Annotated in this window: 60 protein-coding genes (1 of these 60 running past the window's edge); 34 read left to right on the top strand and 26 right to left on the bottom strand. The window is 39.2% G+C overall.

What is annotated here, in order from left to right:
- The 7 genes from E4661_RS19275 to E4661_RS19620 all read left to right on the top strand — a co-directional run.
- Window positions 1-491 (top strand): hypothetical protein (locus E4661_RS19275; RefSeq protein ID WP_205728938.1); only part of this gene is annotated, 491 nt, incomplete at its 5' end.
- Between the two features lie 3 nt (window positions 492-494).
- The gene (locus tag E4661_RS08300) at window positions 495-1,661 is read left to right on the top strand and encodes a gliding motility-associated C-terminal domain-containing protein (protein ID WP_136466366.1); all 1,167 of its coding nucleotides are present in this window, start codon (window positions 495-497) and stop codon (window positions 1,659-1,661) included.
- 163 nt (window positions 1,662-1,824) lie between these two features.
- Window positions 1,825-3,081 carry a hypothetical protein gene (locus tag E4661_RS08305; RefSeq protein ID WP_136466367.1) on the top strand — a complete coding sequence of 419 codons (1,257 nt, stop codon included), beginning with the start codon at window positions 1,825-1,827 and terminating at the stop codon, window positions 3,079-3,081.
- Between the two features lie 2 nt (window positions 3,082-3,083).
- On the top strand, window positions 3,084-4,253 hold the full coding sequence (locus E4661_RS08310; RefSeq protein WP_136466368.1) for a gliding motility-associated C-terminal domain-containing protein: 1,170 nt from the start codon (window positions 3,084-3,086) through the stop codon (window positions 4,251-4,253).
- A 48-nt stretch (window positions 4,254-4,301) separates the two neighbouring features.
- Window positions 4,302-5,036, top strand: coding sequence for a M15 family metallopeptidase (locus E4661_RS08315; RefSeq protein WP_136466369.1), 735 nt, complete (start codon window positions 4,302-4,304; stop codon window positions 5,034-5,036).
- A gap of 40 nt (window positions 5,037-5,076) precedes the next feature.
- Window positions 5,077-5,841, top strand: coding sequence for a M48 family metalloprotease (locus E4661_RS08320; RefSeq protein ID WP_136466370.1), 765 nt, complete (start codon window positions 5,077-5,079; stop codon window positions 5,839-5,841).
- A 116-nt stretch (window positions 5,842-5,957) separates the two neighbouring features.
- A complete protein-coding gene (locus E4661_RS19620) occupies window positions 5,958-6,125 on the top strand; it encodes a DUF6747 family protein (protein ID WP_168796349.1) in 168 nt (55 codons plus the stop codon).
- 93 nt (window positions 6,126-6,218) lie between these two features.
- Here E4661_RS19620 and E4661_RS08325 read toward each other — a convergent pair whose 3' ends face one another.
- Window positions 6,219-6,611: an ankyrin repeat domain-containing protein gene (locus tag E4661_RS08325; RefSeq protein WP_136466371.1), complete on the bottom strand. Its 393-nt coding sequence runs from the start codon at window positions 6,609-6,611 to the stop codon at window positions 6,219-6,221.
- Window positions 6,612-6,819: 208 nt separating this feature from the next.
- Here E4661_RS08325 and gpmI point away from each other — a divergent pair, with 208 nt between their 5' ends.
- The 4 genes from gpmI to E4661_RS08345 all read left to right on the top strand — a co-directional run bounded on the left by gpmI (window position 6,820) and on the right by E4661_RS08345 (window position 10,451).
- Window positions 6,820-8,340, top strand: a complete 1,521-nt coding sequence (gene gpmI, locus E4661_RS08330; RefSeq protein WP_136466372.1) for a 2,3-bisphosphoglycerate-independent phosphoglycerate mutase — start codon at window positions 6,820-6,822, stop codon at window positions 8,338-8,340.
- 60 nt (window positions 8,341-8,400) lie between these two features.
- Window positions 8,401-9,219 carry a type I methionyl aminopeptidase gene (gene map / locus E4661_RS08335; protein ID WP_136466373.1) on the top strand — a complete coding sequence of 273 codons (819 nt, stop codon included), beginning with the start codon at window positions 8,401-8,403 and terminating at the stop codon, window positions 9,217-9,219.
- A gap of 74 nt (window positions 9,220-9,293) precedes the next feature.
- Window positions 9,294-9,671 (top strand): GxxExxY protein, encoded by a 378-nt coding sequence (locus E4661_RS08340; protein ID WP_136466374.1) that lies wholly within the window; start codon window positions 9,294-9,296, stop codon window positions 9,669-9,671.
- Between the two features lie 15 nt (window positions 9,672-9,686).
- On the top strand, window positions 9,687-10,451 hold the full coding sequence (locus tag E4661_RS08345; protein ID WP_136466375.1) for a class I SAM-dependent methyltransferase: 765 nt from the start codon (window positions 9,687-9,689) through the stop codon (window positions 10,449-10,451).
- Here E4661_RS08345 and E4661_RS08350 read toward each other — a convergent pair.
- The 8 genes from E4661_RS08350 to E4661_RS08385 form a co-directional block, all read right to left on the bottom strand.
- Entirely contained in the window at window positions 10,429-11,457 is a 1,029-nt protein-coding gene (locus E4661_RS08350; RefSeq protein ID WP_136466376.1) for an FAD:protein FMN transferase, read from the bottom strand. The two genes, E4661_RS08345 and E4661_RS08350, sit on opposite strands and share 23 nt — an antisense overlap.
- A gap of 2 nt (window positions 11,458-11,459) precedes the next feature.
- Window positions 11,460-11,825: a Na(+)-translocating NADH-quinone reductase subunit F gene (locus E4661_RS08355; RefSeq protein ID WP_136466377.1), complete on the bottom strand. Its 366-nt coding sequence runs from the start codon at window positions 11,823-11,825 to the stop codon at window positions 11,460-11,462.
- Between the two features lie 79 nt (window positions 11,826-11,904).
- Window positions 11,905-13,212: an NADH:ubiquinone reductase (Na(+)-transporting) subunit F gene (nqrF, locus tag E4661_RS08360; RefSeq protein WP_136466378.1), complete on the bottom strand. Its 1,308-nt coding sequence runs from the start codon at window positions 13,210-13,212 to the stop codon at window positions 11,905-11,907.
- Window positions 13,213-13,214: 2 nt separating this feature from the next.
- Window positions 13,215-13,955, bottom strand: a complete 741-nt coding sequence (nqrE, locus tag E4661_RS08365) for an NADH:ubiquinone reductase (Na(+)-transporting) subunit E (RefSeq protein ID WP_136466379.1) — start codon at window positions 13,953-13,955, stop codon at window positions 13,215-13,217.
- 12 nt (window positions 13,956-13,967) lie between these two features.
- Complete coding sequence (locus tag E4661_RS08370; RefSeq protein ID WP_136466380.1) at window positions 13,968-14,615, bottom strand: NADH:ubiquinone reductase (Na(+)-transporting) subunit D; 648 nt, start codon at window positions 14,613-14,615, stop codon at window positions 13,968-13,970.
- Window position 14,616: 1 nt separating this feature from the next.
- On the bottom strand, window positions 14,617-15,366 hold the full coding sequence (locus E4661_RS08375) for a Na(+)-translocating NADH-quinone reductase subunit C (protein ID WP_136466381.1): 750 nt from the start codon (window positions 15,364-15,366) through the stop codon (window positions 14,617-14,619).
- 2 nt (window positions 15,367-15,368) lie between these two features.
- A complete protein-coding gene (locus tag E4661_RS08380; protein ID WP_136466382.1) occupies window positions 15,369-16,646 on the bottom strand; it encodes an NADH:ubiquinone reductase (Na(+)-transporting) subunit B in 1,278 nt (425 codons plus the stop codon).
- A 3-nt stretch (window positions 16,647-16,649) separates the two neighbouring features.
- Window positions 16,650-18,002 carry a Na(+)-translocating NADH-quinone reductase subunit A gene (locus tag E4661_RS08385; protein ID WP_136466383.1) on the bottom strand — a complete coding sequence of 451 codons (1,353 nt, stop codon included), beginning with the start codon at window positions 18,000-18,002 and terminating at the stop codon, window positions 16,650-16,652.
- A 186-nt stretch (window positions 18,003-18,188) separates the two neighbouring features.
- Here E4661_RS08385 and E4661_RS08390 point away from each other — a divergent pair, with 186 nt between their 5' ends.
- From E4661_RS08390 to E4661_RS08420, 7 genes are all read left to right on the top strand, one after another.
- Entirely contained in the window at window positions 18,189-19,433 is a 1,245-nt protein-coding gene (locus tag E4661_RS08390) for a type IX secretion system plug protein (RefSeq protein WP_136466384.1), read from the top strand.
- A 32-nt stretch (window positions 19,434-19,465) separates the two neighbouring features.
- Window positions 19,466-20,659 (top strand): DUF3667 domain-containing protein, encoded by a 1,194-nt coding sequence (locus tag E4661_RS08395; RefSeq protein ID WP_136466385.1) that lies wholly within the window; start codon window positions 19,466-19,468, stop codon window positions 20,657-20,659.
- A gap of 3 nt (window positions 20,660-20,662) precedes the next feature.
- Window positions 20,663-21,049, top strand: a complete 387-nt coding sequence (gene apaG, locus E4661_RS08400) for a Co2+/Mg2+ efflux protein ApaG (protein WP_136466386.1) — start codon at window positions 20,663-20,665, stop codon at window positions 21,047-21,049.
- Between the two features lie 117 nt (window positions 21,050-21,166).
- Entirely contained in the window at window positions 21,167-22,795 is a 1,629-nt protein-coding gene (gene pruA / locus E4661_RS08405; protein ID WP_136466387.1) for an L-glutamate gamma-semialdehyde dehydrogenase, read from the top strand.
- Window positions 22,796-22,993: 198 nt separating this feature from the next.
- Complete coding sequence (locus E4661_RS08410; RefSeq protein ID WP_136466388.1) at window positions 22,994-23,302, top strand: hypothetical protein; 309 nt, start codon at window positions 22,994-22,996, stop codon at window positions 23,300-23,302.
- 3 nt (window positions 23,303-23,305) lie between these two features.
- On the top strand, window positions 23,306-23,626 hold the full coding sequence (locus E4661_RS08415; protein WP_136466389.1) for an ArsR/SmtB family transcription factor: 321 nt from the start codon (window positions 23,306-23,308) through the stop codon (window positions 23,624-23,626).
- Window positions 23,616-24,047, top strand: coding sequence for an SRPBCC family protein (locus tag E4661_RS08420; protein WP_136466390.1), 432 nt, complete (start codon window positions 23,616-23,618; stop codon window positions 24,045-24,047). The genes E4661_RS08415 and E4661_RS08420 overlap by 11 nt, the downstream gene beginning before the upstream one ends.
- Window positions 24,048-24,303: 256 nt before the next feature.
- On the opposite strand, the gene rsmG is transcribed toward E4661_RS08420, so the two are convergent.
- Window positions 24,304-24,945 carry a 16S rRNA (guanine(527)-N(7))-methyltransferase RsmG gene (gene rsmG, locus E4661_RS08425; RefSeq protein ID WP_136466391.1) on the bottom strand — a complete coding sequence of 214 codons (642 nt, stop codon included), beginning with the start codon at window positions 24,943-24,945 and terminating at the stop codon, window positions 24,304-24,306.
- A 114-nt stretch (window positions 24,946-25,059) separates the two neighbouring features.
- Here rsmG and E4661_RS08430 point away from each other — a divergent pair, with 114 nt between their 5' ends.
- A complete protein-coding gene (locus E4661_RS08430) occupies window positions 25,060-26,163 on the top strand; it encodes a fatty acid desaturase family protein (protein ID WP_136466392.1) in 1,104 nt (367 codons plus the stop codon).
- Window positions 26,164-26,176: 13 nt separating this feature from the next.
- Window positions 26,177-27,367 carry a pyridoxal phosphate-dependent aminotransferase gene (locus E4661_RS08435; protein WP_136466393.1) on the top strand — a complete coding sequence of 397 codons (1,191 nt, stop codon included), beginning with the start codon at window positions 26,177-26,179 and terminating at the stop codon, window positions 27,365-27,367.
- Window positions 27,368-27,418: 51 nt separating this feature from the next.
- On the opposite strand, the gene E4661_RS08440 is transcribed toward E4661_RS08435, so the two are convergent.
- The 5 genes from E4661_RS08440 to trkA are packed head-to-tail and all read right to left on the bottom strand — an operon-like array spanning window position 27,419 to window position 32,753.
- Window positions 27,419-28,483, bottom strand: coding sequence for a proline racemase family protein (locus E4661_RS08440; RefSeq protein ID WP_136466394.1), 1,065 nt, complete (start codon window positions 28,481-28,483; stop codon window positions 27,419-27,421).
- Window positions 28,480-29,433 carry a bifunctional Delta(1)-pyrroline-2-carboxylate/Delta(1)-piperideine-2-carboxylate reductase gene (lhpI, locus tag E4661_RS08445; protein ID WP_136466395.1) on the bottom strand — a complete coding sequence of 318 codons (954 nt, stop codon included), beginning with the start codon at window positions 29,431-29,433 and terminating at the stop codon, window positions 28,480-28,482. The genes E4661_RS08440 and lhpI overlap by 4 nt, the downstream gene beginning before the upstream one ends.
- Window positions 29,434-29,448: 15 nt before the next feature.
- Entirely contained in the window at window positions 29,449-29,880 is a 432-nt protein-coding gene (locus tag E4661_RS08450; RefSeq protein WP_136466396.1) for a YybH family protein, read from the bottom strand.
- A 33-nt stretch (window positions 29,881-29,913) separates the two neighbouring features.
- Window positions 29,914-31,404: a TrkH family potassium uptake protein gene (locus E4661_RS08455; protein ID WP_136466397.1), complete on the bottom strand. Its 1,491-nt coding sequence runs from the start codon at window positions 31,402-31,404 to the stop codon at window positions 29,914-29,916.
- The gene (gene trkA, locus E4661_RS08460) at window positions 31,404-32,753 is read right to left on the bottom strand and encodes a Trk system potassium transporter TrkA (RefSeq protein WP_136466398.1); all 1,350 of its coding nucleotides are present in this window, start codon (window positions 32,751-32,753) and stop codon (window positions 31,404-31,406) included. The genes E4661_RS08455 and trkA overlap by 1 nt, the downstream gene beginning before the upstream one ends.
- Window positions 32,754-32,949: 196 nt before the next feature.
- On the opposite strand from trkA, the gene ubiE reads away from it, so the two are divergent.
- From ubiE to E4661_RS08475, 3 genes are all read left to right on the top strand, one after another.
- On the top strand, window positions 32,950-33,678 hold the full coding sequence (ubiE, locus tag E4661_RS08465) for a bifunctional demethylmenaquinone methyltransferase/2-methoxy-6-polyprenyl-1,4-benzoquinol methylase UbiE (protein ID WP_136466399.1): 729 nt from the start codon (window positions 32,950-32,952) through the stop codon (window positions 33,676-33,678).
- 4 nt (window positions 33,679-33,682) lie between these two features.
- Complete coding sequence (porT, locus tag E4661_RS08470) at window positions 33,683-34,381, top strand: type IX secretion/gliding motility protein PorT/SprT (protein ID WP_136466400.1); 699 nt, start codon at window positions 33,683-33,685, stop codon at window positions 34,379-34,381.
- Between the two features lie 104 nt (window positions 34,382-34,485).
- A complete protein-coding gene (locus tag E4661_RS08475) occupies window positions 34,486-36,033 on the top strand; it encodes a sulfatase family protein (RefSeq protein WP_136466401.1) in 1,548 nt (515 codons plus the stop codon).
- A gap of 5 nt (window positions 36,034-36,038) precedes the next feature.
- Here the strand turns inward: E4661_RS08475 and E4661_RS08480 are convergent, their stop codons facing one another.
- Complete coding sequence (locus E4661_RS08480) at window positions 36,039-36,758, bottom strand: TrmH family RNA methyltransferase (RefSeq protein ID WP_136466402.1); 720 nt, start codon at window positions 36,756-36,758, stop codon at window positions 36,039-36,041.
- Between the two features lie 24 nt (window positions 36,759-36,782).
- Between E4661_RS08480 and tamL the strand changes: the two genes are divergently transcribed.
- Genes tamL through accD form a run of 3 tightly spaced genes read left to right on the top strand, consistent with a single transcriptional unit; the run spans window position 36,783 to window position 41,395 of the window.
- The gene (tamL, locus tag E4661_RS08485; protein WP_136466403.1) at window positions 36,783-39,377 is read left to right on the top strand and encodes a translocation and assembly module lipoprotein TamL; all 2,595 of its coding nucleotides are present in this window, start codon (window positions 36,783-36,785) and stop codon (window positions 39,375-39,377) included.
- Between the two features lie 52 nt (window positions 39,378-39,429).
- Window positions 39,430-40,497: a class II fructose-bisphosphate aldolase gene (gene fbaA / locus E4661_RS08490; RefSeq protein WP_136466404.1), complete on the top strand. Its 1,068-nt coding sequence runs from the start codon at window positions 39,430-39,432 to the stop codon at window positions 40,495-40,497.
- 37 nt (window positions 40,498-40,534) lie between these two features.
- Complete coding sequence (gene accD, locus E4661_RS08495; RefSeq protein WP_136466405.1) at window positions 40,535-41,395, top strand: acetyl-CoA carboxylase, carboxyltransferase subunit beta; 861 nt, start codon at window positions 40,535-40,537, stop codon at window positions 41,393-41,395.
- A gap of 46 nt (window positions 41,396-41,441) precedes the next feature.
- On the opposite strand, the gene E4661_RS08500 is transcribed toward accD, so the two are convergent.
- Window positions 41,442-42,320 (bottom strand): hypothetical protein, encoded by an 879-nt coding sequence (locus tag E4661_RS08500; protein WP_136466406.1) that lies wholly within the window; start codon window positions 42,318-42,320, stop codon window positions 41,442-41,444.
- Between the two features lie 315 nt (window positions 42,321-42,635).
- On the opposite strand from E4661_RS08500, the gene rpsO reads away from it, so the two are divergent.
- The 3 genes from rpsO to E4661_RS08515 all read left to right on the top strand — a co-directional run bounded on the left by rpsO (window position 42,636) and on the right by E4661_RS08515 (window position 46,369).
- A complete protein-coding gene (rpsO, locus tag E4661_RS08505) occupies window positions 42,636-42,905 on the top strand; it encodes a 30S ribosomal protein S15 (RefSeq protein ID WP_136466407.1) in 270 nt (89 codons plus the stop codon).
- A 218-nt stretch (window positions 42,906-43,123) separates the two neighbouring features.
- Window positions 43,124-45,346: a polyribonucleotide nucleotidyltransferase gene (locus tag E4661_RS08510; protein WP_136466408.1), complete on the top strand. Its 2,223-nt coding sequence runs from the start codon at window positions 43,124-43,126 to the stop codon at window positions 45,344-45,346.
- 159 nt (window positions 45,347-45,505) lie between these two features.
- The gene (locus E4661_RS08515) at window positions 45,506-46,369 is read left to right on the top strand and encodes a sigma-70 family RNA polymerase sigma factor (RefSeq protein WP_094997794.1); all 864 of its coding nucleotides are present in this window, start codon (window positions 45,506-45,508) and stop codon (window positions 46,367-46,369) included.
- Window positions 46,370-46,644: 275 nt separating this feature from the next.
- Here the strand turns inward: E4661_RS08515 and E4661_RS08520 are convergent, their stop codons facing one another.
- From E4661_RS08520 to E4661_RS08540, 5 genes are all read right to left on the bottom strand, one after another.
- Window positions 46,645-47,046: a hypothetical protein gene (locus tag E4661_RS08520; protein WP_136466409.1), complete on the bottom strand. Its 402-nt coding sequence runs from the start codon at window positions 47,044-47,046 to the stop codon at window positions 46,645-46,647.
- Window positions 47,047-47,125: 79 nt separating this feature from the next.
- On the bottom strand, window positions 47,126-47,929 hold the full coding sequence (locus E4661_RS08525; RefSeq protein WP_136466410.1) for a hypothetical protein: 804 nt from the start codon (window positions 47,927-47,929) through the stop codon (window positions 47,126-47,128).
- Window positions 47,930-48,098: 169 nt separating this feature from the next.
- Window positions 48,099-48,683 carry a hypothetical protein gene (locus E4661_RS08530; protein ID WP_136466411.1) on the bottom strand — a complete coding sequence of 195 codons (585 nt, stop codon included), beginning with the start codon at window positions 48,681-48,683 and terminating at the stop codon, window positions 48,099-48,101.
- Between the two features lie 16 nt (window positions 48,684-48,699).
- A complete protein-coding gene (locus tag E4661_RS08535; protein ID WP_136466412.1) occupies window positions 48,700-48,891 on the bottom strand; it encodes a hypothetical protein in 192 nt (63 codons plus the stop codon).
- A 412-nt stretch (window positions 48,892-49,303) separates the two neighbouring features.
- Window positions 49,304-49,852 carry a conjugal transfer protein TraO gene (locus E4661_RS08540; RefSeq protein ID WP_136466413.1) on the bottom strand — a complete coding sequence of 183 codons (549 nt, stop codon included), beginning with the start codon at window positions 49,850-49,852 and terminating at the stop codon, window positions 49,304-49,306.
- Window positions 49,853-50,296: 444 nt separating this feature from the next.
- Here E4661_RS08540 and E4661_RS08545 point away from each other — a divergent pair, with 444 nt between their 5' ends.
- From E4661_RS08545 to E4661_RS08565, 5 genes are all read left to right on the top strand, one after another.
- The gene (locus E4661_RS08545; protein WP_136466414.1) at window positions 50,297-51,361 is read left to right on the top strand and encodes a sensor histidine kinase; all 1,065 of its coding nucleotides are present in this window, start codon (window positions 50,297-50,299) and stop codon (window positions 51,359-51,361) included.
- Window positions 51,362-51,376: 15 nt separating this feature from the next.
- Entirely contained in the window at window positions 51,377-52,126 is a 750-nt protein-coding gene (locus tag E4661_RS08550) for a LytR/AlgR family response regulator transcription factor (RefSeq protein ID WP_136466415.1), read from the top strand.
- Window positions 52,127-52,504: 378 nt separating this feature from the next.
- On the top strand, window positions 52,505-53,164 hold the full coding sequence (gene rpe, locus E4661_RS08555) for a ribulose-phosphate 3-epimerase (protein WP_136466416.1): 660 nt from the start codon (window positions 52,505-52,507) through the stop codon (window positions 53,162-53,164).
- A complete protein-coding gene (locus E4661_RS08560) occupies window positions 53,164-54,126 on the top strand; it encodes a YpdA family putative bacillithiol disulfide reductase (protein WP_136466417.1) in 963 nt (320 codons plus the stop codon). The genes rpe and E4661_RS08560 overlap by 1 nt, the downstream gene beginning before the upstream one ends.
- 73 nt (window positions 54,127-54,199) lie before the next feature.
- Window positions 54,200-54,952, top strand: coding sequence for a hypothetical protein (locus tag E4661_RS08565; RefSeq protein ID WP_136466418.1), 753 nt, complete (start codon window positions 54,200-54,202; stop codon window positions 54,950-54,952).
- Here E4661_RS08565 and E4661_RS08570 read toward each other — a convergent pair.
- The 4 genes in view from E4661_RS08570 to E4661_RS08585 are tightly spaced (at most 1 nt apart) and all read right to left on the bottom strand, a layout consistent with a single transcriptional unit that may run on beyond the window.
- Window positions 54,949-55,527, bottom strand: a complete 579-nt coding sequence (locus E4661_RS08570) for a hypothetical protein (RefSeq protein WP_136466419.1) — start codon at window positions 55,525-55,527, stop codon at window positions 54,949-54,951. The two genes, E4661_RS08565 and E4661_RS08570, sit on opposite strands and share 4 nt — an antisense overlap.
- Window position 55,528: 1 nt before the next feature.
- Entirely contained in the window at window positions 55,529-56,572 is a 1,044-nt protein-coding gene (locus E4661_RS08575) for a D-alanine--D-alanine ligase (RefSeq protein WP_136466420.1), read from the bottom strand.
- Window positions 56,569-57,288 (bottom strand): NRDE family protein, encoded by a 720-nt coding sequence (locus E4661_RS08580; protein ID WP_136466421.1) that lies wholly within the window; start codon window positions 57,286-57,288, stop codon window positions 56,569-56,571. The genes E4661_RS08575 and E4661_RS08580 overlap by 4 nt, the downstream gene beginning before the upstream one ends.
- A protein-coding gene (locus tag E4661_RS08585) for a DinB family protein (RefSeq protein WP_136466422.1) crosses the window boundary here: on the bottom strand, window positions 57,276-57,671 show its 3' portion. It continues 90 nt past the right edge of the window; 396 of the gene's 486 nt are visible here — the last part of the coding sequence; its start codon lies off the right edge, out of view; the stop codon is at window positions 57,276-57,278. The genes E4661_RS08580 and E4661_RS08585 overlap by 13 nt, the downstream gene beginning before the upstream one ends.

Raw genomic sequence — 57,671 nt, forward strand, 5'->3', positions numbered from 1 at the left:
GAATAGATACGGACGAATTGGCCGACAACGCAGTGACAAACGACAAGATAGCCGACGATGCCGTCAACACCGACGAGATCGTGGACAACGCCGTAACAACGGACAAAATCCTCGATGCGAACGTGACACCTGCCAAAATTGAACAAGGATTATCTAATCAAATACTAAGGACCAATGCCGCAGGTACAGCTGCCGAATGGGCTAATCCAGTAAGTCTATACCATGCAATTGGAAAAGCCAATGGTTCTTCTCTGACAAATTCTGAGGGAGTCGCTACAATAACACCACTAGGAACTGGCAATTATCAGGTGAATTTTTCATCCAATGCCTCCTCTGCTAATTATGTAATTCAACTAACATTATTAAATGCTGGCGTCAATACAACCATTGAAGTAGTAACTCAAGCAAATAATAATTTTACAGTTCAAATAAGTGATTCAACAGGGTTGGCTGTTGATGTGGAATGGTTCTTTACCGTAACAGATTTCTAAGACTTGAAAAACATCTTTTACATAGTAATATTGCTTATAGGGTTTCCCATGAACGCCCAAACTGCCCTATATAACAGCGGTAATATCCGAATTCATACGGACGGAAATATTGGATTTCATACTAACTTGATCAATAATTCGGCCTTTGACCAAAACCAAGGTTTAACAGGGTTTTATGGCAATAACATCATAGAGATTTCGGGAAGTATTCCACCTATATTCAATGATGCCGAGTTCATGGTCCAAAGCACCGTTTCTTTACAGACTTCGGTCAATGTAATCAACAATACCAACTTTATAGATGGTAACGTTCTCACGCCCCAGAATATCCGTGCAATCAATCTTAATTTTGTGGATATTGGCTTTTTTACGGGAGAAAATGATTTATCTAAAGTAACCGGCTTTGCGGCGATGACAGGCAGAAACCTTTTCTCTTTTCCCGTTGGTGACGTAAACCAATTGCGGCCTTTATTGTTGAACTCGGAGTCTGTAAATCCCATAGCCTTATGCGCTTATTTTTTTGAAGACCCTTCTAGCCCATCCTCCATCCTAGAAAATTTTAATGTTGAACAGAGGGCCAGAGATATTGGTACCGTAAGCGATAAAGAATTCTGGATCATTCAAAGTGAAGTGCCAGGCAAGGTTACAATTAGTTGGAACCCTCGGAGCGATTTGGCCTCCATTCCCAATGCATCTATCGACTCAATAATAATCGTAGGCTGGAGCAAGTCAGCTAATCAATGGGTAATAATTGGCAATACCGCTGTAAGTGGTGATATTGCGCAAGGGTTCGCTACCTCAGAAACCATTGTTCCCAGCGATTATGCTGCCATTACCTTCGGTACAATACCATTACCCAAAGATACTTTTGCCGTGAACAATCCAACCCTAGGAAATTATTTTCTTAGTCCTAATGGAGATGGCACCAACGATGTTTTGATTATCGATGGTTTATCAGAATCTCCCAATAACAGCTTACGTATTTTTAACCGATTTGGGCAAAAGGTGTTTGAAAAAATCAATTATGTAGATGAGTTCAGGGGAGAATCAAATACGGGAAATCTTATCTTAAACCAAGATATCGGCCTACCTGAAGGCGTATATTATTATTTGATTACTCTGGATGACTTGGAACTTGAATATCAAGGCTTTTTGTTTCTAGACAGATAGATTTGAAAGAATTTAGCTTCCAATTTTTGCTCTAATTCACTATAAATCGATAATTTAGGCTTCAATTGCCATTGTTTGCAACACATCTAAGCTGCTTCACAACAATAAATGGCACTTCATCGACCTCCCTTGTAATTTTAACAAGCCATTAATTTAGGTCGTTATGAAGTTTACTAAACACTTTTTTGCCTTTTTTGCCCTATTTGGGCCAATTTTGATGTTTTCCCAAGTCAAGGTTGGCGCTAATCCTAACACAATCGATTCCGCATCCATCATGGAATTGGAAAGTTCCAATAAAGCTTTGGTACTCACTAGGCTTAATACCTCCGAAATGAACAATATCAATCCATTGAATGGAGCGGTAATCTATAATATGGATACCGCTTGTGTTCATTATTTTGATGGTGCCCAATGGATCAATTTGTGTGATGCAACCAATGTCAGTGGATTTTCATTTACAGATAACGGAGATGGAACAATAACCCTGACAGATGGAGAGGGAGATGAAATCACGTTCACAGGAGCACCGGAAACAGTGACTACGTTAACAGATAACCTAGATGGTACTTATACCTACACTAACGAATCTGGGGTACAGACCATAATTGATGCAAACGACTCGGATAACCAAACGCTTGGCACCAATGGAACTGCGGGGCATATCAGTATTTCCAATGGAAATTCAATTCTTTTAAACATTAACGATGCCGATGCTGATGATCAAAATGAAATACAAGACCTGGAATTCAACGCAGGAGTCATTACCCTGACCAACGACCCAAGCAATACCACCATCGATTTAAGCAATTATGACAGCAATGCGCTTGATGACTTTTCTGGCAGTTTTAACGACTTATCAGATTTACCAGTCAATCTAGATACTGATTTTACAGATGATTTTGATGGAGACTGGACATCACTAACCAACATCCCTCCAGATATCGCCGATGGTGATGACAATACTGTAACCAATTTGTCCCAAGACAACGGCACAGGAACAATTACTTATACCAACGAAGCCACAGTGGACCAAACGGCCAATGTGATTGGAGCGGAAGCCAACAACAGCATTTCAGCAGGTGCCAACGGAGGTGCATATTATGAAAGCCCTATAAAGGCTTTTGGTAAAATAGCTAGTGACGGAAGCATTACACGTGCAACAGTAGGAATAACAGTGACAAAACTTGCAGGCAATGGTCATTATCGCGTGGGCCTACCCGTTGGTTTAGTAGCAGATACGGATTATATCATACAATTAGCTCAGCCCAGTAGACAGGGAGCTGGAGCTGATGACCCAGGTATTGCCTACTTAAACCAAACTAGTACCGATTTCGAAGTAATTATTGGTGATAATGATAATGGTGGTACAGATAGGGCAAGGTTTGATTCAGAGTTTATGTTTACCATTTTGGATTTATAATTATGAAAGAACTAAAATCCATTAAGGTCCATCTTTGGGTGTGCTTCATATCACTACAAATTTTAAGTGCCCAAGAAGCTTTTCACAATTTTGGAGAGCTTCAATTTCATAATGATGCTCTAGTGGGTTTTCATTTAGACCTCATCAATGATGGTACTTTTGAAAACAACCAAGGGTTGACAGGGTTCTATTCCACTGACCCATTGCGTATTTCAGGACTTCAAAGCCCCGTTTTCAACGATCTTGAGGTTGTTGCAGATAACAACTTACTGTTAAACATTGGTGTGGGTATAACCAGCAATGTCAACTTTGTTGTGGGAGATATTCAGACCATTAGAAATGTACCCAACAATACACTAAACTTTATCAATTCCGCATTTTATGTTGGAAGCAACGATGATACCCACGTAAACGGGTATGTCAGTGCGACCAACAAGGAGCTGATTAGTTTTCCAGTGGGTGATGGCAACCGATTAAGGCCTTTAACAATTGCTTCGAGTGCTATAAATGCAACGGCAAAATGTGCTTACTTTTACGAAGACCCTAATTCGCCTACTTCCATATTGCAACAATTCAACACTTCAGAAAAGGAAACGGATGAACTACAGATCAGCGAAACAGAGTTTTGGCGATTGGAGGCAGATCAACCCTCTGTAATTACCATCAGTTGGAATTCGGAAAGTAGTGCAACACTACTAGCTGAAGTTGCCACTAATTTACTGGTGGTCGGATGGAGCAAGACCCAAAACCAATGGGTAAGCCTCGGAAATTCCTCTATAACAGGCAATTTGGAATCTGGAAGCATCACGTCTGAAACCTTTATACCAAACGATTATGAAATTGTTACCCTCGGAGGCACAAACGACATTTTGGAACCCTTCACCGTGCTCAATCTAGATAATTACTTTATGACTCCCAACGATGATGGAGTCAATGAATTTTTGTTGATTGATGGTATAGAAAACTTTCCAAACAATGTTTTAAACATTTACGACAGATATGGTGTATTGGTATATTCTAAACTCAATTATGCCAATGGATTCAATGGAGAATCCAATAGCAACGGAAACATTGAACGAAACAAAAAGCTTGCTTCCGGGGTCTATTTTTATGTTCTGACAATATCTGACATCAAAGAAAAACATCAAGGATACCTGTATATTTCCAATTAATAGACATACACAAAAAATACTTCTTAACTTGCCCTACAAATCCACTATATGAAAAGAAGGAATTTCATAAAAAAAGCATCGATAACCGGATTAGCGTGCACCCTTCCACCTGTTTTTCCTTTATATTCCGATGATGAGTATTCAGTGGATGAATTAATGGGAAAAGCCGACATTGAGCTCTTTGGTAAAGGAATCAATCTGCGAAAAGAAGCATTTGAAGCTTTTCAAAAAATGAAGAAAGCTGCTTATGCTGATGGGTTTGACATAAAAATGGTATCCAGTTATCGAGATTTCTACAGACAGGAAGCCATTTGGGAACGAAAATATCTCAGGTTTACCGAAGATGATGGAATGGAGCCTCTTGAAGCCATAGATAAAATAATAGAGTATTCTACCATTCCCGGTACAAGCCGGCATCATTGGGGTACAGATATCGATATTATTGATGGTTATCCAAAGGTCTCTGGCGATGTATTGGTTCCTGAAAAGTTTGAAACTGGCGGACCTTTTGCTGATTTCAAGTTATGGTTGGATGAAAATTCGGAAAAATTCGGGTATTATTTGGTTTATACGGATGAACCCAAACGTAGAGGTTTCAAATACGAGCCTTGGCACTATAGCTACGCACCTATTTCCATTCCTATGTTGACCGCTTATAGAAAATTGAATATTCTAAGACTACTTCAATATGAAGAGTTTTTAGGCTGTGAACACTTTACATCAGGTTTTTTGAGAACCTACATACAAGACAATATTTTGGATATCAACCAAGCCCTTTTATAGGGCTTTTTTTGTATCTTGAATTCTCAAGAACACTAACACCATGAGAAGAGGAAGTTGGAAAATCCGTATCCTAATCGGATTGGCTATTGTGGCCTTTGCCTTTATTCAACGATGTAATAACAAAGAAGAAAACCCCTATACCGGAAGGGTGCAGAATATTAACATGTCCGCCGAGCAAGAAATTGCCATAGGACTGCAAAGTGCTCCGGAAATGGCGCAACAGCACGGTGGATTGTACCCAGATGAAAGAATGCAGGCATTGGTTGATGCCGTTGGTCAAAAATTGGTACAGAACAGTATCGCCAGAGAAACACCATACAAGTATGATTTTCATTTGCTAGCAGATAATAGAACCATAAATGCCTTTGCACTTCCAGGAGGTCAGTGTTTCATTACTTATGCCCTTTTTTCCCAATTGACCGAAGCCCAGCTTGCCGGAGTATTGGGCCATGAAATTGGACATGTAATCGGTAGGCATTCTGCGGAAAGAATTGCCGAGAGCAGCTTTTGGCAAACGTTGACCATGGGAGCCTCCGTTGGAGCCGATATGGGCAATGTTGTCGGCAATATAGGTCAAAATACTTTATTAAAAAATGGAAGAGGCGACGAGTTGGAAAGTGATGATCTAGGGGTTTTATTTATGATTCAAGCAGGTTATGACCCTTATGAAATGATTGAGGTCATGAAAATTTTGAAAGCAGCCGCTGGCCCTAACAGGGTGCCAGAGTTTCAGAGTACCCACCCAGATCCAGAAAATCGCATTGAAAAGATAAGGGAAGCTATAAAAAAATATTCAGGTCGATAGAATCAGCGCTTTATCGAATAAAAATAGCCTTTATTTAGTTTTGACTAACTTTGTGTAACCCAAATCAAACAGACCATATTCTTTAGCCCATTTTTGCTATCTAACGAGAACAGCATATGGGAACACTATTACATTTTAAGCAGCTTTACGTGAATGCGTTTGATAACTGCAAGCCAAATTATTTGGTCGTATTTTTAAAAGGATACACTATTTTTTGTGGTATTCTATTGCTGATGGCATTATACGCCTTTATATACCGGGCCATTACCGGATTCGATTTTTAAAAGACACTCTTTTACACGAACACTATAATTGTAAAATGAAAAAGCCCATCCTTAAGGATGGGCTTTTTAGTTTGGATGAATAAACTCTTTCGCTTATTTCTTCATAGCTGTTTTTAATACCTCTAAAGCATCCGTGGCATTGGATAGCTCTGCATATTTTTTGGCAGTGTATCCTTTGTCACATCGCTTTTTAACATCTGCCCCGTTTTCAATTAGAAGTCCTAAAATTTCAGCTTTGTTATAACGGGCTGCAAAATGAATAGGGGCCATACCCATGGATTTCTTGTTCACATCTTCACCAAGTTCGATTAACTTTTTTACGGTGTCAACATCCCCTTTTAAAATTGCTTTGCAAAATGTGCTCAGCTCATCAGGGATGGATGTAACGATTAATTCTTCTTTAACAGAGGTTTGTGGTTCAGTGGCAAAAGTGCCTGTAACCACTAGCATAAATGCCGTGGCTACGGTTAGGATTGTTTTTCTCATGATGAATAATTTTTGATTAATGATTTAATATGATATAAAAATAGACTGCCTTCGTCATCAAATGTTACAGCATTAACAGTTAAATAACTAAATTTTAACAACGCGGAGTCCTTTTAAGTCGGCTATTAACAAAACCCAAACAGAAATAGAACCTTTTATTGGTGCATCAAAATAGAACACCCTATTTTTGGTGCCTAATTCCAACAGCATGAACAAGAAAGTAATCCTGATGATTTTGGATGGTTGGGGAAAATCTCCTGACCCCAAAGTATCAGCAATAGAGCAAGCAAACACTCCTTTTATAGACTCATTGTACGCTAAATATCCTAATGCCAACCTTTTGACGGATGGGATGAACGTAGGTCTCCCTGAGGGCCAAATGGGCAACAGCGAAGTCGGACATATGAACCTAGGGGCAGGAAGGATTGTTTATCAAGATCTGGCCAAAATCAATAAAGCGGTCAAAGAAAATACCTTGAAGGATGAGCAGGTATTGGCTAATGCTTTTTCCTACGCCAAGGAGAACAACAAAAATGTACACTTTCTAGGTTTAGTTAGTGATGGTGGTGTACACAGTCATTTGAACCACCTTAAAGCATTGATTTCTGCCTTTCAAGGAGGAAGTGGTTTAGGAAATGGCTATGTACATGCATTTACTGACGGAAGGGACGTAGACCCCAAAAGCGGAAAAGTATTTTTGGAAGATTTGATTGATTTTTGCTCGGATAAAAACACCAAAGTAGCATCTGTAATTGGACGATATTATGCTATGGACCGCGATAAGCGTTGGGAACGGGTTAAAGAGGCCTACGACTTGGTTGTGAATGGTAAGGGAGAAATTACAGGCAATATTGTCGGCAGCATGCAAAAAAGCTATGATGAGGGAATTACAGATGAATTCATCAAACCACTGATTGCGTCCGATGAGAAAGGGCAACCTCTAGCAACAATCCAAAAAGGTGACGTTGTGGTTTTCTTCAACTTTAGAACCGACAGAGGTCGCGAACTAACACAAGTTCTGAGTCAAGAAGATTTTCACGAACAGAATATGCACAAACTGGACTTGCATTATGTAACCATGACCAACTACGATGATTCGTTCAAAGGGATTAAGGTGGTATATGATAAAGAAAACATTAAAGATACCTTGGGTGAGGTACTGTCCAGAAATGACAAAAAACAAATTCGAATAGCTGAGACCGAAAAATATCCGCACGTCACCTTTTTCTTTAACGGAGGAAGAGAAGAACCTTTTGAAGGTGAAAAGCGTATTCTATGCCCTTCTCCAAAGGTTGCAACCTATGATTTACAGCCCGAAATGAGCGCTTACGATATCAGAGATGCCATTGTTCCTGAATTGGAAACTGGAGAAGCCGATTTTGTATGCTTGAATTTCGCCAATCCGGACATGGTTGGGCATACCGGTGATATGAATGCAGCCATAAAAGCTTGTGAAACTGTGGATGAATGTGCCAAGGATGTAATCACAGCTGGATTGAAAAATGGCTATTCAACCATTGTTATTGCCGATCACGGAAACTGTGATACGATGATCAATCCCGATGGAAGCCCCAATACGGCACATACGACCAATCCTGTGCCATTGATTTTGGTTGATGAAGAAATCAAGGAAATCAATGATGGAGTTTTAGGCGACATCGCACCGACAGTCTTAAAGCTCTTGGGCATTGAACAACCCGATTTAATGACACAAAAATCACTGGTATAGGCATTTATCAATCTACTTGGAATAATTTCAGTTAATTGATTTCAGCTTATCTTTGCTGCCATGATAAAAATTAAGACCGCGGAACAAATTGAATTAATGCGTGAAAGCGCTTTGGTCGTTTCCAGAACTTTGGGGATGCTCGCCTCGGAAATCAAACCAGGTGCCAACCCATTGCACTTGGATAAACTAGCGGAAGATTTTATTCGGGAACAAGGCGCAGAACCTGGTTTTTTGGGCATGTATGATTTTCCAAATACGTTAAACTGGAGTCCAAACGCCCAAGTCGTCCACGGTATTCCAAACAACGAACCTCTCAAAGACGGAGACGTTATCTCCGTGGATTGCGGTGCCTTGAAAAACGGATATTACGGAGATCATGCTTATACCTTCGAGGTTGGTGAAGTCGCCGAAGAGACGAAAAAACTTCTTCGTATCACCAAAGAATCCCTATATGTTGGCATAAAAGCTTTCAAGGAAGGTAATAGGGTTGGTGATGTAGGGTATGCCATCCAAAATTATTGCGAAAATCATGGTTATGGTGTTGTTCGTGAGTTAGTCGGACATGGATTGGGCACCGAACTGCATGAAGACCCTCAAATGCCTAATTATGGCAAGCGTGGCCGTGGGAAAAAGTTCGTCAATGGAATGGTGGTGGCCATCGAACCCATGATCAACATGGGTACTCGAAGAATAAAACAACTAAAAGACGGTTGGACTATTTTGACCGCAGACGGAAAGCCAAGTGCCCACTTTGAGCATGACGTTGCTTTGGTTGATGGAAAACCAGAACTTTTATCCACCTTCCAATATATCTATGATGCTTTAGGGATTAAAAGCAATGAGGAAGAGGAATTTCGCAATCAAAAATTAGCACTTTAAGCGATTTTTTGACACGAATTCCACAAATTACTTTAAGAAATCAACCTCTTTATAATCACTAAAACAGACATTATATGGTCAAAGAGGTATTTCATAAACATGAATCCTATTTTATTGTTGGACTTTGCATGGACATCCATAAAGAGCTTGGAAAAGGTTTTAGCGAAGCTGTTTATTCCGATGCATTGGAATTTGAGCTAAAACTAAATGGTGTGCCTTACAATAGGGAGATGAAATTTGATATTGTTTACAAAGGAAAAAAACTGAAACATTATTATTTTGCAGACTTTGTAATAGACAACAAAATAATTTTGGAACTAAAGGCCATTGAAAAGCTCACAAACAGCCATATAAAGCAAACTTTGAATTATTTGGCCGCTTCAAAACTAAGATTGGGACTACTTATAAATTTTGGTGAAGACAGTCTGACCTACAGAAGAGTAATTCTGTGAAAATTCGTGTAATTCGTGTCAAAACTTTTTAAGTATATTTTAAATCTGATTCCCAGACCGTTGCTTATTAAACTAAGTTATTGGGTTAGGCCTTTTATTGCCCTGTTTTTAAAGGGAAACAAGTATGTTGACCCAATTGACGGTAAAAGTTTTCGAAAGTTTCTTCCTTACGGTTATGAAAATCCGAGAGAAAATGTGCTGTCTCCCTCTACCCTTTCTTTAGAAAGACATCGACTATTGTGGCTTTTTTTGAAAAACGAAACAGATTTTTTCACCAAAAAACTCAACTTACTTCATTTTGCCCCGGAGCAGGCATTTTATAAAAGGTTCAAAAAATTAAAGAACATTAATTATACCACTACCGATTTAAATTCTCCTTTGGCAGATGTAAAAGCAGATATCTGCAATCTCCCTTTTGACAATGACTCCTTTGATGTAATTCTTTGCAACCATGTCTTGGAACACATACCCGATGATACTAAGGCCATGCAAGAACTGTTTCGTGTCTTAAAACCAAGTGGTTGGGGCGTTTTTCAAATACCACAAGATTTAAAACGAGACAAAACCTTCGAAGACGATTCTATAACCGATAAAAAAGAACGCGCTAAAATTTTTGGTCAATACGACCATGTTCGGATTTATGGGAGGGATTATTTTGACAAATTAAGGAGTATCGGTTTTCAGGTTGAAGAAGTGGATTATACCTCAAAACTTTCTGCAAAGGATATTGAAACCTATCGATTGGCCAAAGGAGAAATCATTCCTCTGGTTTTGAAATAATATCTTTTTGAACCAAAACTCCGAATCCCTGTGTCATAAACTCTTGGGTGTTTCCTTCGTCATCCAAATAAATGATGTACCCTTCCAATAAAGGTTGTTTTTCCAATAACTCCATGGATGCTGACAAATCCATAGCCATAAATGCGGTGGCATAGGCATCAGCTTCAGCACAGGTATTGGCTACCACACTTGTCGCTAAAACATTGGCGTTTTTGGTGTAGCCAGTTTTGGGGTTTATGGTGTGTACGTATTTTTTCCCTGTTTCAGGGTCAACTCTAAATTTTCTGTAGTTCCCTGATGAGGCCATAGCTTTATCCTCTAAGTACACAATTCTCTTTAATTGTCGACCAGTTTCAGCTTGGGGGTCATCTATCCCAACAGACCATTTCTTATTGGAAATCAGGTTTTTGCCCTTAGTCAGTACCTCACCTCCCACTTCAACTAAATAACTTTCAATTCCTTTGGTATTCAACATTGCTCCTAAACGGTCAATAGCGTAACCTTTGGCAACGGCGTTAAAATCGAAGCGAGTTTCCGAATAGTTCTTGGAAATTGTACCGTTCGCATTCAGTTTTACTTTGTTCCACCCAACATATTCTAATAAACTATCAATTTTTTGGCTATCCAATTCCATTCGATTTTCAGGCCCAAAACCCCAAGCGTTGGCCAACACACCAACAGTGGGGTCAAAATAACCGCTAGATGCCTCATAAACCTTTGACGAAGTCTCAAAAACCTCTTTGAACATGTGATCTACAACAACAGAGGAATCGCCTAAATTTATCTTTGAAATATCTGAGGTTGGAAGATATGTGGAAAGCGATTGGTTCAACACCTGAAACACGGAATCAATCTCCTTTTGAAAATCCAGCTTTTGGTTAGTAATATAAATAATCGAATATGTTGTGCCCAAAGCGTTGCCAACGTTTTGATTTTTTATCAATGGTTCATTCGTGACACATTCCAAAAAAAGTACCCCAATAAATACAAAAACTAGTTTTCTCATTTTTAAATTTCAATCAAACCTCGGTAATCCACAAGATATTCTTCGTTCAGATACACAGGTAACTCCCTGTTTGAGGCATTGGAAAGTCCTACACCTGCGAAATAGGTCCTTGCTTCGAATTTTTCGGCATGTTCCTTTACTTTCTGCATAACCTCCACATCATACTTCCTTGGGTCATTGGGAAACTCTACATTTCTGACCACAATAAAATGAAGCACTTTCTCTTTCAGGCAAACATATTGTGGATTCTTTTTGAGCTTACTATTAATGGCCATAAACTCATAACCATCGGCTTCCAATTGTCTGCCCACGATATTCATGGCGAGATTGTGCAGTTCTTGTTCCGTTAACGCTTTTCTTTCTTTCATAAAAAAACCGACACTTTCGCATCGGTTTGGTTTTTATACTTTGACCTCTCGACTGCGCTCGAGGTGACTTAATGAAAATTTATCCACCGAAATCATCGAAACGGATGTTTTCATCCGGAATTCCGAAGTCCTCACCCATTTTTTGAACAGCTTTGTTCATCAATGGAGGTCCACAGAAATACAATTCAATATCTTCTGGAGCATCGTGATGGTTCAAGTAATTGTCAATTACACAATTATGGATGAATCCGACAAAACCATCTCCTTCTGCATCAATATTTTCTTTTACTTTCCAATTATCTTCTTCCAGTGGTTCCGATAAGGCCAAAAAGAACCTAAAGTTTGGAAATTCTTTTTCCAAGGCATAAAAGTGCTCCAAATAGAACAATTCCCTTTTGGAACGGCCACCATACCAATAGGTAACCTTTCTACCCGTTTTTAAGGTCTTGAACAGGTGATATAAATGCGAACGCATTGGGGCCATTCCAGCACCACCACCAACATATAGCATTTCCGCCTCTGACTCATTAATAAAGAATTCACCGTAAGGGCCCGAAATAATCACTTTATCTCCTGGTTTACGTGAAAAGATGTAAGACGAAGCAACACCAGGGTTAACATCCATCCATCCGTTCTTTGAACGATCCCATGGCGGGGTGGCAATACGTACGTTCAACATAATCTCACGACCTTCTGCTGGGTATGAAGCCATGGAATAGGCACGTTCGACTGTTTCTCCATTTTTCATGACTAATGGCCACAATCCAAATTTGTCCCACTCTGCCTGAAACTTATCCGGGGTTTCGTGTTCCTCAGGGTGAGCGGTAATATCAATGTCCTCGTATTTTATTTCGCAAGTAGGAATCTCAATCTGTATATACCCACCTGCTTTGTAGTTCATATCCTCAGGGATTTCAACCACAAATTCCTTAATAAAGGAGGCCACATTATAGTTACGGACAACGGTGGCTTCCCACTTTTTGATACCAAACACTTCTTCAGGAATGGTAATCTCCATATCCTGTTTTACTTTTACCTGGCAGGCCAATCGCGCCCCGTGCTGGAGTTCTTTACGTGAAAAATGCGGAGTTTCTGTAGGCAGTGCCTCTCCACCACCAGACAATACGTGGCATTCGCACTGGATACATGTACCGCCTCCACCACAAGCTGAGGGCAAAAACACCTTTTGGTTCCCCAGTGTAGAAAGTAAAGTACCTCCTGATGGCACTTCAATTTCCTTTTCACCGTTAATGGTCAAGGTCACCGGACCCGATGGAGACAATTTTTCTTTAGTGAACAGTAACAAGGCTACCAACAATAACAATAAAACCAAAAATGCTACAACGGTAATTAGAATAGTACCTCCTGTACTTGTGGCTAAAATCATGCTTATTCGTTTATGATTTCGTTATAAGAGACCGCTTTTTCATCGTCTTTGATCTCTTTTTCAACTTCTTTTTCTTCAATGGTCTTGGCAGTTGTTGTATCCGCACCTTCCGGCGGCTCATTATCGCCAGTCAACATTCCACCAAAACTTTGGAATCCAATGCCCATCAATCCTGTAATGATGAAGGTAATTCCCAATCCACGTAAAGGGGCAGGAACATTGGAGTATCTTATTTTTTCACGGATAGCCGCAATGGCCAATATGGCCAAGAACCAACCTATTCCTGAGCTCACACCATAGTTGAACGCCAATCCCAGAGAAGGGATTTCCCTAGCCTGCATAAACAGCGAACCACCCAAAATAGCACAGTTCACCGCAATCAATGGTAAGAAAATACCCAAAGAGTTATACAGGGATGGTGAAAACTTCTCTACCACAATCTCTACCAACTGTACCATGGTTGCAATGGTTGCAATGAACAGGATAAAGGACAAGAAACTCAAATTATAATCAGCATATTCAGGTCCCAGCCAAACCAAGGCACCATCGCGAAGTAAATATTGATCCAACAACCAGTTCAAAGGAACCGTTACCGCCAATACGAAAATTACCGCTGCACCCAATCCAACTGCAGTGGATACTTTTTTAGATACGGCCAAATAGGAACACATTCCCAAAAAGACCGCAAATACCATATTATCTATGAAGATGGATTTAAAAAACAATTCTACATGCTCTAACATACCCTATCCTTTTTATGCTTCTTCTATTAATGCTTTGTTTCTTGAACGCTGTACCCAGATGATGATTCCGACCACAATCAATGCTGCCGGTGGAATAATCATAAATCCGTTGTTTTCATATCCTGTGGCGTACAATCCAGTTTTTGCAATCGGGTCACCTAAAACAGGAATACCAAAAAGGGTACCTGAACCTAATAGCTCACGGAAGAAACCGACAATTATTAGAATCACTCCGTAACCTAAAGCGTTTCCGATTCCATCCAAAAAGGATTTCCACGGTCCATTACCCAAGGCGAAAGCCTCAAATCGACCCATAATGATACAGTTGGTGATAATCAATCCAACAAACACAGCCAGCGTTTTGCTCAATTCATATGCAAAGGCCTTTAATACTTGGTCAACCACAATAACCAAAGTGGCAACCACTATCAATTGCACGATAATTCGAATTTTGGATGGTATTATGTTCCGCATCAATGAAATAACCATATTACCTACTCCAAGCACGAACAAAACCGAAAGTGACATTACTACGGAGGCCTTTAGTTCTGCTGTAATCGCCAATGCGGAACAGATTCCCAATACCTGAATGGTAATAGGGTTGTTATCCGCTAATGGATCCAATATTAGATTTGCATCTTTTTTTGATAGAAGCCCCATATTATTTGGTTCTAATTGTTTCTAAATAAGGTTTATATAGTTTTAATGTCTCTTTGATCATGGCTGAAACCCCGTTTCCTGTAATGGTAGCCCCGGCCAAGGCATCAACTTCGTTATCATCCTTGTCATTGTTCAAAGGGTCATTATTTCCTTTGACCACAGCGATTCCCGAGATACGGTTTCCGTCCAAAACGGATTCTCCGGTAAAATCATCCATAAAATAGCGCAGCTTGATATTCGCACCCAATCCTGGAGTTTCTCCTTTATGGTCAAAAACAACACCTTGTACCACCATGTTCTCATCCAACGAAATGTAGCCCCAAATGGCATCCCAAAGGCCTTTTCCATACATCGGAATGATGTAAAACTTCTTACCGTCTTTCTCTCCAATGAACAGTGGCAGCTCAGCTTCATCACCATTTTTGATGATATTGAGTTGCTTTTTCATGTCAATTAGGTAAGATTCGTCCTTTTCTTTAGCTTCCGAACCAACTACTACCAATTGTTCTTTGATGTATTTGGAAAACTCATCTTCAACAATATCCGTTGGGATGAAGCTAACACTTCCTGCGTCTTCATTTTGGCTAACGCCCATTGCATAGAGGATGTTCTGTTGCTTTTCAAAACGTTCGTTTTCATCGATACGTGGTCTCAGTCCTGATGCCAAAAAGGCAAGCAAAGAACCCACAATGACCACCATAACGGCTGCAAAAATTACAGTATAGCTGTTTTTCTCTGTATTGATCGCCATAATTAAACTGTTTCCGTTTTTAATGCTTCCACTTCTCCTGATGTTTTTGGATAAATAGTAGCGTTCTTCAATCGCTTCAATCTTCTTTTTACGTTACCTCTTATCACATAGTGATCAATAGTAGGAGCAAATACATTCATTAACAGAATGGCCAAGAATACACCTTCTGGATATCCAGGATTGAACACTCTGATCATCACAGAAAGGAAACCGATCAAGAATCCATAAATCCATTTTCCTCTGTTGGTCTGGGAACCTGTTACGGGGTCGGTAGCCATATACACAATACCAAAGGCCAATCCGCCCACTAACAAATGTTGCCAGAACTCAAAGCTCATCAAGGTGTAGAACTTACTATATTCAGGAATCCAACCAGCAGAAACCACTCCATTAAAAATTAATCCCATGGCCAAAGAGCCAATCACGGCGCTCAACATAATTCTCCAAGAGGCTATTTTCGAAAATATCAGGAACAATCCTCCTAAAAGAATCAATAAAGTAGAAGTTTCACCAACAGACCCTGGAATAAAGCCAAAGAACATATCTGCCAAATCATATTTCTGGGCCAGTGTTTCGGTATTCCCTTGTGCCAAATAACCAAGAACTGTCTCACCGGAAATTGCATCTGTTGAACCCGCCTTGGTGACTCCATCAACAGCACCTTGGACCCATACTTTGTCACCGCTCATCCAAGTTGGGTAAGCAAAGAACAAGAAAGCTCTAATAGTCAATGCGGGGTTTAAGATATTCATCCCGGTACCACCAAAAACCTCTTTTCCGATAACCACCCCAAAAACAATGGCGATGGTCAACATCCAAAGCGGAAGGTCTACAGGAACAATAAGTGGCACCAACATACCGGTCACCAAATAACCTTCTTCAATCTCATGACCTTTTATAACACAGAAAACAAACTCGATTGCCAATCCAACTACGTATGAGACAATCACTAAGGGCAATATTTTAGAGAATCCTAGAATAAAATTATCCCAGGTCCAAAAACCAGAACTGAAAAAGCCGTTGGCAACAGCTTCAATTTCCCCAGTAGCCAAATAATGCTGATATCCTGTATTGAACATTCCAAAAATAAGACATGGGATAAGCGCCATGACTACAGTGTTCATGGTTCTTTTCAAGTCATCGGCCCCTTTAACATGGGTTCCTTTTTTGGTTATCTCGTTGGGTGTGAACAAAAAAGTATGGAATCCACTAAAAACGGGAAACCATTTTTTATCATGATTCTTTACCCTGAACTGATGTAATTTTTCTTTCAATCCCATTTTTTATCCAATTTCTTGATGTAATAAATCCAATCCTTCTCTAATTATCTGCTGATGCGGCTGTTTTGAGATGCAAATGAATTCTGTAAGTGCGAAATCTTCAGGTGCCACTTCATAGAGCCCCAATTGTTCCATTTCGTCCAAATCCTTTACCATACAGGCCTTCAGTAATTGCATTGGATAAATATCCAACGGAAAAACTTCTTCATACTGCCCGGTCACCACAAAAGCTCTATGTTCACCATTGGTATTAGTGTTCAGGTCATATTTCTTTTTAGGCTGCAACCATGAAAAAGTAAGCGCTCTTGTTGTAGAAATTTTATTAAAGACAGGTTTGTTCCATCCGAAGAACTCATAGTCATCTCCTTCCGGAATAGCAGTCACCGTATTATTATAAAATCCTAAATATCCTTCAGGATGCGTTTTGGAACCGGTAAGGACATCACCATTAATCAACCTAAATTTATCTTCGTTTACTCCACTTGCATACAGAAAAGTAGAAATCTCTGCGCCTATTTTAGTGGTATAGTATTTTGGTGCCTTAACAATAGATCCGGCCAATGCCACAGTACGCTCGGGATTGAATTTCCCGGTCAATAGTAACTCACCAATTATTACTAGGTCTTGCGGTGCTATGGTCCAAACCGCCTCTCCTTTATTGACAGGATCAATTTTATTGATTTGAGTACCCACTAATCCAGCAGGATGCGGTCCTGAAACTTTGTGAGGGGTAATCCCTTTCAAACTTGCAAGGGGTGAATTATTCGATTTTCCTACGGAAACATGAATTTGGCCTGGAGTCAACCTACCCAAGGTATCTATCGCCGCCTGAAGCTCCGTCTCTTTACCATTCAATACATAATCTGCTTCTGCGGCCAAAGGAGCTGTTGTATATCCTGATATAAAAATTGCCTTTGGAGTGTCATCAGGATTCGCAATAATATCGTATGGTCTTTGTTTGATAAATGGCCAAACACCAGATTTCAACAACAATTCTTTTATTTCGCCCGCATCTGCACTTTGCGAATCAACTGTTTTGTGCTCTACAAACTCTTGTGACTTATCAGCTAAAATCTTGAGTGTCAATATTCTTCTACGAGCTCCACGGACAATTTCCACCAATTCACCGCTCACAGGAGAAACGAAAAGCATTTCCTCCTTATTCTTGTTATAAAACAAAGGCTCTCCAGCTTTTACCTCAGCACCTTGTTTTACAAGCATTTTTGGTGTTATTCCATGAAAATCATCTAGGTTGAGGGCATATACGTTGCTTAAAACGGCTTTGGAAGTAGTCTGTTCTGCTGCCCCGACAAGGTTGATATTCAACCCTTTTTTAATCCGGATGTCTTTAGACATATTATTGTAGACCTTATGGTTAAATAAATTCGGTGCAAATTTACAGCTTATCATGCAAAATACCTTCCTGAATTCATCAGCCTCTATTTATTTATATTAATTCTAAATAGATGTTAAGCCCAATACAAATTGTAAACCCCTCAAGGCACACTTTTTGTTTACCTTTACGGAAAAATCACGCCTTTAATGCGCTCAATGATCAAACAAATTGTATTCTTATTTTGTATTTCGGGGGCTATTGCCCAGGTTCAGGAAGAAGTCAATCCACCAGAAAATATAAAGACAATAGTTTTTAGAGGACCTACAGAAGATCAGTTTCCGGTAATTCAATTGGGAGAGTCCATGACCTTGGAGTTTGATGATCTTACCGCAAGTGAACAAGACTATTACTACAAAATAATACATTGCGACTATGACTGGACCCCTTCGCAACTTCTAAAATCACAGTACATTATTGGGGCGGATAATCAACGTATTATTGATTACGAAAACAGCTATAATACATTACAACCCTATTCTAACTATAGGCTGACCATTCCCAATGAAAATGTTCGGTTAAAAGTAAGTGGCAATTATCTTATCGAAATATACAATAGCTATAGTGAGCTTCAATTTTCAAGAAGATTCGTGGTTTACAAAGACTTGGTATCGGTAAGAGGCCAGGTCAAACGTTCTAGGGATTTCAATTTTTTGAACGAAAAGCAAGTCGTGCAGTTCAACATCAATACTGCAGGATTTCCTGTTGTAAACCCTAAAAAGGAGATAAAGGTCGCCATTTTACAAAATCATTATTGGCCCACCGCGCTCTACAATATAAAACCTCAGTTTACCATAGGTACTGAATTAGTCTATAAGTACGATAAAGAGACCAGTTTTTACGGTGGCAATGAATTCTTGAACTTTGACACCAAAGACCTTCGCTCACCTACCTTTGCTATCTCAAAAGTTGAATTTAAAGATCTTTACAATCATTATTTGTTCACCAATGATTTCAGATATGATTCCCCTTACACCTATTTTCCGGACATCAATGGAGATTTTGTGGTCAGAACACTTCAAGGTGATGATGTCTCTAGGGAAGCTGAATATACCAACGTACATTTTAGCTTACCCTATACCAATGAAATAGGTTTGGACCAAGTTTATGTGGTAGGGAAATTCAATAATTATGACCTTGGTGAAGAAAACCGAATGACCTTTAACGAGGAATCGGGCAAGTTTGAACTCACTTATCCCATGAAGCAAGGTTTTTATAATTATAAATATGTAGTTGTGGGTGAAGGTGCCGAAACGGACATGAACTTGGTCTCCGGAAATTTTCACTTTACAGAGAACAATTACCTCATTTTGGTCTACTATCGAAATTTTGGAGATTTATATGACAGTGTAATCGGCATAGGTTCTGTCAATTCCAGAAATATCAGCAATTAAATTATCTTTAGCGCCAAACCTGAAAGAAGGAAATGGCCAGCAAACCAAGTTTATTCACCAAAGGACGGTATGAGCTAAAATACAGGGGCACAGAATGTCTTAACTGTGGACTCCCTTTGGATGTTAGCGATAAATACTGCCCTAATTGCTCACAGGCCAATAGCACCAAAAAGCTTATACTAAAGGATTTCTTTGATGAGTTTTTTTCAAATCTTTTCAATTACGACTCCAAGCTTTTAAAAACATTATATACCCTTCTTATAAAACCAGGGACAATCACCAAAGATTATATCAAGGGCAAAAGAGTGGCCTATACCAATCCCTTTCGCTTTTTATTGAGTCTAGCCTTTCTCTATTTTTTAATGTTCACTTACGATGGAAATCTTTCCAACTTAGATGATCTTGGACTAGATGACAGGATTGAGAAAACTGGACCTATCTCCTATAATTTTAGTACTGACGAAACTGCTTCGGACAGTATAAAAATGAAAAAACAAACCGAAGAAGCACTGAAATCACTTGATTCCCTTAAAAATCTGGAAAAAATCCCTATCCCAGGATTTCAAAACATTGACACATTACAAAGCATCATAGGGCAAGGCATACAAGAAGAAGCCCAAAAAGATTCGTTTATGCTGGCAAATCCAAGAAAATATTTCGTGGAACTTCAAAACAACAAAGAGGGTAGCCTTATAAACAGAATGGAGTTTTTCTTTACCTTTCTTCAAAAGGACTCCATAAAAACCTTCGAAGATGCGCAAGAAAAATTCGAGGCAAAAGAAACAACAAAAAACAAAATAGCTTTTAGGGGATCTAAGAGTTTATTGAAGGCCATTGCCCAGCCAGGTACTTATCTAAACGACACTATTGGCAAACTACCTCTTGTAATCTTCTTCTTCCTTCCCGTGTTTACAGTTTTCATTTGGGTGGTGTACATCAGAAAAAAATACACCTACACCGATCATCTGATCTTTAGTTTCCACAACCAATCATTATTCTTTATCTTGCTCATCCTTAGCCTAATAATAGATACCATTTTCAATACGGCTAGTGCAGGTATATTTTTTCTGATTTTCAGTTTTTATCTGTACAAAGCAATGAGAAAGTTCTATGGGCAGGGAAGGGTTAAAACGATTTTAAAATATCTCTTTCTGAACACTATGTTCACTTTATTGGCATTATTTGTGGCCATTGTGTTGTTGACAGGAAGTGTCTTTACCTATTAATATATGTTCACTCAAATCACAAAAGGAATAAAAGTATCGGTGCAGACCACTTTTGAAGGTACTTTCTTTAAAAACTATAAAATGCACTATGCCTTTGGTTACACTGTTACCATTGAAAACCAAAGTCAGGATACTGTGCAGCTCACTGCTAGGCATTGGGATATATTTGATGCACTTAAGGAAATGGAGACGATAGATGGCGAAGGTGTTATCGGTAAAAAACCAGTGATCAAACCAGGTAAATCCCATACGTATAGTTCTGGGTGTCTATTGGCTTCACCCATAGGTGCCATGAGAGGGTATTACCAGATGGTGAATTTTACTTCCACAGAAGAATTTGAGGTTGACATCCCTACTTTTAAGTTTGCCGCTCCTTTTGCGATAAATTGATTTTTTCGCCTTTTAATTTTTGATTATTTAATTACAATATCCAATTATTATTAATCTATAAATCCCTTTTTCTTTTAGTACCTTTGACGGAATTTTTAACATCTAAAATCCGTTATAATGGGAAAAGGTTTTTTTCAAATACCAACAGCGTATAACGAGCCTGTAAAAAGCTACGCCCCTGGCACATCTGAACGCGAAGAAGTACTTAAACAATATAATGAGTACTACAATGCCACAATTGATGTTCCACTCTATATTGGTTCTGAAGAAATCAGAACTGGCAATACCAAGCCATTATCTCCACCACATGAGCACAAGCATATTGTTGGAAATTACCATTTGGCTGAAAAAAGCCATGTTGAAAAAGCAATTGCCAACTGCCTTGAGTCTCGGGAAAAATGGGCCAACCTAACGTGGGAACAAAGGGCTGCCATCTTTTTGAAAGCCGCAGAATTGATTGCAGGTCCATACAGAGCAAAAATCAATGCAGCCACCATGATGGCGCAATCAAAAACCATTCACCAAGCTGAAACTGATGCCGCATGTGAGTTTATCGACTTTCTTCGTTTTAACGTGGAGTTCATGTCCCAAATATATGCTGAGCAACCAGAATCAGATGAAGGTATTTGGAATAGGGTCGAGTATAGGCCGCTGGAAGGTTTCGTTTATGCCGTAACCCCGTTCAACTTTACCGCTATAGCGGGTAACTTGCCTACATGTATGGCCATGATGGGCAACGTGGTGGTCTGGAAACCAAGCGACAGCCAGATTTTTTCCGCAAAAGTCATTATCGATGTCCTAAAAGAAGCTGGTCTGCCAGATGGTGTCATCAATGTTGTTTATGGAGATCCTGTTATGATTACAAATACGGTTCTAGCCAGTCCTGATTTCTCTGGACTTCACTTTACAGGATCCACCTTTGTTTTCAAAGAGCTTTGGAAACAAATCGGAAACAATATCCATCACTACAAAACGTACCCAAGAATAGTGGGCGAAACTGGTGGTAAAGATTTCATCCTAGCGCACCCCACAGCTAAACCTGCACAGGTTGCTACCGCTATCACCAGAGGAGCATTCGAGTTCCAAGGTCAAAAATGCAGTGCGGCCTCAAGGGTTTATCTTCCTAAATCCACGGCCGATCAAATTCTAGAATTGGTAAAAGCGGATATAGCATCCTTCAACAAACCTGGTTCTCCAGCAGATATGAGCAACTTTATTACAGCTGTAATCCACGAAGGTTCTTTTGATAAGCTTGCAAAATATATCGATCAGGCCAAAACGGATAAAAATGTAGAAATTATTGCCGGAGGGGGTCATGATAAATCTGTAGGCTATTTCATTGAGCCTACTGTGATTCTTACGAAAGATCCAAAATACACCACAATGTGTACGGAGCTTTTTGGGCCAGTAGTTACAGTTTATGTATATGACGATAAAGATTGGTCGGATACGTTGACCTTGATAGATGGAACTTCTGAATATGCGCTTACTGGAGCTGTTCTTTCTACCGACAGATATGCAATTGATGAAGCTACAAAAGCTTTACAGAACTCCGCTGGAAACTTCTATATCAACGATAAACCAACAGGTGCTGTTGTAGGGCAACAACCTTTTGGTGGCGCCAGAGCATCTGGAACCAATGACAAAGCGGGCTCAGTGCAAAACTTATTAAGGTGGATTTCCCCAAGATTAATCAAGGAAACCTTTGTAAGCCCAGAGGATTACAGATATCCGTTTTTGGGATAACTTATATCATATACACAAAACTTGGAAAAGCCGTTCTTCACTATATAGTAAAGAACGGTTTTTTTATGATTTTATCTTTCGTATTGAACAAACCTTGACCTTAACAATCTTAAAATTGTATAAATTATCATTCAACCATTTGATTGAATAATAAAAAAGAATACCTTTATTCTGTTTTAAATCAAAATAGACAGCATTATGAAGGCAGTAAAGGTTAAATACACGGTTCAGGACGATTATGTTGAAGAAAACAAAAAGAACATCCAAAAGGTAATGGATGCACTTAGGGTCAATCCGATTGAAGGCATGTTATATTCTTCGTATACCGACCACGAAAATCCGAATACTTTTATTCATATCAATATGGCCAAGGACAGTGAAACCATGGCGAAACTCAACAATGTTCCAGAATTTACCGCCTTTAGAATGGCTTTGAAAGCAAGTAATCCAATATCCCCACCTAAGCAAACTTCGTTGGATAACGTGGCTTCTGCATTCGATATTTAATTCATGGAAAGCATATTTTCGGCATTGGCAGACAGTAACCGAAGACAGGTTGTTGAGTTACTACATGAAAAGAATTCCACATTGTTGGAATTGCATGAAAACTTTTCCATTTCATTTCAGGCGCTTAGCAAGCATATTAAGATTCTTGAAGAAGCACAACTTGTTCAAAAAGAAAAGAAAGGAAAGTATAGAATCCTTTCCCTAAACCGTAGTTCCATGGAACCAGTCCTAAAATGGATTAGTTACTACAGCAATTTTTGGAACGAATCTTTTGATAAATTGGAGCTGTTAATCCAGAAACAAAATCAGGATAATGACCAATAATGTTTACTTGGAACGAATCTTTGACTGCTCCATTGAAGAGCTGTTCCAATGGTTTTCCAAACCCGATTTGATTGCCCAATGGTTTGGCCCCAAACATCTGAAAGTTGGAAAGGTTAACGTTAACTTCAACATTGGTGGAACCTATAGCATTGAACTTCGAAAAGAACATGGAAATTCCTTCCATATTAATGGCATATATACCGAGATACAAAAGCCCATCAAGATTGTTTTCAATCTTAGGTATCAAGGACTTACGAACCCACCACCGGATAGTATTGTCAACATCATGTTTCAGCAGATTAACCCCTACTCCACCAAACTGTTATTTGTACAAAAATTTGATGTACCACCTCCAGATTTCGAAAATAGGACCAAAGCTTGGGAGTCTATGTTCGAAAGGTTATTTCAGCTGGCACAATAGATAATCCCAACTTCAAATAATATTGATTATCAATCCTTTACAGCAAAAAAAGTATATCATTTGCTTCATTTTTAACGAAAAAATTCCTTTTCGGTTGGAAAAGCACAATTTTATATGTAAATTTAACGTTAAGTAATTGTAAAATTAAAGCGATTCAAAATCCATTTCTTATGAAAAAGCGAATCAGTTACTGGATACAGTACATTAAAGAGTACTCCAAAAAATGTAGATTGGTGTACAACAGAATGTTGAGCATTTAAGTAAGACTTTTAGACTTCTGAGGAAGATATACCACTTTTTTAGTTTCGAAAAAATCTTCTTCAAAAAAGGTTTTTAAATCAAAAACTTGGGCGGTTTTATAATCTTTTAGTTCCTCAGTCAAATCTCCACCCTTTAGATAGAGGATTCCATTTTTTCGCTCATGTACTGAATCTTTCTTGATTTTTCCTTTGGTCCAATGCACAAAAGTTGGCATAGCGGCTACGGCTCTGCTTACAATGAAGTCATATTGCCCCTTCAAATCTTCAACTCGTGAATGATATGCTTTGACATTCTTCAACTGTAATCCATCAACAACCTCCTGCACTACCCTGATTTTTTTGCCAATGGCATCGACTAACGTAAACTGCGTCTCAGGAAACAAAATAGCCAAAGGAATACCCGGGAATCCCCCACCAGTTCCAACGTCCAGAACTTCAGCTCCCTTATTAAAGTTGTGAACTTTAGCAATTCCCAAGGAGTGTAGTACATGACGTAAATACAATTCATCGATATCTTTTCTTGAAACAACATTTATTTTTTTGTTCCAATCTTGGTACAGAGCTTCCAAAGAATTAAAACGTTCTTTTTGGGTATCCGTGAGGTTCGGGAAATAGTTAAAAATCAAATCTACTTGCATATAAGGCCTGTTAATTTGGGCAAAATTAATACTTTTGGCATCTTAAAATCGTTTATGTTTGAGGAAAGCAAAATTGGAATGCCGATTTTGTTGGTCTAACAAAAAAGTCAATTTATGGAAAAGGACATCATCCGGTTCTCAAGAAAAGATTCAGCCCAGTTCTTTAGAACGCTGAACAAAAGGGTAAACCAATATTTCAGCGAAAATAAAATCAAGAAAACCGGAAATTGGAAGCTTCACTTAAAGACCGTCATTATGTTTGCGGTTTATTTGGCTCCCTATTTCTTAATCCTAACCTTAAGTTTACCCTTGTGGGCTTACTTACTTTTGACCGTCACCATGGGAGTGGGAATGGCTGGAGTGGGAATGAATGTCATGCACGATGGTAATCACGGCTCATATTCCAATAAAAAATGGGTAAATAAACTCATGGGAGGCAGTATCTATATATTGGCCGGTAATGTATACAACTGGCAAGTTCAGCATAATGTATTACATCATACCTATACAAATATCCAAGATCATGATGAAGATATGGAAGCTGGAAGGGTACTTCGTTTTTCAAGACATGCTGAATGGAGAAAACACCATAAATTTCAGCACTACTATTCCATATTCCTTTACGGGCTTTTGACATTCAATTGGGCTATCACCACCGATTTTCAGCAAATGTACCGCTACATGAAAAGAAAATTGTCTTATGGCAAATTGCCCAACCCTGTAATCAATTGGAGCACTTTGGTCATTACCAAACTTATCTATATCACCATTTGGATTGTTCTTCCTTTGATTTTTGTCAAAGTTGCATGGTGGCAAGTGCTTTTGGGCTTCTTTATCATGCATTACGTGGCAGGAGTAATTTTGAGTGTGGTCTTCCAACTGGCGCATATTGTGGATGAAGCTGAAACCCCATTGCCTGATGAAAATGGGACCATGAAGAACACTTGGGCCATTCATCAATTGGCAACTACTGTGAATTTTGGTACAAAGAACAGAATCGTAAATTGGTTTACAGGTGGTTTGAATCATCAGGTAGAGCATCATATCTTCCCAAACATCAGCCATATTCACTACACAAAAATTTCCAAAATTGTGAAACAGACTGCCAAGGAGTTTAATTTGCCATACAACGAATATAAAACTACCAGAAAAGCTATAATTTCGCACTTCAAACACTTGAAGGAGTTGGGTAAAAATCCTGCCCTTCAATACCAGTAAAATATTTGCATTTATGAGCAACCAACTTTCGGATAGGATTAATAGTTTAGTCCCTTCCGCAACCCTTGAAATGGCTGCAAAAGCCCGTGAACTGAGAGCTGAGGGAAAGGACATTATTGGGTTAAGTCTGGGAGAACCTGATTTTAAAACTCCTGATTATATTAGGGAAGCCGCAATCCAAGCTATAAACGACGGTTACAATTCCTATACCCCTGTTGATGGATATGTTGAATTGAAAGATGCCATTATCACCAAATTTAAAAGGGACAATGACATTGATTATGACCGTTCACAAATTGTTGTTTCAACCGGTGCAAAACAAGCGCTGTACAATGTTGCACAAGCTTGTTTGAACAAAGGTGACGAGGTTATTTTACCATGTCCGTATTGGGTAAGTTATAGCGACATTGTAAAATTAGCGGACGGTGTGCCTGTTGAAGTTGCAACTTCTATCGAAAATGACTTCAAAATGACTCCAGAGCAGTTGGAGGCGGCAATCACTCTGAAGACCAAAATGCTTTGGTACAGTTCACCATGTAACCCAAGTGGCTCTATTTATAGCAAAGAGGAGCTTAGGGCCTTAGCCGATGTGCTCCAAAAACATCCCCAAATTGTTGTAGTAAGTGATGAAATCTACGAACATATCAATTATGGAGTAACAGAGCATGCTTCAATGGGTGCTTTTGAAGATATGTACGATAGAACGGTTACCGTTAATGGAGTAGCCAAAGCGTTTGCCATGACCGGTTGGCGAATTGGATATATCGGTGCTCCTAATTATATAGCAAGAGCTTGTAATAAGCTTCAGGGACAGGTTACCAGTGGTGCCAATTGTATAGCACAACGTGCGGTGATTACTGCGCTTCTGGAGCCACCAAGTCGTGTGCAATACATGGTAGACGAATTCAAGAATAGAAGAAAACTCATTCTTGAGTTACTGAACAACGTTCCTGGTTTCAAATGCAACGAGCCCCAGGGTGCGTTTTACGTCTATCCAGATATTAGTGCCTTCTTTGGAAAAACCTTAAAAGAAAAGAAAATCAATAATGCTTCTGACTTTGCCATGTATTTATTGGAGGAAGCAAATGTTGCCACCGTCACGGGTGATGCCTTTGGGAATGGCAATAGCATACGCATTTCATATGCTGCAAGTGTGGACGAGATTAAAGATGCTATTTCGAGAATTGCTTCGGCAGTTTCATAACGAAATACCTTAACTCAAACGGAGAAAAGGGAACTTTTAGGTTCCCTTTTTTTATCTTAGAATAAAACCTTTCTTCATAGGATCAGTGGGGTCAACGAGAAAAGTATGCATCCCGGTAATAAATGCCGTGCCTTCTACTTGAGGGATTACCGCCTTATATGGGCCATAATTCATTTCAGTTACAACACTTCCTTTAAAAACCGAATCCGTTATACTTTCAATGGTCATGATTTGGTTCAATTCCAACTCCTCTCTTGCCCAATGAATAGCCATTCTACCTGAAACACCTGAACCAGTCGGGCACCTATCCACCTCACCTTCCGCAAAAATGCAGACATTTCTACTATCAACACCCTCTTTGGAAGAGCTATCTATAAAAATGGTTCCATAAAGAAAGCTCAAATCTTCTTCAAAAGGGTGCATTATTTCCGAGTCTTGCCCCATTACCGAATGTTTTATTGCCATTCCATGTGCAATCAAATCTTGATATGAATCAGTCGATAAGTTCAGATTTAGATTGTTCTTTTTTAAATCAACATAAGCATAAAACGCTCCTCCGTAAGCCAAATCATAATTCACTTCTCCCAATCCCTTCACATTGACTTTTCTATCAAGTCCAACTACAAAACTTGGCACACAATGAAAACGAACTCCAGTTACTTCATTGCCTTGTACATTCACGTGGGAGATTATTCTTCCGCACGGAGCATCAATCTTAAGGGTATTTTCCCCTTCTCTCACCGTAATCCATTCCATTTTAACGGCAAGAGTGGAGATCGCAATAATTGCATGACCACACATGGTACTATATCCTTCATTATGCAGAAACAAAATGCCAAAATCGCCTTCTTCATCATTAGGTGGAACCAATATACACCCATACATGTCTGCATGCCCTCTTGGCTCAAACATCAAAGCCGTGCGCAAATCATCATAATTTTCCTTGCAATATCTCCTATACTCAAGCACTGAATCTCCCTTTAACGTAGGAAAACCGTCAACAATAACCCTCAAAGGTTCTCCTCCAGTGTGCATATCAATGGTTTTAATCGCCATCCAATCCCTGGGAGCTAAAAAAGTAGTTTTCTCTAATATATTTTTTAATGTGTTGTTCATTTTTCAAATTTGGAATAGTAATAGGTTGCAGCAATCAAATCCTCCAAGGCATGGCCTACTGATTTAAACAGAGTGATTTCATTCTGGCTGTTTCTTCCCCCATGCTTTCCTGCACAAAGTGCAAATAAATCTGCTCTAATCTCCGACTCATTCAAGATTCCTTCTTTAAGTGGAATCGCTATGTCTCCACTTTCCTTAAGCCCTCCAAATGAATCCAAAAATATCGAGGCTTTTTTTATCGTTTCATCATCTGCCTCACGCATATTCGGTTTATATGCCCCAACTAAATCTATATGTTGGCCAGAAACCAAGCTTTCACCCAAAACCAAGGGTTTTTCTGAAAGTGTTGCACAAGAAATGATATCCACTTCTGAAATTTTATCTTCAATTTCTAAAATTGGAGCTACCCTATATTCCGTATTGGTAAGTGCCTGTCCAATCTTTTCGGCCTTACTGCTGTTCCTACCCCAAATAAAGACCTCTTTGATAGGCCTTACCGAAGCATGCGCTTTTATCAAATTCACTGAAAGTGCACCTGTACCAATCATCAACAAGGTAGAAGCATTTTCTCTTGACAAATAGGACGATGCCAAAGCAGATGCCGCTGCAGTTCGTTTCGCTGTAAGACTTTTGGCCTCCATAATTGCTTTCAAAACACCAGTTACAGCGTCCAAATAGAGATAACTGCCTTGAATGGACGGCAATCCAAATTCTTCATTCCCTGGGTTTACGGTAACCACCTTAACTCCTGATTCTTTGCCAGGGTTCCATGCGGGCATCAGCAACAAAGTAGTCTCTTTATTAGTTCTTGGATTGGGAAGATCGTGATGATGGCGTTGGGGTATCAAAATCTCTTTTGATGCGAATGCGCTCTTTAACTTCTCAACCAACTCCGCGAAATTGGTATTCTCTTCAATAAAAGTCGAATCAATATATAAGGGCTGTTCCAATTTTTGAAAAGTGTTTTAGCATGACATATCCGCCACAATTTTCCATTCACCGTTAATTTTCCGTAGTACAATCATAAATACACCATTTGCGTCCCCTACCTTTCGGGTAAGATGGTATTGCCCCATAACATAGTAGGAATTTGAATCGATTTTGGTAATCGCATCAATGGTAAATTTTAAATTTCCGGTTTCGGCTTTTGTGGGATATCTTTCTTTATAACCTGACAGGGTTTTATCCCAACCCAACGTTAGTCCTCTTGCTCCGTAAAATTGTAAAGCGTCGTTCTTCCAGTAGGTCTGCATGAATCCTTCCAAATCATGGTTGGACCAAGCTTTTTCCTGATTTTTTAGCAGTTGAAGTATTTCGGCCTTATCATTTGCTTCGGAACCGGAGCAACCAAGAAGATAGAGACAGACCCCCAACACAAGGTAAATGTACTTTTTCATGAAATCCCAAGTTATGCTGAAACTATGGGAAAGCTACGCTTTTTTCCAGAAATATGGGGTAAGTATAATCAATACGGTAAACAGTTCCAACCTACCCAGAAGCATCAAAAAGCCACACCACCACTTCCCTATGTTGGGCAGGCTATTGTAATTACTTATAGGGTTAAGGCTTCCAAAGGCCGGACCTACATTTCCCAAAGAAGATGCCGAACCCCCGATTGCAGATACAAAATCGAGTCCTAAAAAGCCCAAAACCAACGAACCAATGATAAAGAGCAGCATATACAGCACAAAAAACGCTATGATGTTATAGACGATATGCTCTGTAACCGTTTTGTTATTATAACGCACAGGGATTATAGCATTGGTATGCAATGTTCGTTTAAACTCCAGAATTCCATTTTTGATAATAAGCAGGTGCCGCATGACTTTAATTCCACCCGCGGTAGAGCCAGCTGAACCTCCCAAAAACATCAACCCAAAAAAGAAAACCGTAAGAAATGGTGTCCAACCTGTAAAATCGGCAGTCACAAATCCTGTGGTAGTGACTACGGCCACTACTTGAAAAAGTGCATGCCTAAAGGCACTTTCACCTTCTCCTAAAACCATGGGATGAAAATCGGATACAGGAACATTAGCTTTAAAATACACTACCAAAGCTGCTGCAATGGTGAAAAGTACTATAAAACTGGCATAATATTTAAACTCCTCATCCTTTAAAATTCGTTGCACTTTTCCCGTAAATGCAAAGTAGCTCAACACAAAGTTGCTACCCGCCAAAAACATGAAAAGAATAATTATATATTGAATCAAAGGTTGATTGTTCCAATAGGCCAAACTGGCATTTTTAGTGGAAAAACCACCTGTAGAAAGGGTTGCAAGCGAATGGTTCATAGCATCAAAAAGCGACATTCCGGCCAGTTTCAACAAAATGGTTTCCGCTACGGTATAACCAAAATAAATTAGCCAAAGACGCTTAGCGGTATCTGTTATCCTAGGGTGTAATTTATCCCCCGCAGGCCCAGGTGCTTCAGCAGCAAATAGCTGCATACCCCCTATTCCCAAAAGTGGAAGAATAGCAATGGCAAGAACGATGATACCCATACCTCCAATCCAATGGGTAAGGCTTCGCCAAAAAAGAATTCCTTCCGGCAGGGCTTCAATGTCATCCAAAATTGAGGCACCAGTAGTCGTATAACCCGATATTGTTTCAAAAAAAGCATCAGTCACAGACGGAATTGCTCCTGAAAAAAGATAGGGAAGTGTACCGGAAATGGACATAATAATCCAGCCAAAGGTTACCACAATGTATCCCTCTTTCCGCTTCACCTCCTTTTTATGGCCGCGGGTACCAAACATGGCCATAATTCCAAAAAGCATAGTTACAATAGCCGAAAGGGTAATATCCAAAGTTGCCCCATCATCATAAATACCACTCACAAAAGCAGCGAGAAGCATAAAAGAGCCATTGCAAAGCAACAACAGCCCCATAATATGTATGATTATTCGGGTATTGAGTCCCATTATAAGAACAGCTTTTCTATTCTAGGAATGGCTTTTGGTAAACTGCAAACCACAACACGGTCTCCTTCCAGAATTTTAAAATCACCAAGTGCAATTATTCCCTTACCATCCCGAATCACTCCTCCAATACTGGCCTCCCTAGGAAAATTCAATTCACGGATAATCTCGCCATTCACCAATGAAGTGGCTTTTACCTCAAATTCCAGAATCTCTGCATTAAGGTTGTTCAATCGTGTCAGTGCCAATACCTCGCCCCTACGGATATATCGGAAAATATTATTGGCTGCCAATAATTTTTTATTGATCAAGGTATCCACTCCAATGGAATGTGAGAGTTGGAAGTAATCCATATTCTCGACCATGGCTATGGTCTTTTTTATCTTTTTGGACTTGGCAACCAGACACGACATAATATTCGTCTCCGAATTTCCAGTAACGGCAATAAAGGCATCCATGGAGTCCAAGCTTTCCTCATCCAACAGCTCCACATTTCTACCATCTCCATTGATAACTAGGGCATGGGGAAGCTCATCTGCAATATCAAAAGCTTTTTCCTTATCCTTTTCAATCAATTTTACATTGAATTTCTTGCCGCATAAGTCTCGTGCTGTTTTGAAGCCAACCTTGCTTCCACCTAGAATCATTACATTTTTGATTTCCTTTTTCTGCATTCCGGTGAGCTTGTAGAGTTCGTCAACACCCCCTGCGGAAGTAATGAAATACACTTGGTCACCTTCTTTAAAAATGGTATCGCCCCTTGGGATTAAGGTATACTGAGTACCCATGCGTTGCAACGCGATGGGCATAAAATGTAGTTCTGGAAATATTTTGGCCGCTTCTTTGACCATTTTGCCAACAAACGGCGCTGATTTAGGCAAGAAGACCCCAATCATGGTCAGTAATCCATCCTCAAACTCATAGGTATCATTAAACGCAGATTGATTCAACAGCAATTGAATCTCAGTTGCCGCAAGTTCTTCAGGGGAAATTAATTCATCAATACCAAGCTCATCAAACTTTATCAATTCCCTATTGTCCATGAATTCCGTGTTGGAAATTCTGGCTATGGTTCTTTCACAACCCAATTGTTTGGCCAAAAGACAAAGGGTTAAGTTAGTGGTCTCAGAAGCGGTAACCCCAATGACCAGGTCAGAACTGTCGACTCTCGCATCACGCAGCACCTCAATGGAAGTAGCATCACCTCTAAGCACCCGTATATCCAAATGGTTATCGGCATAGGACAAACTTTCTTTGTCGGTATCAATCAAAGTAATATCCTGCGCTTCATACGACAACAATTTTGCCAAATGAAATCCCACTTCACCTGCTCCCGCAATAATAATCTTCATTGATTAATAATAAGTTGTTCCTAATGAGTTCAAATTGTGTGCTACATACGGCAAAAAAGAATAAGAGCCGCGGTCCAAAAGACAAATACTTAACATAATACGGAAAAGCTTTCCATGATTGCACGGCAAAATTACATAATTATTTTTGTACGCCTTCCATATGGCTAAGTTGTATATTTGCCAGCAAATTTGATAAATGTCGAAAAAAGTCAAACCCTACAAGGATTCCGACCTGGGAAAAAAGGAACAGGTAAAGCAAATGTTCGACACCATTTCTGATGATTATGATGGATTGAACAGGGTAATTTCTTTTGGTATTGATCTAAAATGGAGAAGAAAGGTCGTGTCTATCCTCAAAAAGAAAGCTCCAAAGAATATTTTGGATATAGCAACCGGAACGGGAGATTTGGCCATTGCCATGACGGCCACTGGAGCGGAAAAGATTATAGGGTTGGATATCTCCCCAGGCATGCTGGAGGTTGGAAAGGCTAAAATTTCATCAAAAAGCCTTCAAGATACGATTGAAATGATTGTGGGTGATAGCGAAAACCTTCCTTTTGATGATAATACGTTCGATGCCATAACAGTAGCTTTTGGGGTGCGAAATTTTGAAAATCTTGAAAAAGGGTTGAGCGAAATACTCAGAGTCCTGAAACCCAGTGGTAGCTTTGTAGTCCTTGAAACTTCCGTACCCATTAAAACTCCTTTTAAACAGGGATATCGCTTTTACACCAAATACATTCTCCCGACTATTGGAAAAATCTTCTCCAAAGATCGGTCGGCTTATGCATACTTAAGTGAATCTGCCTCTGTTTTTCCCCATGGGGAAGCTTTCAACAATATTTTGGGCAAAATCGGGTTTATAGGTATAGAGAACAAACCCCAGACATTTGGGGTGGCATCTATATATGTCGCTACAAAATAATTTGATGAAAAATGTCCTTCTTCTTTTTGGCCTGCTAATATTGGCATGTCCAAACTCCTTGGCACAGTTTAAAAAAGATCCCGTACTTAATCTTCAAAGCGAAGATTTAAGGTTGTTGAACTGGGGCTATTACCTTGGGTTTAACCAATATGATTTCCAATTTGAATATAAGGATGATATTGGTCAGGATGTACTGGTCAACAAGAGTTTTGGTTTTAATGTAGGACTTATTGGAGAAATGCGAATTAACGAATTTTTAGATACAAGGTTTGAGCCAGGCTTACTTTACACGGCGCGTACTTTGGGGTTTCCTGGGTTTGCCTCCGAGGCGGATGCCGTTAGGGAAGTCAAATCGACCTACATTAGATTTCCGTTGTTGCTAAAAGCCAGTGCCAGAAGGTTTGGCAATTGGAAACCTTATATTACCGGTGGAGTTTATACCGCGATAAACCTGGGAAGCAAAGAAGATAGCTTGGACGATAACAGTAGCGGCGAATTTCGAATGAAGAAAAACGTCTATGGATATGAACTTGGCTTTGGGATTGACATATATACGGAATACTTCAAATTTTCTCCGTCCATACGGGGTGTTTTTGCACTAACCAATGAGATTATTCCCGACAATGACCCCAACAGTCCTTGGACCGGAAACATTGATGCCATGCGCACCAGAGGTTTCTTTATCAATTTTACATTTGAGTAAAGGCGTGTTACCTCTCAACACCATCGTTTAGAGTTTAAGAAACGTCGTTTGTCGATTGAGTTTTTTAAATGAAATAGGTTTACTAATTTCATAAAAACTTGTGTATGCGATATTTACTTATTCCCCTACTGCTTTTTTTAGTTGGATGCCATTCTCAAAAGGAAGAACGACCTAATATTTTGTTTATCCTATCCGATGATCATACTTCTCAGTCTTGGGGAATATATGGAGGAAATTTGAAGGATTTTGTAAAAAACGAAAACATTCAAAGATTGGCAAGTGAAGGCGTTGTACTTGACAATGCCTTTTGTACCAACTCCATTTGTAGCCCAAGTAGAGCTGCTATATTGACAGGCCAGTACAGTCATTTGAATCAGGTATATACACTCAGGGAATCTTTACCTGAAGGACACCCCAATATAGCCAAGTCTCTTGGTGAGGCAGGTTATCAAACCGCAATAATTGGAAAGTGGCATTTGGACAAACAACCCGAAGGTTTTGATTATTTTAAAGTACTCCCAGGTCAAGGCGAATACTGGAATCCCGTATTCAAAGTCAAGGAAAACTGGCAAGATGGGTATATTAAAAGGGAAGAAGGAGTTACCCATGAAGGTTTTTCCACGGATATAATCACAGATTTGACCATTGAGCATTTGAAAAAAAGACAAAAAGACCAACCCTTTATGATGGTTTGCAGTTTTAAAGCAACCCATGAGCCATTTGAATATCCAGAGCGTTATAACGACTATCTAAAAGATGTAGAAATTCCCGAGCCCGAATCCTTGTACGATTTTGGAAAAGAAACCACTGGAAGAACATTTAAAGGGCAAAAATTGGAGAATTTGGGTATTCGATGGCAAAAAGCTACCGAAGACCCAGAGAATTTTTGGACTTCTTACCCAGGTCTACCTTACCCTTTAGATGGATTGGACAGTATTCAAAAAAGGAGCAAAATCTTTCAAAAATTGACAAAAGATTTTATTCGTTGTGGAGCCGCAATCGATGATAATATTGGAAAACTGCTTGATTACCTAGAAGAAGAAGGAGTTGCAGACAACACCATTGTGATTTATACTGCGGACCAAGGTTACTTTTTGGGAGAACATGGCTTTTTTGACAAACGGTTGATCTATGAAGAAAGCCTTCGTATGCCTTTTGTTATTCGATATCCAAAGGAAACCATGAAAGGTAAACGATTGGACGACATCATCCTAAATATCGATTTTGCCGCATTGTTGGCAGATTATGCCGGTTTACCTCCTCAAGATTATATTCAAGGTAGAAGTTTTAGGGAAAACCTGAAGGGCAACTCGCCAAACGATTGGAGAGAACAAATGTATTACAGGTATTGGTTACACCATCCGGATAGACCAGCTCATTTTGGTATTAGAAACAAGCGTTACAAGTTGGCGCTGTTTTATGGTCAAGGATTGAAAATATATGGTAGCGACACAACCGCTACCCAACCTGCTTGGGAATTTTATGATCTAGAAGAAGACCCCAAAGAACTTCACAATGCCATAAATGACCCAAAATATGCCGAAATTATTTCGGAAATGAAGGTTGCTTTAAAGAAAGAAAAGGAAAAGTATAAAGATACGGACGAAGGACATCCGCAAATGCAACCCATTTTACAAAGTGAATTGCAATAAGGAACTCACTCCCTTCTTCTAATTTCTCCCAATAAAATTGCAGTGGCTGTTGCTACGTTCAAACTTTCCGTAGTTTGTTGGCCATATTGTGGAATGGATGTACGTTGGTCAATGGTAGCTTCAACTTCTTTAGATATCCCATTGGCTTCATTTCCCATGACCAAAATTCCGTTTTTTTGTATTTTTTGGTCGTAAACCGATTGCCCATCCATAAAAGTGCCATAAATGGTACATTCTGATTTCTCAAAATATTCCATGAGGTTTGTATAAACCACATTTACACGGGTTATGGACCCCATGGTTGCTTGAAGCACCTTTGGATTGTAACAGTCTACGGTATCCAAAGAACAAATCAAATGCTTGATTCCAAACCAGTCACAAAGCCTAATAATTGTCCCCAAATTTCCAGGGTCACGAACGGAATCAAGTGCCACCACCCAACCATTATGGTCAACAGGCATCGTGTCCGCCATATAAAATACTCCTAAAACCCCATTTGGGGTACTTAGACTGCTCATTTGTCTCAATTCAGCACTTGAAATCAATTCAACCCCCTCATAATCAATATGTTTTTCATCTTCAACAAACAATTTATAAGGTTTCAATCCTGATTCCAGAAGTTCTTCAACAACTTTTTTTCCCTCCACCACAAACAGTTTATGTTGACTTCGGTACTTTTTTTGCTGTAAGCTCTTAACTAGTTTAATTTGGTTTTTGGTAACCATCTAAATCGTGTATTTTTGGCTTCTATGAGGACATTTTCAGGTCTATGGCACAACTGGGCAAAAGTAAGATTATTGTTGCTTATACTGACCATGGCGGCCTGTAATACCCTCAAAAAAGTAGATGATGGTGAATTTCTACTCACAAAAAACTCCATTTATGCGGATAGCACCAAGGTAACCAACAGTGAAATACGCAGCTTAATTTCCCAAAAACCCAACAGCACCTTACTAGGATATCCGCTTCGATTGAATTTGTATAATCTTGCCAAAGAAAATCCTGATTCTTCGTTTCAAGATTGGTTGCACCGAAAGGAAAAAAGAGAAAAAAGACTTAACAATCTCCTTTCCCAAAAACAAGTGAACAGACTTCGGGAATCTTTTATGGTAAAGGGTGCCAGTACCTTTTTAAAGAGAGTCGGTGAAGCTCCAGTTATCATAGACACTTCGAAAACCCAAAAATCGGTAGATAGGTTAGAGGCATTTTATAACAGCAAAGGTTATTTCAACAATTCGGGCACCTACGATATCATTAAAGGAAAGCGAAAAAAGAGAGCGGAGATTGAATATCAAATTACACTCAACAAACCATTTTACATTGATACCCTTCAAAAAAACATAAGCTCGCCTGAACTAGATTCTATCTACGACAGTGCGTTTGACAAATCCTTTGTTAAAGATGGAGATCAGTTTGACCTTGCCAATTTTACCTTGGAACGCGAACGCTTAACCACTTTGTTTAGAAACACTGGGGTGTACAATTTTCAGGAAAGCTCCGTTAACTATGACATTTTAAGAGATACAACCAAAACTGCGGATGATCAAAAAATGAGCGTTCAACTCAACGTTCAAAAACCAAGGAATGGGGACAATAGTAATGCCTTTGGTGATTCCTATAAAATCCATCGCTTTAAAAAAGTCAATATCTATGCTGATTATCTTATTGGAGGAAGCACAGATTCTTTAAAATCTGTGGATTTTGAAAACTATACCATTTATTTCAATAATGAGCTGAAATACAAGCCCAAGGCACTTACCAATGCCATTTTTTTTGAAAAAGATAGTATTTATCGCGACTTGGATAGGATTAGAACTTATAGGCAAATTACTAACCTCAATACCTTTAGATATCCAAATATTGAGTTTATTCCTGAATCGGAGGAAGCAATGTTGACTTCCAACATATACCTTGCACCACGCCCAAAATTCTCATTGAACCTAGACTTTGATGTAACACATTCCAATATTCAACAAGTCGGCACAACATTTGGGGCAACGGTCATAACCCGAAACGTTTTTGGTGGAGCAGAAACTTTAAACATTTCTGCAAGGGGGTCCGTAGGTTTACTTAAGAGTCGAACCCCTACTCTGTCCAGCGGAACATTTACCTCTGAAATAGGCGGTGATATAAACATAACGTTTCCCAGAATTTGGTTTCCTTTTAATACCGAAAAGATAATTCCATATTACATGCTTCCTCAAAGTCGGTTTTTGGTTGGAACCAATTTTCAAAAAAATATTGGCCTAGACAAGCAGTCCTTCAATTCTATACTTTCCTATAATTGGTCTCCCTCTACCAGCCTGCGCCATAACATCGAGTTGTTAAATGTAGAATTTGTAAGGAACGTAAATCCTGATAATTTCTACAACGTATATCAAAATACGTTCAGCAATTTGGACAACATTGCAGATGAATTTCAAAATGACCCGCAATACGCCTCTTTTTATAGAACAATCGATAATGATGAAGATCCTTTACAATTGATTGTTCCAACTGGTGCTGATTCCTTGGTCCGAGCAATACTGAACAATGAAATTCCAGTTACTCCAGAACAACTCAGTGAAGTAAACAGTATTGAGGAACGAAGACGGCGCTTAACTGAAAACAATCTCATATTCACCAGTAATTATACTTTCACAAAAAACAGTAAGGTTGATATTAACGATAATGATTTCTACCAATTTCGAATGAAATTGGAAAGTGCGGGCAATCTACTTTCTCTGTTGGAAGGTGTTGTTCCCTACAATAAGAACGACAAAGATCAACTACTGGTTTTTAGTGTACCCTTTTCCCAATACTTTAAAACAGAAATCGATTTTATACGGCATTGGGAAGTTTCAAATTCAAAAGTTTTTGCTTTTCGCAGCTTCTTTGGTCTCGCCATTCCTTATGGCAACTCTGAAAGCATTCCCTTCGTTCGTAGTTATTTTGCAGGGGGTGCCAATGACAATAGAGCTTGGAATCCTTACGAACTTGGGCCGGGAAGAACCAGTAACATCAACGATTTTAATGAAGCTAACTTAAAACTCGCCCTAAATCTGGAATACCGTTTTCCGGTTGCGGGTGATGTCAAAGGCGCTCTTTTTGCTGACGCTGGTAATATTTGGAATGTTTTTGACAATGAAGATAATCCAGATGCCATCTTCAGCGGGTTCAATTCGTTATCAGATTTGGCGTTGGGAACCGGCTTTGGTATACGATACGATTTCAGCTATTTTGTTTTTAGGCTTGACATTGGTTTTAAAACCTATAATCCCGCCGAGGAAGCTTCCAAACGTTGGTTCAGGCAGTATAACTTTAAAAATGCCGCATTTAACATCGGTATAAATTATCCTTTCTAGAGCAAATATTTTATTACTTTTGTAGCTTATTTTAACCAAAAATCGACTCAACATGTCCCACAACATTAAGCCAGGCGTTGCAACTGGCGATGAAGTCCAAGCAATCTTTAAACATGCAAAGGAAAACGGCTACGCGCTTCCAGCGGTAAATGTTATCGGATCCAACACTATAAATTCTGTATTGGAAACTGCCGCCTCCATAAATTCTCCTGTCATTATTCAGTTCTCCAATGGTGGAGCTCAGTTCAATGCTGGAAAAGGATTGTCCAATGAGGGCCAAAAAGCGGCTATTCAAGGAGCTGTTGCTGGAGCTAAGCACGTACATCAACTTGCCGAGGCTTATGGGGCAACCGTAATTCTGCACACTGATCACTGTGCAAAAAAATTATTGCCTTGGGTTGACGGACTTTTAGATGCCAGTGAAGAACACTTTGCAGCTACCGGAAAATCTTTGTTCAGTTCTCATATGATCGACTTGTCTGAAGAACCTATTGAGGAAAACATTGAAATCTGCAAAAGCTATTTGGAGCGCATGAGCAAAATGAACATGACCTTGGAAATTGAGCTTGGCGTTACTGGAGGTGAAGAAGATGGTGTTGACAATACTGATATTGACAGTTCCAAACTATACACGCAACCAGAAGAAGTTGCTTATGCCTACGAAGAATTATCAAAAGTAAGCCACAGATTTACCGTTGCTGCAGCTTTTGGTAATGTTCATGGTGTATACAAACCCGGAAATGTTACCTTGACCCCAAAAATCTTGAAAAACTCCCAAGAGTTTATAGCGGAGAAGTATGGGGTAGAGCACAATCATATTGACTTTGTTTTCCATGGCGGGTCCGGCTCTTCTTTAGAAGAAATTAGAGAATCCATCGGATACGGTGTTATTAAAATGAACATCGACACAGATTTACAATATGCTTTCCTTACTGGTGTGAGGGATTACGTTCAGGAAAAATCTGCTTATCTTCAAGCTCAAATTGGAAATCCTGAAGGTGATGATCAACCTAACAAAAAATTCTACGACCCTCGTGTTTGGCTCCGTGAAGGAGAAAAAACGTTTGTAGATAGGTTGAAAAAGGCATTCGAAGACCTAAACAATATGAATACGCTATAAAGCTATAGCAACGGTTTAACCTAATATATTTGATTCCATGTCGTCTTGGTTTAAAAGAAAGGAAAAAGGAATACAAACTGCTACCGAGGAAAAAAAGGACACTCCCAAAGGCCTCTGGTATAAATCCCCCACCGGGAAAATCGTTGAGTCAGAAGATTTAGCCAAAAATTTTTATGTAAGTCCAGAGAACGATTATCACGTAAGAATTGGAAGCAAAGAATATTTCGAGATTCTTTTTGATGACAATAAATTCAAGGAATTGGATGAAAAATTGTCAGCGAAAGACCCCCTTAAATTCGTGGATACCAAAAAATATTCTGAAAGGCTCAAAGCTGCACAGCAAAAGACCAAACTCAAAGATGCCGTGCGTACTGCAGTGGGCAAATCGATGGGCAAGGAATTGGTGATAGCCTGTATGGATTTCAGCTTTATCGGCGGATCCATGGGAAGTGTTGTCGGTGAAAAGATTTCACGAGCTATCGATGTGGCCAAAAAGAAGAAGGTTCCCTTTTTGATGATTTCAAAATCAGGGGGAGCAAGAATGATGGAAGCTGCTTTATCATTGATGCAATTGGCCAAGACTTCTGCCAAACTCGCTCAGTTGGCAGAGGCTAAGATTCCGTACATTTCGCTTTGCACAGATCCGACAACAGGTGGAACGACCGCCTCTTATGCCATGCTAGGTGATATCAATATTGCCGAACCAGGTGCATTAATAGGTTTTGCAGGTCCGCGTGTGGTTAAAGATACTGTTGGAAAAGATCTTCCAGAAGGTTTCCAAACCTCAGAGTTTTTAAAGGAACATGGGTTTTTGGATTTTATCTCCCACCGAAGGGATTTGAAGAAAAAAATCAATCAGTATATCGATTTGATTACCAATCAACCATTAAGAGCATAAAAAAAGCCCCGAAATCGGGGCTTTTTCTTTTCTACGTTCCAAATCGTTACTTTTTAAAACGTCTCAAGAAAATTTCCTTTTCTGTACCATCTGGCTGGGTTAGAATGCCCTTGGCATCACAAGTACCATCACCAAAATCCAAACTCGCTGTATTGTCGTTTCTGGAGATTTCCAAAACCCCACTTACAATAAATCTACAAGCCATTTCTCTACGCAAAGGGGTAACAACCTCTTTAACAAATACATTGCCTTCACGACCAACATAGGTTCTTTTTCCAGTAATCAAGAAAACATTATCTCCCCAAAAGCCAGAACCGTAGCCTTCTATCCATTCTCTTGTTCGGGTTCCTTCAAAGGAAGCCGTATCCCCTTCAGGCCATGTAGCCGCAAAAGATGCATTGGCCGTTGATTGCGGGTTCTCGTTCTCATTGGAGCGCTCTCGAAGAATATCGGCGCTTCCCTCAATAGCAACACCGTTAAATGTGAAATTCTCCAAGTTCAGTTCCAATGTCTTGGTTGCAGCTTCCATATCCGTTGCGTAGCTCAAATTGATAATTCCGCTTAACACATTTCCATTGGGCAATTCACATCCTTCGCCAAAATCGATTGTTTTTTCTTTGGTGGTATCTGTAACAACCGTAGTTATGGTAACGCAATCGGGAAGAAAATCAGACCTATGTGGAATTTTGGAAACAAAAGATATCTCATCTGAAGCATACACGTCCTCTGCAATCGCAGTAACCTCTTCCGAAATCATTTCGGTTTCGTCACTATATTGTAATTCTGTTGAAGTAATCACTTCAATGCTGGAAGGCTCTTCCGCTGATTCTTCTTCCTTGCTACAAGAAGTTGCCAGCAAAAGAATGGTTCCAAGAAAAAGGGAGGTGGTTTTGATAAAACTGATCTGCTTAAGATTCTTTTTCATAATGATTAAATTTTAGGGTTTGGTGCTTTGACCATTTCAAAACCAAAAGGTTTAATCCATGTCCAAAAATTTTTCATTGAACTCATTTAAACTTTTTATGTTTAAGTGAAAATGAGAGGTTTTTGTTTCTGTTGAAGACTTTTTTGAGTTGCATAGCTGGGCTACGGAAAGAGAAAAAGACAAAAACAGAGGCGAAAACAATGATTTTTTAGCAAATTGAAGAAGTTTAAATAAGTTCATTAAAAAAAAGAGATTATCTTTGCACGCTGATTGAAAGACAATCAATACATAAAAATCATTTAAATAAATATTGGAATGTATTTAACTAAAGAAGTAAAGGCCGAAATTTTCAAGAAACACGGCGGCTCTGAGAGCAACACCGGTTCTACGGAAGGGCAAATCGCATTGTTCACACACCGTATCAACCACTTGACACAACACCTTAAAAAGAACCATAAAGATTTTGCTACTGAGCGTTCTTTGGTGAAATTGGTAGGTAAAAGACGTAGTTTGTTGGATTACCTAAAGAAAAAAGATATTGTAAAATACCGTGAGTTAATAAAAGAACTAGGTATTAGAAAATAAAAATAGAGGGGAGGCTTGGCTTCCCCTTTTATTTTGCCAAACATAGTTTTGGCAGTCAAGTCCCAATTTATAGGTTGGGCAAACACAAAAAGCTGCAAACAGTTTTTCATTGGTCAGTGCCATCGGCACACTCAACAACAACACAACCCGACCGTCCGGAAGGCGGTAGACCAAATGTTTAACGACCCACACCATTATTGTGGGTAAGACTAACTTTTATGATTCCAAAAACTTTTAAAGAGGTCATTGACCTTGGTGACGGTAGAGAAATCTCTATTGAAACCGGAAAATTGGCAAAGCAGGCCCACGGTTCTGTTGTTGTTCAATCGGGCAAGTGTATGCTACTGTGTACTGTTGTCTCAAATTACAAACAAAGCGATGTTGATTTTTTACCCCTTACGGTAGATTATCGCGAAAAATTTGCTGCCGCTGGGCGTTATCCTGGTGGATTTTTCAAACGTGAAGCAAGACCAAGTGATGGTGAAGTACTGACCATGCGTTTGGTAGATAGGGTTTTAAGACCTTTATTTCCTAAAGATTATCATGCCGAAACACAGGTAATGATTCAATTAATGTCCCATGATGAGGACGTTATGCCGGATGCGATGGCCGGACTTGCCGCTTCTGCCGCAATCCAACTTTCAGATTTCCCTTTTGAATGTGCCATTTCTGAAGTTCGTGTTGGTCGAATCAATGGTGAATTGATCATCAACCCAACAAGAGCTCAACTTAAAGAATCGGACATTGATATGGTTATCGGTGCTTCTGCAGATTCTGTGATGATGGTTGAGGGTGAAATGGACGAGATTTCTGAAGAGGAAATGGTAGAGGCCATCAAATTTGCACACGAAGCCATTAAAGTACAGTGTGAAGCACAGCTTAAATTGGCTGAAGCTTTCGGGAAGAAAGAAGTACGTGAGTACGAGCCCGAAGTTGAAGATGAAGAACTTGAAAAGAAAGTTCACGATTTAACTTATGATAAAGTATATGCTATTGCTAAAGCTGGTTCTGCGAAGCATGAACGAAGTGCAGCTTTTGAGGCGATTAAAGAAGAAGTAAAAGCAACATTTTCTGAAGAGGAATTGGAAGAAATTGGAGGCCTTGTCTCAAAATATTTCTACAAAGCCGAAAAAGAAGCCGTTCGAAACCTTACTTTGGAAGAAGGTCTTCGTTTAGATGGACGTAAAACGGATGAAATCAGACCTATCTGGTGTGAAATCGATTATTTACCCTCCGTTCACGGTTCTTCCATCTTTACGAGAGGTGAAACGCAAGCTTTGGCAACAGTTACTTTAGGAACATCTAGAGAAGCTAACCAGATAGACATGCCATCTTACGAAGGTGAAGAGACTTTCTATTTGCACTATAACTTCCCTCCTTTCTCAACAGGAGAAGCTAGACCAATTCGTGGTACTTCACGTAGAGAAGTAGGGCACGGAAACTTGGCACAACGTGCATTAAAAGGGATGGTTCCTGAAGATTGTCCTTATACTGTACGTGTGGTATCTGAGGTATTGGAGTCCAACGGATCGTCTTCCATGGCAACAGTTTGTTCTGGTACTATGGCCTTGATGGATGCTGGTGTACAGTTGAAAAAACCAGTTTCTGGTATTGCTATGGGATTAATTTCCGATGCTGATTCAGGAAAATATGCAGTTCTTTCCGATATTCTAGGTGATGAAGATCACTTGGGAGACATGGACTTTAAAGTAACCGGTACTTCTGACGGTATCACTGCTTGCCAAATGGATATCAAGGTAAAAGGACTTTCTTATGAAATCTTGGTAAAAGCTTTGATGCAAGCCAAAGATGGAAGACTTCATATCCTTGAGAAATTGACCGACACTATTGCTGCTCCTAACGCAGAGGTGAAGTCATACGCTCCAAAAATTGTTACCAAAATTATTCCTGGAGAATACATTGGTGCGGTTATCGGTTCAGGTGGAAAAGTCATCCAAGAATTGCAAAAAGAGACCAACACTACCATTGTTATCAACGAAGATCCTGACACCGAAGAAGGTATTGTGGAAATCTTGGGAACTGACCAAGCGGGTATCGATGCGGTAATCGCCAAAATCGATGCAGTAATGTTCAAACCAGAAGTTGGCAGCGTTTATGAAGTAAAAGTCATTAAAATGCTGGACTTTGGTGCTGTTGTGGAATATAACGAAGCTCCAGGTAACGAAGTTTTACTCCACGTTTCCGAGTTGGCTTGGGAACGCACCGAAAATGTATCCGATGTAGTGAACATGGGAGATGTTTTTGATGTAAAATACTTTGGATTGGATCCAAGAACTAGAAAGGAGAAGGTTTCCAGAAAAGCACTTTTACCAAAACCTGAAGGCTATAAAGAGCGCCCACCAAGAAATGATCGAGGTGGAGATCGCAGAAACAACGACCGTAGGGGTGGTAATCGCGATAGAAAACCAAGAAGAGACTAAAATATAGTCAACATATTGATAATTAAGGGCTCCAGGCATTGCTTGGAGCCTTTTTTACAACAAAAAATCAAATAATTTATAGGAAAATGTAACTTTTTGGGTTTTCCTACGTATAACTTAATGAGCTTCGGTTCACAAATTTAATTTGAAGGGATATAAATGAGACAGTTAAAGATTACAAAACAGGTTACCAATAGGGAAACCGCATCGTTGGACAAATATTTACAGGAAATCGGTAAAGTGGATTTGATCACTGCCGATGAAGAGGTAGAATTGGCCCAGCGAATCAAAGCGGGAGACCAGATAGCCTTGGAAAAATTAACTAAAGCCAACCTCAGATTCGTGGTTTCTGTTGCCAAACAGTATCAAAACCAAGGATTGACCCTTCCTGATTTGATTAATGAGGGAAACCTGGGATTGATCAAAGCGGCACAACGTTTTGATGAAACCCGTGGATTTAAATTTATTTCGTACGCCGTTTGGTGGATTCGTCAATCTATTCTTCAGGCATTGGCAGAGCAATCACGTATTGTTCGTTTACCGTTGAACAAGATTGGTTCCATCAACAAAATCAACAAGACCTTTGCTTTCTTGGAGCAGGCGCATGAGCGTATACCTTCTGCGGAGGAAATTGCCAAGGAATTGGACATGACAGTTGAAGATGTAAAACAATCTTTGAAGAATTCAGGTCGCCATGTATCCATGGACGCTCCCCTGATTGATGGTGAAGATTCCAACCTTTACGACGTATTGCGTAGTGGGGAATCTCCAAATCCTGACAAAGAATTGTTGCATGAGTCATTGCGTACCGAAATAGAACGTGCATTGGAAACTTTGACTCCAAGAGAAGCTGACGTTATTCGTCTATACTTCGGATTGGCTGGTCAACATTCCATGACTTTGGAAGAAATTGGTGAAACATTCGACCTAACAAGAGAGCGTGTTCGCCAAATAAAGGAAAAAGCTATCAGAAGGTTGAAACATACCTCTAGAAGCAAGATTTTAAAGACTTATTTGGGATAATCATAAGATTATCCGCACAAATTACAGTTAAACAAACCTTAAATTTGTTTTTTGGCAAGAAAGTTGTAATTTGTAATCCTACAACAGTTTATCATGACTGTTCGTTTTTTGATTGATGAATAAACTCCGGCTGATTACCGGAGTTTTTTCATTTATGTACCTCTGTCAAAAAAGTTGACACCACTATGGTACATTAGGGTAAGTAAAATGTTCAATAGCACTGTTTGGGAATTATCCTCCTTTTAAAAAAGGATAATGTATCGGTTTAGGATTTTTCACTTTAATGATGTTGACCGTTTTAGAATTTTGGGCAAATCTCCAAACTCTAAAATCCTTAGAAAACCTCCTTTATCTATTAATGATATCCCATTTCCCCGTACTTGAGATATAACTGATGGTTCCACATTTTTGGTACAGCACAGAAATGTTAGGTTTTTAGTTATCTTTTTGGGAACATGGTAGTCCGATTCAATGGCTTTTCGGGTTAATTCCCGTTCTTCATCAGGTGAAAAGCCCGAAAAAAACACTTCTATGTTTTCACTGGTTGGCCCTTCATTTAATTGTCTTAATGCTTGAACGATTCTCCAATAATTGTTCTCTCCAATATTTTCCAATTCAGCTTCGGTCAAATCTGTTTTAGACCGCAGTAGGTTAAGTAATTCTTCTGGTAAGTCCATTGTTTTGTATTTGAGTTATTAAATTGTTTATATCCCATAGAACCATAAAAACTATTCATTTCTATATATGTAATATTCATCAATAGGTCATGCACTTCAAGAGTCTGCTTAATTCTTCTCCCCTTGTTACCACTTCCTCATAAACATGAAACCTGCTTCTTACTATTTTATTCTCAATGATTGTTTTTACTTCATCATTGGTCAATTCTATTAATGTGGAATATTCATACCCGTTACCTATAGTGTTGGTTTTGACATCAACAGTTATATTTGGACGTTGAATTTCCATTCCATTATCCAGTAGCAAGGTCAATCCTTTTTCATCTACACTCCGTTTTGACCTTATTTCCTTTGTAGACAAGTATGTTTTTGATGTATCATTCTCTGTAATCTTCATAAAGGATATGCCATCCAAATAGGCAGTATACATTTTTGTTTTAGTATTGAACTTATCTTGCGTTGTTTTGATTTTTCCGCAATAAAATTCTTCAGGTAATGTTAACCCGCCTATCACCTCAAAAGGAAAGGAGTATTCGAATTCTGGATGGTAATCAAAATATATCCTCCCAGTTTCTGGATTCTCAATCTCCAAAATATGTTTTTCGGTACCTATCGCATTTTTATTCGGTCTTGCCGCCAACACCCTGAACACCTTCCCGACAAGAGCAGAATATTCGGTGTGAAGTGTTTTGTCACAGGCGAAGACCTTTGTTAATCTATCGCTTTCATAAAAGCCTCTGTACCCAAAACGCCGTAACCCTTCTCTCTTTTCCAAAACCCTGATTTCCTTATCAACAAGTAAATCAATGTTCTTTCCCGGGTAGTTTTGACTGTAGGTAATAATTGATTGGCACAACATCGTGAAAAGGAACAATTTCCTCATCTTCAATCCGAATAAAATCAAAAACTAAATGTTGGCGGGAGGTCAGGTCGCCTAAGCGAGGTTGAAGTAATTCGCTATTCTTAGCGACAGTTAAATTATAAAATTAATTTATATGTATGTAAATAAAATCCTTAAAATTTCTGTGTTTTTTCCGAAATCTGTTAAAACCTTATTTTGAGTCCACTTCATATAAGACTTGAATTATCCTAAATTCAAATTTGCGGGTCATGTTAATTCTATCCTTGTACAAAGCACTCTTTAATTGGTGCCGTTCAAAAATATTATAAGGCTGTTCGTCCATAATATCCAACATATCGGCACTTTCCAGTAGTTTGGCATAATGCTCATTGCGTACCTCTGTAATAAAATCAGTCATCTTATTAACCCTTTTGTCCCGCATCTTTGTGATAAGTTGGGATACCTTGGCAATGGCGAATTTGGCCAAATACACGGTCAAAACAAAGAAAATTATAAAAATCAATGTATATAATAGATAATAGTCACCTTGAATCCATTTCTCATCTCTCCAGATGTAAGATATCTGTATAGAGAAAACAATCATTGGGGATATACAAGCCCACTTATATGGTTTAAAAAAGAAGGAAAATGTCAACAACAGAATTGAAATTGTTTGTGTCACCGACCATAGAAAAACATCCAAACCGGGGTAATATTTGAACTGGTATTCGATTTGGATGTTCCAATATTCTATGAACTTATCAGTGTACACCAAAAGCCCAGATAATAGTACCAAAAAAGTACCAAATGACCTAGTTAGGGTTATTTCCAGGCCGGCGGAGGTTCTCTGGTGTGACAACGCCAGTAGGGGCAATCTCTTTAAAAACGTCCTCTTTAAGGACTTTGTTAGTTTCTTCAATTTCTTCAATGGATGGTTTTTGGCAGGAAACCACGGTTAAAGTGATTCCAAAAATTAAAATCAACGATTTAATCGACTTTTTCATGATAATATAGATTTAAGAGTGTTAGGCCGAAAATCTAATTCATGAACGTAGGACTTATGCGAGGTTGAGGAAAGTAATTTTTAAGCACCTAAACATGAAAAAGTTCGGCAAATTAAAAAAATAAATGAACTTATGTTTCAAGAAAACCTCAATAAAACACAAGGTTTTCTGTTGAAATAAAATCTTAATGGTTTCCTTTTAGGGGAAACATCTTTTTTAATGAGGTTGAATTTGACGTGGGTTCTACGTCAAGGAAAATTGTAAATTAATTACAATTTTAAGTGTTTATTCTTACAATGCAATAATACTGAAAAGATTTTAATTGGTAAGAAATATTAGAACCATACCTATCAACTATACTACTCTTCTTGTCGAATCTGACTTTTGCAATAATGTGATCTCGAGTTTCCCTTTATAAGTACCATCGAATTCCTGCTCCCAGCAAGAGCATGGATTTATCCACTTTGCTGTTAAAATGGTAAACTCCATTGATCGGAGCTATGAACGAAAAGGAATCGGAGAGGAAAAAATCCAGCTCAAAAGAGGCAAAAACCCCATAGACCATACCGCTTTCGGGTATCTGAATCTCATGTATGATTTCCGGGCGCCCCTTGTTGATTCTTTCATAACCAGCCGAGGCACCTCCTCCAAAGAAAACAGAGAACCCCCGCGTTGGCCATGTCAAAATTGTGGTAAAGTATCCAAAATTTGCCATATAGTCCTCATAAGGATACTCCACCGCAGCATCGGGCTGTTCCTTTGAAAAGGTAGTCGTTAAGGATAATTGAAAATAATCGGTTACGGTGTGGTAGTAGTTTGCACTTAAACTTATTCCATAGCCATTGGCCCTATAGTTTGGCGCCAAGCCAAAAGATAAATCACTTCTTTGGCAATGCATTTTTTGAAGGGCAACAACAAAGAGCAACAACAAAATGAACCAATTTAGCACGCTTTTTTTCATGACATAGCAGATTTGGTAATCCCTTTCTTTTCAGAAACTAGATAATTCGTTAACTATTTTAGTGAGCTTGAGGCTAAGTGCTCAATGAGGTTGAAGAAATCGGTAATTCTCCTGTCAAACAGAATCGAATGCCTTATGACAATATTAGCCAAAAAAATAGAATTCCATTGTTTGACACTTTACCAATTTTGAAAAAACAAAACTAAGCGCTTCCAACATTGGTCATATTACTGTATTCAAATCGATTCGTGTGCGTTGCTCAAGTCATATCAAGGTTTTGTTGTATTCATGGTCAGATTTAGGTTTATAGCCTTGAAAAACTGTCGTTTACAGCTTTTTGTAATTTACCTAGAGGCTATTTTGTACTTTCATGCCCGATTTCTTCCTGTACACCCAAGGGGTCATCGCTTCAGGAAGCTAGAATTCCGATAAAACGGTATTGGGATGATTGGAAAAGTTTTTAATTCGAAGAGCCGGATAGCCCACCATATCCTCTTTTGGTTGGGGTATATTCTATTCTATACCATTTTCTGGGGAAGTTATGAGGGCAACTATTGGGAACAATTTCTGCAGGTTTCGTTCTTGATGCCGTGGAAAATAATCCCTACCTATATCACGCTTTATTATTTAATGCCCAAATATCTATATCCACAAAAAATGGGTATGTTCATATTGCTCTCGGTGATACTAGCCATAAGTGTATCTATAATCGACCGATATATGACTTGGCGTTTTCTGTATCGCTGGTTTTATTGGGAAGAAGGGCATTGGAAAGACCCAATTTGGTATTTTCCCAAAATTCTCAATTCCCTGTTGAGAATATATACTCCCGTATTCTTGGCCATGGCCATTAAACTACAGCGATTTTACTACAAAAAAGAACAGATAAACAAAACGCTGGAAAAAGAGAAAATCGAAACCGAGCTTAAGTTTTTAAAGGCCCAGATACATCCACATTTTTTGTTCAATACTTTGAACAGCATATATTCCCTTTCATTGAAAAAATCGGCAGAAACCCCGGATGCCGTCTTGGGGCTGTCCAAATTTTTGGATTACATGCTTTATGAGTGCAACGACAAGTTTATCACCGTAGAGCGGGAATGGGAACAGCTCATGAACCTTGTAGAACTGGAAAAGCTTCGTTATGGTGATGATCTTACCATATCCACCAAACTTATTAACGATAACAACGAAAGTTTGATCCCTCCGTTGCTGCTGTTGCCCTTTGTGGAAAACGCCTTTAAACATGGTGCCGATAATTTGATTTCAGACTCTTGGATAAACATTGATTTGCGATTAGAAAATCAAAAGCTCCAGTTTATGGTCGAAAATAGCAAAGCTCCTTCGCAGACCAGTGAAGGACTGGATAGCGATAAGAATATTGGGCTTAAAAATGTAAAACGGAGATTGGTCCTCTTTTTTCCAGATAAACATGAATTGAAAATTCTAGAAGAACCTGACAGTTTTTTGGTTAAATTGGAAATTGATCTAAGCGATTTAAGCACCTAACCCCTATTCCATTGTATGGTTAGAAACATTAAATGCATTATTGTAGATGACGAACCTTTGGCACGAAGTGTCTTGGTCGACCATGCCAATCAAATTGACCAGTTAGAGGTTGTTGCTGTATGCGCCAATGCGGTAGAAGCCTTTGGATATCTGCAAAAAGAAGAAATAGACCTTGTATTTCTAGACATAAAAATGCCCAAAATCAGTGGTTTGGAACTTTTGGAGTCCTTGGATCACCAACCCCTTGTGGTCTTTACCACGGCGTACAGGGAATTTGCCATTAGAGCATTTGAACTTGATGCCATAGATTATTTGTTAAAGCCTATCTCGTTGGGCCGTTTTATGAAAACGGTGGCCAAGGCCAACAAATATCTGATGGGAAGTAGTCTGGCAGAACCTAAAGAATCAATCCCGAAAAAGGATATAACAAATCAGCCTACCGTCGAACCTGAGCTGCTTTATATAAAATCCCAAAGAAAGATTATAAAGCTGGATTTGTCCTCCATCAAATATTTGGAAAGTCTAAACGACAAGGTAATCATCCATACTTGCGATGGTGAGGTGGTTACCACTCAAAGAATCGGTTATCTTGAGGAAAAACTGCCCAAAACCCAGTTTGTCCGTATTCATCGATCCTTTATTATTTCTGCTGAAAAAGTGACGGCTTTTAACAGCATCATGGTGGAAATTAAGGGAAAGGAACTTCCTATTGGCAGAAACTATAGAGCTCAAGCCTTGGGAATACTTCAAAAAAAGTCAAAGTAAACCAAAGACACGGTATTTTACCTTTTTTGTGTTAAGCATTCCTTAAATACGACTTCAACACCACTCAAAATACATTTACAACGTTAATAAACACGTTTTCGGCACCAAACTACCCTCAAACGTCATATCTGAGTTCAGACGCGACATTCCCAAAAACCATTTGATTTTCATACCTAAGTAACGGTACTTTGGGTCATCATCATAATCAAAAAACGAACAGTTCATATAACTGTTTTAATAACCAACTACTAACCTTTATTTCCTCTGCCAATTCTATGGTGGAGGAAATATAAGTATAGGCCAAACCTTTCTTCTGTTCCCAACTAACTTTGATACACATCATTTGTCTATTTTTGTGGTAGTTTTCAAATAACTATAATGCAAGAAAAATTAGTAGCTCCTTCCCTATTGGCAGCAGATTTTGCCAACATTCAACGTGACGTCGAAATGGTTAATCAAAGTGAGGCCGATTGGTTTCATTTAGATGTAATGGATGGCGTATTTGTCCCAAATATTTCCTTTGGGATGCCCGTAATTCAGGCTATTGCAAAACACGCCAAAAAAACGTTGGATGTCCACTTGATGATTGTTGACCCAGACCGATATATCAAAACTTTTGCGGATTTAGGCTCTGATAATCTAACGGTACATTACGAAGCCTGTACACATTTGCACAGGACCTTGCAGGCCATTAAGGCTGAAGGTATGAAAGCGGGAGTAGCGCTAAACCCCCATACTTCAGTTAAACTATTGGAAGATACCATTCAAGACATTGATTTGGTCTGTTTGATGAGTGTAAACCCTGGTTTTGGAGGACAATCCTTTATTGAGAACACTTATCAGAAAGTTTCAGATTTAAAAAATATCATTGAAAGAAAAAATTCCAAGGCCTTAATTGAAATTGATGGAGGGGTAAATGCGACCAATGCCCGAAAGTTGGTGGATGCGGGAGCAGATATTTTGGTAGCTGGAAGTTTTGTTTTCAAAAGTGAAAATCCTACAGGCACCATCAAAAACCTAAAAGAAACCATTGCTTGATGCAAGAATTTGATGTACTGATCATTGGAGGAGGGCCTATTGGCATTGCCTGTGGGCTTGAGGCCAAGAAAAAAGGATTCTCTTACTTGATTGTTGAAAAAGGACCGATAGTGAATTCGCTGTTCAACTATCCCGTCAACATGCAGTTTTTCTCTTCTTCGGAACGATTGGAGATTGATGATATTCCCTTTATCAGTAAAGAAGCCAAGCCTAAACGCAATGAAGCGTTGGAGTACTATCGAAGGATTGTAACCTCTAACCAACTCAACATTCATCTTTTTGAAAAAGTTTTGGAGGTGCAAAGACAGCCCCCGTTGTTCGTTATAAAAACAGACAAGGGACAGTATTCCGCCAAAAATATTATCGTAGCGACCGGATTCTACGACCTACCTAATAAAATTAATGTACCAGGAGAGGATTTACCCAAAGTATCCCACTACTACAAAGACCCTCATTTTTACGCAAGTCAGAAACTGGCTGTTGTTGGGGCAAGTAATTCTGCAATTGATGCTGCTTTGGAATGCTGGCGCAAAGGCTCCGAAGTCACTTTGATCATCCGAGGGCCAGAGGTAGGACAGCGGGTAAAGTATTGGGTTCGACCGGACATTATCAACCGTATTGAAGAAGGAAGCATAAAAGCGTATTATAACTCCAATGTTAAGGAAATTCGACCTACCGAACTCATAATTGATACCCCTAAAGGGGAAGTGACCTTGGAAAATGATTTTGTATTGGCCCTAACCGGTTATATGCCGAATTTTGAATTCTTGGAAAAATTGGGAATCGAATTGTCCAAAGATAATAAACGCCTTCCCAATTATAATCCTGAGACCATGGAAACCAATATCGATGGACTGTTCTTGGCTGGAGTTATCTGTGGAGGTATGGAAACCCATAAATGGTTTATTGAAAATTCGCGAATTCATGCACCTATCATTATGGATGCTATTCTAAAAAAGTAAACTACCACAAAGCCTGATTTCCTTTTTGTAATCATTTGTATTTGACACGACTAAGATTCCATACATTTATAGTATGGACACATTAGCACAAGTACATCTGGCTTCACAATATTTAGCTACAGCGGGTAAAAGCTTTTTGGAACCCAAATCGGACGACAGTCACACCAATGTTGGTTTTTTTACGGAGGACAACACCCTTCGAACTTGGCATTTCGGCGAAACTGGGGCTTACTTGGCCTTTCAATATGATGACTTCTCGCTAAAGTGGGTGTCAAAAGAGAAAAGTGAAACATTTACCCTAAAGGGTAAATCTCATACCGAGATTGTGGAATGGATTTCTAAAATGGCATCCGAGTCGCAATTAGTCAAGCCATATTCCTATGATTTGCATTATGACCTACCCTATACCATAGACAAAGATTTCAAATTTGGACTTCCAGAAACAGATGAGTTACAAGGATTGGTTCACTTGCGGACTATATCCCAAAATGCATTGAAAGCTTTCCTACAAAAAGAAAATCTGGAGTCCGATATCCGAATTTGGCCCCATCATTTTGATACAGGAGCTTTTATAGTGTTGAACAACGGTTCTGGAAAATCCATAGGTATGGGGCTAGCCATTCCAGATGCAATGGTCAACGAACACTACTTTTATATCAGCGGATACCATGGGCATGATGGTATTGATACTTCTTCATTTGAAAACCTTACCCAAGGGGAATGGAAAAATGATGGTTTTAAAGGAGGGGTTTTAAGAGCATCCAATATTTCAGAAAGTACAGCTATCCAATTTTTTCAAGAAGCATTTAAGGCCTATACTTCTTAAAGTGAAAACTGATATTGCAAAGACACACTACCTATAAATCCTTGCTCCACTTCTTCTCCACTGGTTATCGCGTTGATCTCCCTTCCAAAACCAAGGGTAAGTCCAATTTGTGAACGTGTGTTTTTAATCGGCAGAAAATAGCCTCCCTCAAGCCAAGGCTGTAGCACCAAAGTATATGTGCTTCCAGAGATCGGAGCATCGGCAGGACCAATATCCGTCCAATCGATGTTAAGGCTCCATACGTCCAAATTTAATCCTGCGATGAATTTTCCTTTTCCTGATGGGAAATGCCTCCGAAAACCTAATGAACCACCAAACCCTTCTCCTTCTTCTGTAATGTTCACATCGCTAAAATCTTTTCGATCCACAAAATTTCCACCCAACCTCAGCAGTATGGATGATCTTTCACCAATGGCGTGGTCCAAGTTTAGGGTTGGGATAATTCCAGCTGGGTAAAATTGAACAGAAACTCCAAGGTATACCGGGTAGTGAGGTGAATTCGAATCCTGGGCCTTTGCTATTGACCCACTAAGCAGAATCAAAACAGCGCATAACAAACCAACTCGTATTTTCATGCTAAATGATTTTTAACTGGGCTTCCAGTTCCCCGTTGGCCCGTAACATGGCTCTTCCGTCTTTAAAACTCAAATAGGAATGTCCTTCCTTATGATTTGTAATACTAATCTCGTTGAGCATTCCCCAATGACGGGTAATCTCCTTCCATGCAAAAAACAGGGAATGTTTTGGATCGTAAATATGGGTAGCCTCGCCTCCTGCTCCATTGATTTCGATAATACTGAAGTTTTTTCCCTTGGAAAGGTCTTCAAAAGATTTGTGCAAAACATCTAAACGACCATAATGAAAGCCTTCAATTTTAGAACAAATGGTATCAATGACCTCTAAAAGCTCCTCATTCAATCTATGGGTATCATCGATAAACTTAGCTCCTCTGGTATGGCTTCCAAAGGGAACTAGAATAAATTCCTTCCCTTTATCCAAAACCTGGTTCAGCTTAAAACCAAACTTTTTTTGTAGTGCTTTGAGCTGTAGATGACTTCTTGGGTCCTTTTTAATCAATTCCAAGATTGAACTCCTTCCATCACCAATGACGGAAAGGAATTTTTTGGAGACAATACCGGTAATCTTCCCTTTCGGTTCTCCAGGTTTTCTAACATAAAAAATCCCAACCTCATGGGTATAGGGTATCAGTTCCTGAACCAAAAAATTCTCCGGTGTTTTGGTAAAATAATCCTGAAAAGCATCCTTGTCATGGATTTTATCCACTCCAAAAGCTTTCATACCAATGTCTGGTTTTGCTATAAACGGAAAACTAATTCCAGTTGCAAGAACCTTTTCCAAAGCAACTTCTGGTCGTTCTTCTTTTGAAATAAAAACAGTTTTCGGAATATGCTCTTTCGGAATCAGCTTATAAATTTCCATTTTGGATTCCATGGCCATTCCCCCATTCTTCATGGACGGGTTGGCCGCATTAAAAAAGAAGAAAGAGCGTGCTTTTATGGAGTAATAAAGCCAAACCGGAAACAAGGGATAATAAATTAACCAGAAAGGCCAATATTCCCAATGCGTTAGTTTATGCCATTTTAACCTCCAAGTACTCATATCGTAAGCTGATTCGGTGAAAAAGGAATGGTATATTTTTTATCATTCAAAAGGTCCAAATGCTGCAAAACAGATGCGTCGGAGCCCAAAACGACCTGGGTAACACTAAAAGTTTTCAATCCAGACTCCCTATTGATGATAAATCCATTTTCGTAGTCATCATGATTATTCGAATGAAAATCAACAATCTTAGACGCTGTAATATCTTTATCTGCATTGACAAAGTCTGTAAAATGGGAGTTTCTTCTCTGAATGGCATCATCGTCATATAAGGTCACCGATGACCAAATATAATCCTCGGTCTTATCCAAAGGCTTAAAATGTTTCAGCGTTCCATCCCAACGAAGTTCAATCAATGTTTGCCCATCAAACAACACCAAAGTAAATGGTTCAACATTATCCAAATCCATTTCTTTGAGAAAAAGTAAGGGACTTGGAGCACTTATGACCTCCAATACTACTACCCCCCTACTTTTGGCATATTTCCCCGTGGATTTATGCCTTATAAAAGCGCCATTCAACAATACAGCTACCACACCATGCTCATTGAGCGCGAACCAAGTGCCGCCAGCCTTAGGGTCTTTTGGAAAAAGTACCTTGACCGAGTTTATAATCTCCTCTTGGGGTTCAAACGCGTTTGGGCGCGAAACGTGCTCATCACGGTTAGAGGTGATGAAATAGTTGTTATTTCTTGATATAAAGCTTACTGTGCACATGCTTCCCTGTGTTGCATAGTTGATGGTGCCACCCCAAAAGATTCTGGCAATTCTATATTGGTAAAATGATTGATTCCAACTTTGATCAGAGCATGATGGTGTATGGTATGTTCCAGGTTATACATCACCTCCCTATAATAGTTCGATTCCAAACAGGTTTCTGCCCCTCCCAATTCATAGGTCACCTTCAACAATTTATTGGGTCTTTCCAAATTGGATTGTATGCTTTGCAGCTGAGACACGGCATAATCTACATCTTCTTCAATTCTTCGGTTACGCTCGCGCTTATCATAAGACACCTCAGCAGCGGCATAACCTTTGATCAAACATTGGTAAAGTTCAATAATATGTCTGGTGTGCTGCCCAATTGAAGCGTTAAAAAG

It is taken from the genome of Flagellimonas onchidii (genome assembly GCF_004804315.1).
Taxonomy (GTDB): Bacteria; Bacteroidota; Bacteroidia; order Flavobacteriales; family Flavobacteriaceae; genus Flagellimonas; species Flagellimonas onchidii.

Excerpts from the sequence above, each read along its gene's own strand:
- E4661_RS08305 (WP_136466367.1), top strand. The coding sequence starts at position 1,825 with ATGAAGTTTACTAAACACTTTTTTGCCTTTTTTGCCCTATTTGGGCCA.
- E4661_RS08310 (WP_136466368.1), top strand. The coding sequence starts at position 3,084 with ATGAAAGAACTAAAATCCATTAAGGTCCATCTTTGGGTGTGCTTCATA.
- E4661_RS08315 (WP_136466369.1), top strand. The coding sequence starts at position 4,302 with ATGAAAAGAAGGAATTTCATAAAAAAAGCATCGATAACCGGATTAGCG.
- E4661_RS08320 (WP_136466370.1), top strand. The coding sequence starts at position 5,077 with ATGAGAAGAGGAAGTTGGAAAATCCGTATCCTAATCGGATTGGCTATT.
- E4661_RS19620 (WP_168796349.1), top strand. The coding sequence starts at position 5,958 with ATGGGAACACTATTACATTTTAAGCAGCTTTACGTGAATGCGTTTGAT.
- E4661_RS08325 (WP_136466371.1), bottom strand. The coding sequence starts at position 6,611 with ATGAGAAAAACAATCCTAACCGTAGCCACGGCATTTATGCTAGTGGTT.
- gpmI (WP_136466372.1), top strand. The coding sequence starts at position 6,820 with ATGAACAAGAAAGTAATCCTGATGATTTTGGATGGTTGGGGAAAATCT.
- map (WP_136466373.1), top strand. The coding sequence starts at position 8,401 with ATGATAAAAATTAAGACCGCGGAACAAATTGAATTAATGCGTGAAAGC.
- E4661_RS08340 (WP_136466374.1), top strand. The coding sequence starts at position 9,294 with ATGGTCAAAGAGGTATTTCATAAACATGAATCCTATTTTATTGTTGGA.
- E4661_RS08350 (WP_136466376.1), bottom strand. The coding sequence starts at position 11,457 with ATGAGAAAACTAGTTTTTGTATTTATTGGGGTACTTTTTTTGGAATGT.
- E4661_RS08355 (WP_136466377.1), bottom strand. The coding sequence starts at position 11,825 with ATGAAAGAAAGAAAAGCGTTAACGGAACAAGAACTGCACAATCTCGCC.
- nqrF (WP_136466378.1), bottom strand. The coding sequence starts at position 13,212 with ATGATTTTAGCCACAAGTACAGGAGGTACTATTCTAATTACCGTTGTA.
- nqrE (WP_136466379.1), bottom strand. The coding sequence starts at position 13,955 with ATGTTAGAGCATGTAGAATTGTTTTTTAAATCCATCTTCATAGATAAT.
- E4661_RS08370 (WP_136466380.1), bottom strand. The coding sequence starts at position 14,615 with ATGGGGCTTCTATCAAAAAAAGATGCAAATCTAATATTGGATCCATTA.
- E4661_RS08375 (WP_136466381.1), bottom strand. The coding sequence starts at position 15,366 with ATGGCGATCAATACAGAGAAAAACAGCTATACTGTAATTTTTGCAGCC.
- E4661_RS08380 (WP_136466382.1), bottom strand. The coding sequence starts at position 16,646 with ATGGGATTGAAAGAAAAATTACATCAGTTCAGGGTAAAGAATCATGAT.
- E4661_RS08385 (WP_136466383.1), bottom strand. The coding sequence starts at position 18,002 with ATGTCTAAAGACATCCGGATTAAAAAAGGGTTGAATATCAACCTTGTC.
- E4661_RS08390 (WP_136466384.1), top strand. The coding sequence starts at position 18,189 with ATGCGCTCAATGATCAAACAAATTGTATTCTTATTTTGTATTTCGGGG.
- E4661_RS08395 (WP_136466385.1), top strand. The coding sequence starts at position 19,466 with ATGGCCAGCAAACCAAGTTTATTCACCAAAGGACGGTATGAGCTAAAA.
- apaG (WP_136466386.1), top strand. The coding sequence starts at position 20,663 with ATGTTCACTCAAATCACAAAAGGAATAAAAGTATCGGTGCAGACCACT.
- pruA (WP_136466387.1), top strand. The coding sequence starts at position 21,167 with ATGGGAAAAGGTTTTTTTCAAATACCAACAGCGTATAACGAGCCTGTA.
- E4661_RS08410 (WP_136466388.1), top strand. The coding sequence starts at position 22,994 with ATGAAGGCAGTAAAGGTTAAATACACGGTTCAGGACGATTATGTTGAA.
- E4661_RS08415 (WP_136466389.1), top strand. The coding sequence starts at position 23,306 with ATGGAAAGCATATTTTCGGCATTGGCAGACAGTAACCGAAGACAGGTT.
- E4661_RS08420 (WP_136466390.1), top strand. The coding sequence starts at position 23,616 with ATGACCAATAATGTTTACTTGGAACGAATCTTTGACTGCTCCATTGAA.
- rsmG (WP_136466391.1), bottom strand. The coding sequence starts at position 24,945 with ATGCAAGTAGATTTGATTTTTAACTATTTCCCGAACCTCACGGATACC.
- E4661_RS08430 (WP_136466392.1), top strand. The coding sequence starts at position 25,060 with ATGGAAAAGGACATCATCCGGTTCTCAAGAAAAGATTCAGCCCAGTTC.
- E4661_RS08435 (WP_136466393.1), top strand. The coding sequence starts at position 26,177 with ATGAGCAACCAACTTTCGGATAGGATTAATAGTTTAGTCCCTTCCGCA.
- E4661_RS08440 (WP_136466394.1), bottom strand. The coding sequence starts at position 28,483 with ATGAACAACACATTAAAAAATATATTAGAGAAAACTACTTTTTTAGCT.
- E4661_RS08450 (WP_136466396.1), bottom strand. The coding sequence starts at position 29,880 with ATGAAAAAGTACATTTACCTTGTGTTGGGGGTCTGTCTCTATCTTCTT.
- E4661_RS08455 (WP_136466397.1), bottom strand. The coding sequence starts at position 31,404 with ATGGGACTCAATACCCGAATAATCATACATATTATGGGGCTGTTGTTG.
- trkA (WP_136466398.1), bottom strand. The coding sequence starts at position 32,753 with ATGAAGATTATTATTGCGGGAGCAGGTGAAGTGGGATTTCATTTGGCA.
- ubiE (WP_136466399.1), top strand. The coding sequence starts at position 32,950 with ATGTCGAAAAAAGTCAAACCCTACAAGGATTCCGACCTGGGAAAAAAG.
- porT (WP_136466400.1), top strand. The coding sequence starts at position 33,683 with ATGAAAAATGTCCTTCTTCTTTTTGGCCTGCTAATATTGGCATGTCCA.
- E4661_RS08475 (WP_136466401.1), top strand. The coding sequence starts at position 34,486 with ATGCGATATTTACTTATTCCCCTACTGCTTTTTTTAGTTGGATGCCAT.
- E4661_RS08480 (WP_136466402.1), bottom strand. The coding sequence starts at position 36,758 with ATGGTTACCAAAAACCAAATTAAACTAGTTAAGAGCTTACAGCAAAAA.
- tamL (WP_136466403.1), top strand. The coding sequence starts at position 36,783 with ATGAGGACATTTTCAGGTCTATGGCACAACTGGGCAAAAGTAAGATTA.
- fbaA (WP_136466404.1), top strand. The coding sequence starts at position 39,430 with ATGTCCCACAACATTAAGCCAGGCGTTGCAACTGGCGATGAAGTCCAA.
- accD (WP_136466405.1), top strand. The coding sequence starts at position 40,535 with ATGTCGTCTTGGTTTAAAAGAAAGGAAAAAGGAATACAAACTGCTACC.
- E4661_RS08500 (WP_136466406.1), bottom strand. The coding sequence starts at position 42,320 with ATGAAAAAGAATCTTAAGCAGATCAGTTTTATCAAAACCACCTCCCTT.
- rpsO (WP_136466407.1), top strand. The coding sequence starts at position 42,636 with ATGTATTTAACTAAAGAAGTAAAGGCCGAAATTTTCAAGAAACACGGC.
- E4661_RS08510 (WP_136466408.1), top strand. The coding sequence starts at position 43,124 with ATGATTCCAAAAACTTTTAAAGAGGTCATTGACCTTGGTGACGGTAGA.
- E4661_RS08515 (WP_094997794.1), top strand. The coding sequence starts at position 45,506 with ATGAGACAGTTAAAGATTACAAAACAGGTTACCAATAGGGAAACCGCA.
- E4661_RS08520 (WP_136466409.1), bottom strand. The coding sequence starts at position 47,046 with ATGGACTTACCAGAAGAATTACTTAACCTACTGCGGTCTAAAACAGAT.
- E4661_RS08525 (WP_136466410.1), bottom strand. The coding sequence starts at position 47,929 with ATGAGGAAATTGTTCCTTTTCACGATGTTGTGCCAATCAATTATTACC.
- E4661_RS08535 (WP_136466412.1), bottom strand. The coding sequence starts at position 48,891 with ATGAAAAAGTCGATTAAATCGTTGATTTTAATTTTTGGAATCACTTTA.
- E4661_RS08540 (WP_136466413.1), bottom strand. The coding sequence starts at position 49,852 with ATGAAAAAAAGCGTGCTAAATTGGTTCATTTTGTTGTTGCTCTTTGTT.
- E4661_RS08545 (WP_136466414.1), top strand. The coding sequence starts at position 50,297 with ATGATTGGAAAAGTTTTTAATTCGAAGAGCCGGATAGCCCACCATATC.
- E4661_RS08550 (WP_136466415.1), top strand. The coding sequence starts at position 51,377 with ATGGTTAGAAACATTAAATGCATTATTGTAGATGACGAACCTTTGGCA.
- rpe (WP_136466416.1), top strand. The coding sequence starts at position 52,505 with ATGCAAGAAAAATTAGTAGCTCCTTCCCTATTGGCAGCAGATTTTGCC.
- E4661_RS08560 (WP_136466417.1), top strand. The coding sequence starts at position 53,164 with ATGCAAGAATTTGATGTACTGATCATTGGAGGAGGGCCTATTGGCATT.
- E4661_RS08565 (WP_136466418.1), top strand. The coding sequence starts at position 54,200 with ATGGACACATTAGCACAAGTACATCTGGCTTCACAATATTTAGCTACA.
- E4661_RS08570 (WP_136466419.1), bottom strand. The coding sequence starts at position 55,527 with ATGAAAATACGAGTTGGTTTGTTATGCGCTGTTTTGATTCTGCTTAGT.
- E4661_RS08575 (WP_136466420.1), bottom strand. The coding sequence starts at position 56,572 with ATGAGTACTTGGAGGTTAAAATGGCATAAACTAACGCATTGGGAATAT.
- E4661_RS08580 (WP_136466421.1), bottom strand. The coding sequence starts at position 57,288 with ATGTGCACAGTAAGCTTTATATCAAGAAATAACAACTATTTCATCACC.